The sequence below is a fragment of the Acinetobacter lwoffii genome, assembly GCF_015602705.1.
Lineage (GTDB): Bacteria > Pseudomonadota > Gammaproteobacteria > Pseudomonadales > Moraxellaceae > Acinetobacter > Acinetobacter lwoffii_E.
In genome coordinates this window covers 2,648,328-2,705,998 of sequence record NZ_CP059081.1, presented here as the reverse complement: position 1 = coordinate 2,705,998, position 57,671 = coordinate 2,648,328, and the positions used below count along the sequence as shown (strand labels likewise).

At 44.7% G+C, this 57,671-nt stretch carries 48 protein-coding genes, 3 tRNA genes and 1 pseudogene (2 of these 52 cut by a window edge); 27 read left to right on the top strand and 25 right to left on the bottom strand.

Annotated elements, in window-relative coordinates; all coding sequences use genetic code 11:
* From H0S56_RS12885 to pnp, 4 genes are all read left to right on the top strand, one after another.
* Positions 1–2,225: the 3' portion of a UvrD-helicase domain-containing protein gene (locus tag H0S56_RS12885; RefSeq protein ID WP_195725228.1), read on the top strand. Its footprint begins 1,900 nt before the window's first position; the window shows 2,225 of its 4,125 coding nt (coding positions 1,901–4,125); the start codon falls outside the window, past its left edge; it ends in the stop codon at positions 2,223–2,225.
* 71 nt (positions 2,226–2,296) lie between these two features.
* Entirely contained in the window at positions 2,297–4,078 is a 1,782-nt protein-coding gene (gene recD, locus H0S56_RS12880; protein ID WP_195726092.1) for an exodeoxyribonuclease V subunit alpha, read from the top strand.
* An 891-nt stretch (positions 4,079–4,969) separates the two neighbouring features.
* Positions 4,970–5,239 (top strand): 30S ribosomal protein S15, encoded by a 270-nt coding sequence (gene rpsO / locus H0S56_RS12875; RefSeq protein WP_004278577.1) that lies wholly within the window; start codon positions 4,970–4,972, stop codon positions 5,237–5,239.
* Between the two features lie 260 nt (positions 5,240–5,499).
* Complete coding sequence (gene pnp, locus H0S56_RS12870; protein WP_171054287.1) at positions 5,500–7,587, top strand: polyribonucleotide nucleotidyltransferase; 2,088 nt, start codon at positions 5,500–5,502, stop codon at positions 7,585–7,587.
* 138 nt (positions 7,588–7,725) lie between these two features.
* Here the strand turns inward: pnp and H0S56_RS12865 are convergent, their stop codons facing one another.
* From H0S56_RS12865 to H0S56_RS12840, 6 genes and pseudogenes are all read right to left on the bottom strand, one after another.
* The gene (locus tag H0S56_RS12865) at positions 7,726–7,989 is read right to left on the bottom strand and encodes a YdcH family protein (protein WP_004729352.1); all 264 of its coding nucleotides are present in this window, start codon (positions 7,987–7,989) and stop codon (positions 7,726–7,728) included.
* A gap of 89 nt (positions 7,990–8,078) precedes the next feature.
* Positions 8,079–8,408: a chaperone modulator CbpM gene (locus H0S56_RS12860; protein ID WP_004278573.1), complete on the bottom strand. Its 330-nt coding sequence runs from the start codon at positions 8,406–8,408 to the stop codon at positions 8,079–8,081.
* A 484-nt stretch (positions 8,409–8,892) separates the two neighbouring features.
* The gene (locus H0S56_RS12855; protein WP_005102907.1) at positions 8,893–9,354 is read right to left on the bottom strand and encodes a DUF2147 domain-containing protein; all 462 of its coding nucleotides are present in this window, start codon (positions 9,352–9,354) and stop codon (positions 8,893–8,895) included.
* 321 nt (positions 9,355–9,675) lie between these two features.
* A complete protein-coding gene (gene hslO, locus H0S56_RS12850) occupies positions 9,676–10,551 on the bottom strand; it encodes an Hsp33 family molecular chaperone HslO (protein ID WP_004647344.1) in 876 nt (291 codons plus the stop codon).
* A 50-nt stretch (positions 10,552–10,601) separates the two neighbouring features.
* Positions 10,602–12,454: pseudogene (locus H0S56_RS12845) on the bottom strand (cation:proton antiporter domain-containing protein).
* Between the two features lie 75 nt (positions 12,455–12,529).
* The gene (locus H0S56_RS12840; protein ID WP_195725227.1) at positions 12,530–14,752 is read right to left on the bottom strand and encodes a primosomal protein N'; all 2,223 of its coding nucleotides are present in this window, start codon (positions 14,750–14,752) and stop codon (positions 12,530–12,532) included.
* A gap of 150 nt (positions 14,753–14,902) precedes the next feature.
* On the opposite strand from H0S56_RS12840, the gene gspF reads away from it, so the two are divergent.
* From gspF to H0S56_RS12825, 3 genes are all read left to right on the top strand, one after another.
* Positions 14,903–16,108 (top strand): type II secretion system inner membrane protein GspF, encoded by a 1,206-nt coding sequence (gene gspF / locus H0S56_RS12835; protein WP_195725226.1) that lies wholly within the window; start codon positions 14,903–14,905, stop codon positions 16,106–16,108.
* A 79-nt stretch (positions 16,109–16,187) separates the two neighbouring features.
* On the top strand, positions 16,188–16,622 hold the full coding sequence (gspG, locus tag H0S56_RS12830; RefSeq protein ID WP_004278567.1) for a type II secretion system major pseudopilin GspG: 435 nt from the start codon (positions 16,188–16,190) through the stop codon (positions 16,620–16,622).
* Positions 16,623–16,906: 284 nt separating this feature from the next.
* A complete protein-coding gene (locus H0S56_RS12825) occupies positions 16,907–17,242 on the top strand; it encodes a hypothetical protein (RefSeq protein WP_195725225.1) in 336 nt (111 codons plus the stop codon).
* A 153-nt stretch (positions 17,243–17,395) separates the two neighbouring features.
* On the opposite strand, the gene lnt is transcribed toward H0S56_RS12825, so the two are convergent.
* A complete protein-coding gene (gene lnt, locus H0S56_RS12820) occupies positions 17,396–18,955 on the bottom strand; it encodes an apolipoprotein N-acyltransferase (RefSeq protein WP_195725224.1) in 1,560 nt (519 codons plus the stop codon).
* The gene (locus H0S56_RS12815; RefSeq protein ID WP_004278564.1) at positions 18,952–19,791 is read right to left on the bottom strand and encodes an HlyC/CorC family transporter; all 840 of its coding nucleotides are present in this window, start codon (positions 19,789–19,791) and stop codon (positions 18,952–18,954) included. Before H0S56_RS12815 ends, lnt begins: the two co-directional genes overlap by 4 nt.
* A gap of 201 nt (positions 19,792–19,992) precedes the next feature.
* Between H0S56_RS12815 and tusA the strand changes: the two genes are divergently transcribed.
* Entirely contained in the window at positions 19,993–20,250 is a 258-nt protein-coding gene (tusA, locus tag H0S56_RS12810; RefSeq protein ID WP_004278563.1) for a sulfurtransferase TusA, read from the top strand.
* Positions 20,251–20,353: 103 nt separating this feature from the next.
* Positions 20,354–20,872, top strand: a complete 519-nt coding sequence (locus H0S56_RS12805; RefSeq protein WP_195725223.1) for a hypothetical protein — start codon at positions 20,354–20,356, stop codon at positions 20,870–20,872.
* 41 nt (positions 20,873–20,913) lie between these two features.
* Here the strand turns inward: H0S56_RS12805 and H0S56_RS12800 are convergent, their stop codons facing one another.
* The gene (locus H0S56_RS12800) at positions 20,914–22,626 is read right to left on the bottom strand and encodes an electron transfer flavoprotein-ubiquinone oxidoreductase (protein WP_195725222.1); all 1,713 of its coding nucleotides are present in this window, start codon (positions 22,624–22,626) and stop codon (positions 20,914–20,916) included.
* A 186-nt stretch (positions 22,627–22,812) separates the two neighbouring features.
* On the opposite strand from H0S56_RS12800, the gene H0S56_RS12795 reads away from it, so the two are divergent.
* The 5 genes from H0S56_RS12795 to H0S56_RS12775 all read left to right on the top strand — a co-directional run bounded on the left by H0S56_RS12795 (position 22,813) and on the right by H0S56_RS12775 (position 27,236).
* Positions 22,813–23,424 carry a DUF1285 domain-containing protein gene (locus H0S56_RS12795; RefSeq protein WP_004278560.1) on the top strand — a complete coding sequence of 204 codons (612 nt, stop codon included), beginning with the start codon at positions 22,813–22,815 and terminating at the stop codon, positions 23,422–23,424.
* A gap of 48 nt (positions 23,425–23,472) precedes the next feature.
* On the top strand, positions 23,473–24,345 hold the full coding sequence (murI, locus tag H0S56_RS12790; RefSeq protein ID WP_195725221.1) for a glutamate racemase: 873 nt from the start codon (positions 23,473–23,475) through the stop codon (positions 24,343–24,345).
* Between the two features lie 116 nt (positions 24,346–24,461).
* The gene (locus tag H0S56_RS12785) at positions 24,462–25,490 is read left to right on the top strand and encodes a DUF4062 domain-containing protein (RefSeq protein ID WP_005102932.1); all 1,029 of its coding nucleotides are present in this window, start codon (positions 24,462–24,464) and stop codon (positions 25,488–25,490) included.
* A gap of 65 nt (positions 25,491–25,555) precedes the next feature.
* Entirely contained in the window at positions 25,556–26,569 is a 1,014-nt protein-coding gene (hemH, locus tag H0S56_RS12780; RefSeq protein WP_005250516.1) for a ferrochelatase, read from the top strand.
* 22 nt (positions 26,570–26,591) lie between these two features.
* The gene (locus H0S56_RS12775; RefSeq protein ID WP_195725220.1) at positions 26,592–27,236 is read left to right on the top strand and encodes an MBL fold metallo-hydrolase; all 645 of its coding nucleotides are present in this window, start codon (positions 26,592–26,594) and stop codon (positions 27,234–27,236) included.
* A gap of 398 nt (positions 27,237–27,634) precedes the next feature.
* Here H0S56_RS12775 and H0S56_RS12770 read toward each other — a convergent pair whose 3' ends face one another.
* Positions 27,635–27,808 carry a DNA gyrase inhibitor YacG gene (locus H0S56_RS12770; RefSeq protein ID WP_004278554.1) on the bottom strand — a complete coding sequence of 58 codons (174 nt, stop codon included), beginning with the start codon at positions 27,806–27,808 and terminating at the stop codon, positions 27,635–27,637.
* 85 nt (positions 27,809–27,893) lie between these two features.
* Here H0S56_RS12770 and H0S56_RS12765 point away from each other — a divergent pair, with 85 nt between their 5' ends.
* Positions 27,894–28,538 (top strand): class I SAM-dependent methyltransferase, encoded by a 645-nt coding sequence (locus H0S56_RS12765; RefSeq protein ID WP_195726091.1) that lies wholly within the window; start codon positions 27,894–27,896, stop codon positions 28,536–28,538.
* A gap of 4 nt (positions 28,539–28,542) precedes the next feature.
* Positions 28,543–29,742 (top strand): TIGR03862 family flavoprotein, encoded by a 1,200-nt coding sequence (locus H0S56_RS12760; protein WP_195725219.1) that lies wholly within the window; start codon positions 28,543–28,545, stop codon positions 29,740–29,742.
* Between the two features lie 136 nt (positions 29,743–29,878).
* Here H0S56_RS12760 and H0S56_RS12755 read toward each other — a convergent pair whose 3' ends face one another.
* On the bottom strand, positions 29,879–30,466 hold the full coding sequence (locus tag H0S56_RS12755) for a hypothetical protein (protein WP_004647351.1): 588 nt from the start codon (positions 30,464–30,466) through the stop codon (positions 29,879–29,881).
* Between the two features lie 15 nt (positions 30,467–30,481).
* Positions 30,482–31,258: a class I SAM-dependent methyltransferase gene (locus H0S56_RS12750; RefSeq protein ID WP_005102950.1), complete on the bottom strand. Its 777-nt coding sequence runs from the start codon at positions 31,256–31,258 to the stop codon at positions 30,482–30,484.
* Between the two features lie 113 nt (positions 31,259–31,371).
* Between H0S56_RS12750 and H0S56_RS12745 the strand changes: the two genes are divergently transcribed.
* From H0S56_RS12745 to H0S56_RS12735, 3 genes are all read left to right on the top strand, one after another.
* Positions 31,372–32,643 carry a hypothetical protein gene (locus H0S56_RS12745; RefSeq protein WP_195726090.1) on the top strand — a complete coding sequence of 424 codons (1,272 nt, stop codon included), beginning with the start codon at positions 31,372–31,374 and terminating at the stop codon, positions 32,641–32,643.
* A 125-nt stretch (positions 32,644–32,768) separates the two neighbouring features.
* Entirely contained in the window at positions 32,769–32,966 is a 198-nt protein-coding gene (locus tag H0S56_RS12740; protein WP_081400832.1) for a hypothetical protein, read from the top strand.
* 89 nt (positions 32,967–33,055) lie between these two features.
* Positions 33,056–34,012 (top strand): 2-hydroxyacid dehydrogenase, encoded by a 957-nt coding sequence (locus H0S56_RS12735; protein ID WP_195725218.1) that lies wholly within the window; start codon positions 33,056–33,058, stop codon positions 34,010–34,012.
* A 65-nt stretch (positions 34,013–34,077) separates the two neighbouring features.
* On the opposite strand, the gene H0S56_RS12730 is transcribed toward H0S56_RS12735, so the two are convergent.
* The 5 genes from H0S56_RS12730 to glyQ all read right to left on the bottom strand — a co-directional run bounded on the left by H0S56_RS12730 (position 34,078) and on the right by glyQ (position 39,706).
* On the bottom strand, positions 34,078–34,551 hold the full coding sequence (locus H0S56_RS12730; RefSeq protein ID WP_004729377.1) for a hypothetical protein: 474 nt from the start codon (positions 34,549–34,551) through the stop codon (positions 34,078–34,080).
* Between the two features lie 229 nt (positions 34,552–34,780).
* Positions 34,781–35,170, bottom strand: coding sequence for a hypothetical protein (locus tag H0S56_RS12725; protein ID WP_004278545.1), 390 nt, complete (start codon positions 35,168–35,170; stop codon positions 34,781–34,783).
* 105 nt (positions 35,171–35,275) lie between these two features.
* On the bottom strand, positions 35,276–36,487 hold the full coding sequence (locus H0S56_RS12720) for a hypothetical protein (protein WP_086044172.1): 1,212 nt from the start codon (positions 36,485–36,487) through the stop codon (positions 35,276–35,278).
* Between the two features lie 166 nt (positions 36,488–36,653).
* A complete protein-coding gene (gene glyS / locus H0S56_RS12715) occupies positions 36,654–38,723 on the bottom strand; it encodes a glycine--tRNA ligase subunit beta (protein WP_195725217.1) in 2,070 nt (689 codons plus the stop codon).
* Entirely contained in the window at positions 38,723–39,706 is a 984-nt protein-coding gene (gene glyQ / locus H0S56_RS12710; RefSeq protein WP_004278542.1) for a glycine--tRNA ligase subunit alpha, read from the bottom strand. Before glyQ ends, glyS begins: the two co-directional genes overlap by 1 nt.
* Positions 39,707–40,019: 313 nt before the next feature.
* Here glyQ and H0S56_RS12705 point away from each other — a divergent pair, with 313 nt between their 5' ends.
* Positions 40,020–40,826, top strand: a complete 807-nt coding sequence (locus H0S56_RS12705; protein WP_195725216.1) for a transglutaminase-like domain-containing protein — start codon at positions 40,020–40,022, stop codon at positions 40,824–40,826.
* Positions 40,827–41,070: 244 nt separating this feature from the next.
* On the top strand, positions 41,071–42,180 hold the full coding sequence (locus H0S56_RS12700) for an HPP family protein (protein ID WP_195725215.1): 1,110 nt from the start codon (positions 41,071–41,073) through the stop codon (positions 42,178–42,180).
* A 451-nt stretch (positions 42,181–42,631) separates the two neighbouring features.
* On the opposite strand, the gene H0S56_RS12695 is transcribed toward H0S56_RS12700, so the two are convergent.
* From H0S56_RS12695 to H0S56_RS12685, 3 genes are all read right to left on the bottom strand, one after another.
* Positions 42,632–44,044: an SLC13 family permease gene (locus H0S56_RS12695; RefSeq protein ID WP_195725214.1), complete on the bottom strand. Its 1,413-nt coding sequence runs from the start codon at positions 44,042–44,044 to the stop codon at positions 42,632–42,634.
* Between the two features lie 82 nt (positions 44,045–44,126).
* Entirely contained in the window at positions 44,127–44,912 is a 786-nt protein-coding gene (locus H0S56_RS12690) for a sulfite exporter TauE/SafE family protein (RefSeq protein ID WP_195725213.1), read from the bottom strand.
* Positions 44,913–45,142: 230 nt separating this feature from the next.
* Positions 45,143–45,418: a PspC domain-containing protein gene (locus tag H0S56_RS12685; protein WP_004278536.1), complete on the bottom strand. Its 276-nt coding sequence runs from the start codon at positions 45,416–45,418 to the stop codon at positions 45,143–45,145.
* A 243-nt stretch (positions 45,419–45,661) separates the two neighbouring features.
* On the opposite strand from H0S56_RS12685, the gene H0S56_RS12680 reads away from it, so the two are divergent.
* Complete coding sequence (locus tag H0S56_RS12680) at positions 45,662–46,351, top strand: hypothetical protein (RefSeq protein ID WP_195725212.1); 690 nt, start codon at positions 45,662–45,664, stop codon at positions 46,349–46,351.
* A 182-nt stretch (positions 46,352–46,533) separates the two neighbouring features.
* Here H0S56_RS12680 and H0S56_RS12675 read toward each other — a convergent pair.
* The 5 genes from H0S56_RS12675 to H0S56_RS12655 form a co-directional block, all read right to left on the bottom strand.
* Positions 46,534–46,609: transfer RNA gene (locus tag H0S56_RS12675), tRNA-Lys, on the bottom strand.
* Positions 46,610–46,684: 75 nt separating this feature from the next.
* Positions 46,685–46,760 (bottom strand) — tRNA-Lys (locus H0S56_RS12670).
* 19 nt (positions 46,761–46,779) lie between these two features.
* Positions 46,780–46,855: transfer RNA gene (locus H0S56_RS12665), tRNA-Lys, on the bottom strand.
* Between the two features lie 195 nt (positions 46,856–47,050).
* On the bottom strand, positions 47,051–48,892 hold the full coding sequence (locus H0S56_RS12660) for a long-chain-acyl-CoA synthetase (protein WP_195725211.1): 1,842 nt from the start codon (positions 48,890–48,892) through the stop codon (positions 47,051–47,053).
* A gap of 174 nt (positions 48,893–49,066) precedes the next feature.
* Complete coding sequence (locus tag H0S56_RS12655) at positions 49,067–52,543, bottom strand: Rne/Rng family ribonuclease (RefSeq protein ID WP_195725210.1); 3,477 nt, start codon at positions 52,541–52,543, stop codon at positions 49,067–49,069.
* A gap of 766 nt (positions 52,544–53,309) precedes the next feature.
* On the opposite strand from H0S56_RS12655, the gene H0S56_RS12650 reads away from it, so the two are divergent.
* The 5 genes from H0S56_RS12650 to dmpG form a co-directional block, all read left to right on the top strand.
* On the top strand, positions 53,310–54,266 hold the full coding sequence (locus H0S56_RS12650; RefSeq protein WP_004278531.1) for an RluA family pseudouridine synthase: 957 nt from the start codon (positions 53,310–53,312) through the stop codon (positions 54,264–54,266).
* Between the two features lie 346 nt (positions 54,267–54,612).
* The gene (locus H0S56_RS12645) at positions 54,613–55,281 is read left to right on the top strand and encodes an HAD-IA family hydrolase (RefSeq protein ID WP_005250564.1); all 669 of its coding nucleotides are present in this window, start codon (positions 54,613–54,615) and stop codon (positions 55,279–55,281) included.
* Between the two features lie 407 nt (positions 55,282–55,688).
* Positions 55,689–56,486, top strand: a complete 798-nt coding sequence (locus H0S56_RS12640; RefSeq protein WP_195725209.1) for a 2-keto-4-pentenoate hydratase — start codon at positions 55,689–55,691, stop codon at positions 56,484–56,486.
* Between the two features lie 24 nt (positions 56,487–56,510).
* Entirely contained in the window at positions 56,511–57,407 is an 897-nt protein-coding gene (locus H0S56_RS12635) for an acetaldehyde dehydrogenase (acetylating) (RefSeq protein ID WP_004647362.1), read from the top strand.
* A gap of 12 nt (positions 57,408–57,419) precedes the next feature.
* Positions 57,420–57,671, top strand: the start of a protein-coding gene (gene dmpG / locus H0S56_RS12630; RefSeq protein WP_195725208.1) for a 4-hydroxy-2-oxovalerate aldolase. 768 nt of this gene lie beyond the right edge of the window; the window shows 252 of its 1,020 coding nt (coding positions 1–252); it begins with the start codon at positions 57,420–57,422; the stop codon falls past the right edge of the window.

Here is a 57,671-nt window from a genome sequence, read left to right as displayed (position 1 = left end):
TGACGGCGATTATGGATCCTTTCAATGAGGCCAAGGTCAAGCGGGCTTTACTAACCCGTCTGCTGGGCTTCAATCTGAAAAAACTGATTGATTTGCAAAGCCAGAGTGAAGGCCTCAGTCGCTATATTGCGGATCTGGATATAATTCGGGAAATGTGGTTTGAGAAAGGCTTTTTGACCGCCTGGAATTATGCACTGAACCTGTTTCAGGTCTGGACCAATCTGGTGGCCAGTCAAAGTCTGGACAATGAGCGGGTGGTGGTCAATCTGCGCCATCTGACCGAGATGCTGAGCCAGCAGAGTGAATATTATCAGGGGGCGCAAAAACTCTATCACTGGTATTTGCGCCAGCTTCAGTCACCTTCAGGCAAGGACAGCGAAAAAGAACGCAAGCTGTCTGGGGATCATGGGGTGCAGCTGATGACCATTCATGCCTCCAAAGGGCTGGAATTTAAAGTGGTGTTTTTATTGGGAGCAGATGCTGCTTTTGATGTGAATAAAGGCAATCTGAATTTTTCCCTGTCTGCGCCTGAACAGGACAACATCCTGGAACAATCCCGGGTGATTGCAGTCAATCACAAGAATTTGCATGAGCAGGCGATTCTGCAAAATGCAGCGCGTAATGCTGCCGAAAACCACCGGCTCTGGTACGTGGCGCTGACCCGTGCCAGTCACCGAGTATATGCCATGCTGCAGGATCAAAACGCACAGTCCGATTCGGGGCTGGCCTTCTGGCGTGGTCAGGGAGATCAACTGTTTCAACATGCTTTAAGTCTGGTCGAGCCGCCTCTGTCTCAGGAGCCACCGCGCCTGGTCGAGCAGTCGAACCATCATCAGGTCGACATGCGGGCGCAACCTTTGCCAGAGCGGCAGTTTTATCCGCGAACCAAAACCAGTTTTACGGCTTTGTCACAGCATCAGCTACATGGACATATCTTGCAGGACGATCTGGTCACGGCTTATGAACAGCCCGACAGTGCTGCCGATGAAATTCATTTTACCGGTCTGGAAGAACAGCCAGCAGCTGTGCCCCTAGACTGGATTAGGCTGAATTTTCCTAAAGGCACCGTAGCCGGAACATTCTTGCACAGCATTTTTGAACATATTGATTTTCAGGACAGCAGTTACTGGAATCTGGAAATCCGGCGCCGTTTTAAAAATACCGCACCGCAAATCTGGCAGGAACTGAAAGAAAAATTTGAACAGGCTTTTCATATACGTAGTGTGCTGGAACAGGCCTTTTCCCTGCATTATCAGGCTGCTGTGGTGAATCTGCGAACCCTGTTTCAGGCCACAGCTCAGGCAGATTTCAAAGCAGAGGAATTGCGTCATAGTATGCAGCGCGTATTGTCCAGCCTGAACTATAAGTTATTGACCGGAATTCGCCTGCATGATCAAAGTGAAGCTTATCGCCAGCAAGGGCAGCAGCTGTTTCACTCGGAACAGCAGCTCGAGCGTTCAGCTCTGCTGGAATTTTTAGGTCAGTTTCAAGTGTATTTCGATGGGCTGGAGGATGACTCCTTTATCCAGTTTTTTGAACAGGAAATAGCTCAGCTCACACGCTCTGCAAGCACTGAATCGCTGAATGTGGACAGTATTTTCCAGACGGCTTTTGAGGGATTGCTGGACGAAATTACAGAAGATATTTTGCTGAACCTGATGCATGACTGGGTGCGTGATATTCTTATTACCCCGATTCAGGCAGATTTTGCCTTGGCACAGCTGGAGGCTAAACAGTATCTGTCAGAATTTCCTTTTTATCTGTCCTTGACAGATGCCCCTTTGCAGATTCGGCAAATCCATCAGCTGTTTCTCGAACATGACATGGTCATGAGCGATTTTAATGAAGCCAAATCGGCGCGGTATCTGACCGGTTCCATCGATCTGGTGTATTTCGATGGTCAGCGCTACCATATTGCCGATTATAAAAGTAACTTCCTCGGACCTGATCAGCAGCACTATAGTGCTGAGGCAATTCAGCAGAATATGAGCCAGTCCAGTTACTGGTTGCAGGCCGCTTTGTATCTGGTGGCGCTGCATCGGTACCTGAGTGCCAATATGCAGGGTTATTCGATTCAGCAGCAATTGGGCGGCGCGACCTATCTGTATTTGCGCGGGATGAATGGACAGGCGCAGCAAGGGGCTTATCATTGGCAACCGAGCCTGGAATTCATAGAAAAACTGGATCAAATATTGGGCTATTTTGAGCAGAAAAAATCAGCATGATTTTGCAGTTTTATAAAATATATAAAGATTAAACAGAAAATTATCCTGTGGATAAATTTGAGGATAACTGTGTGGAAAATGAGCAGAATCACGTGTCGCAGCAAGATTCCAGTTTAATAGCCTGGATTGACTATCTGTGTCAGCCGCCGTTTAGTACGGCTACATTTGATCCGGCAGCAAAAATCTTGATCCAGCAACTGCTTGAGGCGATGCAGGCAGGGGATAGCTGTATAGAAGTTGATCCTCAGCAGGTTGCCCTATTACATAATCTGGTTCTAGATCGCCGTCAGCAAAGTACAGGAATTGCACCATTTATTTGTGCAGATCAGCATTTATATCTGTACCGCTATTGGCAACTGGAACAGGCAGTAGCCTCACATATTGCTCGGATTAAAGCCCAACCGGTTGCCGCTATTGATTTATCCGAACGTGATCGCAGCCTATTGTCAGATCCACAGCAGCAAAAAGCCCTGCATATGGTGGCGCAGCAAGCCTTAAGCATTATTACCGGCGGTCCGGGGACTGGTAAAACCTATACGCTGGCACATATGATTGCGGTGCTATATGAAGCCTTGCCGCATATACGGATCGCTATGGCAGCGCCTACCGGAAAGGCTGCACAGCGCATGAAAGAGGCACTGCAAAAAGCCTTGCATAGTGAAGCTCTACAACAGTTTGAGCTAGAAGCATTAAAACAGTTACAACCGGTCACCCTGCATCGCTTATTGGGTCTGGGCACTCGCGGACAGCCACGCTTTCATGCCAAACAGCCTTTGCCCTATGATGTGATCGTGGTCGATGAAGCCTCAATGCTGGATTTGAATCTGTCACAAATGTTGCTGGCCGCCGTACCGTCTCATGCACGGCTGATTTTACTCGGTGATGCAGACCAGCTGGCCTCTGTGGATGTCGGAACGGTACTGGCAGATTTACAGCAAGTAGCGACTCTGGACGATAATCGGGTCAATTTAATCACCACACGACGTTTTGCGACTGGGGCCAAGATTGGCGCAATGGCGGAGTTTATCCAGCAGAATCATCAGCCTTCTCACGTCTTGCAGAAATTTGAGCAACAGATTCTAGCAGCCAGTGAGTTACAGGCGATCGATTTGGATCAGGTTGAGATCGACCATTTGCAGCTGCAGTACCTGCTCGCTGGCGCCGAACAGACCGCGCATAACTTGAATCAGTATTATGACCAGCTGATGTATGGTTATCAGGCTTATATACAGGCCATAAAAACAGAACGAAACTCAGCTGATTTTGAGCAGTATGTGCAACAGGTAGTCAAAACTTTTGATGATTACCGGATTTTAACAGCAATCCGTTCTGGTGATTTGGGTCTGATCAAGATCAACCTGCAGATTGAGCAACGCTTTTTAGCAGCCCAAGGGCAGTTGAAACAGGGCGACTGGTATGTCGGACGCCCCGTCATGATGAGTTATAACGACTATCAGTTGGGCCTGTCCAATGGTGATATTGGCATCTGTTTTTTACGTGAGCAATCTGGTCAGCACCAGTTTGAAGTGTATTTTCCGAGTTTGGAAAAATGGGTGTTAGCTACCCGTTTACCTAAAAGTATTGAAACTGCTTTTGCACTGACCATTCACAAATCTCAAGGTTCAGAATTTTCCCATACCGCAGTGGTGCTGGATCAATATGCAAAAAATTTATTGAGCAAAGAGTTGATTTATACTGCAATTACTCGAGCCAAAAAAGTGGTCAGTTTATTGGTAGATTATGATGCTTTTACACAAGCACTTTGTGTCAGAACCACCCGGAAAAGTGGTTTGAGCCAAAAAATCATTGAAAAATCTAGTAATTTAATTGGCAAAAATAATCAAATCTTGTAGGTAAAAGCTTACAAGGATTCAGGAAATTGACGCATAGAGCTTTTGCTCGGTTTTTGAGAAGATTGGTTCTACAAAATAACTCAACACGGAAAGTTGAGCATAATCGTATAATGATAATAATAATGTCGGTAGACAGCGAACTTACAGTGAAGTAAGTGAAAGAGGAAACTTACAGCCGCTAAGCCTTGTAGTTTTGGGAGAGACTACAAGGCTTTTTTATATCCTGATTTTTTATAGGAATCTTGCTGGATTTTTATCCTAATTTCTTAGCAAAATTTTTCAGCCCTAGCCAGTAAACTTAAGTAAATAGCGTTAAATAAAACGAGAGCTGTGTAACATTATGCAAATTTTTACCCTATGATGTACGAAATGGCTTACAGTAAAATGAGGCAAATACCTCTAGTTGTCTGGTGGGAATGTGGCAAAATCTACCACACAAGGAAGATGATTTTTCAACAGGATGTTTGAAAATAATAATAAGCGTAAAACGCCATAATAATACAATAAATAATAATGATAAGAGAAAGAACTACAGCGCCAAAAAGCCCGAGTTTACTCGGGCTTTTTTTTATCCATTTTATGGAGAGCAGCGGAAGATTCACGCGAGCTAAATGGTTTGTTGGCTTTTCAAAGGAATTTCTATATTTAATTCATTCTGGATTTATTTCACTAAAATAATGCAAAACCCGAATCTTTGGGGGACAAGAGTCATCGGATCTGAACTGCATCAATGAGCGACCAAAGCCATGCAAAAATCTGGATCTATTTTTGCAATTTGATGCGTTTTCCCTTAAAATATGCAACTTGCTGTAGTGATGCACGGCAGTCAAGGTTTTGAATTCTCATCACTTTGATTTTTATCAAAATATATAAGCATCTCGGAGAAATCGAATGGCTTTAACTAACGCAGATCGCGCAGAGATCATGGCTAAATTCGCTCGCGCTGAAAACGACACTGGTTCACCAGAAGTTCAAGTAGCTCTTTTAACTGCTCAAATCAATGACTTACAAGGTCACTTCAAAGAGCACAAACACGACCATCATAGCCGTCGCGGTCTAATCCGTATGGTTAACCAACGTCGTAAACTACTTGACTACCTTAACGGTAAAGACCACGGTCGTTATGTAGCATTGATCGGTGCTTTAGGTTTACGTCGTTAATTCGATTTAAACTTTATTTTCGGGTGTATTGCATGCTTTGTGCTGTATTACTGAAAACTAAAGTCGGCTTAGCTTTGCGCTAAGCCAGTGGAAGGGGCGAATGTTTCGCTCCTTCTTTGTGTTTAAAAATAGTATTTAATCTGGTGAGGTCGGCTTCTAAGCTTTGTCATTTACTCGTCCATATGGTCATGAATGCCAAACCTTAGGGGTCTCCACTAGAATAATTGTTCACAAGAACTAGGAAAAAATAAAACATGTCAATGTTTAATATTATTCGTAAAGAATTCCAATTCGGTCAGCACAACGTTATCCTGGAAACAGGTCGTGTTGCCCGTCAGGCAAACACTGTTGTGATTACCATGGGCGGCGTACAAGTACTTGTTGCTGTTGTGGCACAGCCTAAAGCAAAAGCAGGTCAAGATTTCTTCCCATTAACTGTTAACTACCAAGAAAAGCAATATGCTGCTGGTCGTATCCCGGGTGGTTATGGCAAGCGTGAAGGCCGTCAGTCTGAAGCTGAAACTTTGATTTCACGTCTGATTGACCGTCCAATTCGTCCGTTGTTCCCGGAAGGTTACTTCAACGAAATTCAAGTAACAGCCACTGTTATTTCTTCTGATAAAACAATGGATGCTGACATTGCTGCAATGTTAGGTACATCTGCTGCATTGTCTATCGCTGGTACACCTTTCCGTGGTCCAATCGGTGGTGCGCGCGTTGGCTTAATCAACGGTGAATACATCCTAAACCCGAACCTTGAACAACTTAAAGAGTCTGATCTTGATCTTGTTGTTGCGGGTACTGAAACTGCAGTATTGATGGTTGAATCTGAAGCGAAAGAGCTTTCAGAAGACCAAATGCTGGGCGCTGTTTTGTTCGGTCATGACGAAATGCAAATTGCGATCCAAGCGATCAAAGAATTTGCTGCAGCTGCAGGCGCGGTTGAATCAACTTGGGTTGCTCCAGTTAAAAATGAAGAACTTCTTGGTAAATTGAAAGAAGCATTCGAAGCGAAAATCTCTGAAGCTTACACGATTGCAGTTAAGCAAGACCGTTATGCGGCACTTGACGCGCTTTATGCAGAAGCAGTTGCACAGTTCGTTCCTGAAAATGACGAAACTGGCATTGCAGAAGAAGTAAATGAGCTGTTCGAAGACCTTAAATACCGTACCGTTCGTGACAACATCCTGTCTGGTAAGCCACGTATCGATGGTCGTGATACCAAAACTGTTCGTGCAATCGACGTACAAGTAGGCGTATTGGATCGTGCACACGGTTCAGCATTGTTCACACGTGGTGAAACTCAGGCCTTGGTCACAACGACTTTGGGTAATACACGTGATGCGTTGATGGTTGATACCCTTGCAGGTACAAAAACTGACAACTTCATGTTGCACTACAACTTCCCTGCATACTCTGTAGGTGAAACAGGTCGTGAATCTGGTCCTAAGCGTCGTGAGATTGGTCACGGTCGTTTGGCACGTCGTGGTGTTCAAGCAGTTCTTCCTGCGGCTGATCGCTTCCCGTACGTGATCCGTATCGTTTCTGACATCACTGAATCAAACGGTTCGTCTTCAATGGCGTCTGTATGTGGTGCTTCATTATCATTGATGGATGCTGGTGTTCCACTTAAAGCGCCAGTTGCGGGTATTGCGATGGGTCTAGTGAAAGAAGGCGAGCGTTTCGCAGTTCTTTCTGACATCTTGGGTGATGAAGATCACTTGGGCGACATGGACTTTAAAGTAGCGGGTTCTGCAAACGGTATTACTGCGCTACAAATGGACATAAAGATCGAAGGCATCACTGAAGAGATCATGGAATCTGCATTGAACCAAGCTTATGCGGGTCGTATGCACATCTTGAATGAGATGAACCAGGTGATTTCACGTGCGCGTCCTGAAATCTCGATGCACGCACCGACATTCCAGGTGATCAACATCAACCCGGATAAAATCCGTGATGTGATCGGTAAAGGCGGCGCGACCATTCGTGCAATTACTGAAGAAACTAAAGCGGCGATTGATATCGAAGATAACGGTACAGTTCGCGTATTTGGTGAAACTAAAGCGGCTGCGCAAGCTGCAGTTGCCAAGATTCAGGCACTTACGGCTGAAATCGAGCCAGGTACAATTTATACAGGTAAAGTGATTCGTATTGTTGAATTCGGTGCGTTCGTAAATATCCTGCCAGGTACTGATGGCTTACTTCACATCTCTCAAATCTCAAACGAACGCATTGCGAACGTGGCAGATGTATTGAAAGAAGGTCAGGAAGTAAAAGTACAGGTTGCGGATGTTGATAACCGTGGCCGTATTAAATTAACGATGAAAGACATCGAACAAGTTTAATTCTTAAAAATATTCACATGGGAAAATTCATGTGAATAACAATAAAAAAGCCCTGAGCTTGATCAAAGTGTTTATTTTGGCTGGCTCAGGGCTTTTTTTATGCTTCAGTATTGGTCTGAATGTGGTGTTCAGTTGATCTCAGGTTAAGGGATCTGCTTCAGAGCTTTTTAACAAACGATAAATTTCATCTTTTAATTTCAGTTTTTTACGCTTGATCGCCTCAATATCATTGTTGATATGATTGACTGGATCAAGTTCAAGCTGGCTGATTTCTTTGTCCAACTCGTTATGTTCCTCGAATAACTTGGCAAAATAGGGATTTTCCTCGCGAAGTTGCACAATCAAGTCGCGGTATTCGGGAAACATGTATTTGATTTTCTTATTGCAATCTTTGGTTTTCATAGGGATTCTTATACTCTAATCATAAAATTAAATATAAATATGTTCTGATCTGCACTTGAAAATGCAGATCGACAGAACATGAAAAGGATTTACTTGAAGTGCAAGTGTTTGACCTCGCGGCGTAACTCCTGCACCTCATCAATGAGGTCCAGCATCATGGCAACGGCGCTAAATGAGGCATCAAAATCGCGTTGCAGGCGATAGGCGCGTTGTGCACGCGAGATATCTTCACCGAGGAAAGTGCTGGTCGGGGTTGTAGAACGATTTGGTAAAATTCCATGTTCAATTAACTGCATGACCCATTCCGGGCTTTGTCCACACGCTTCTGCAAAGTGGATCAAGTCAAATGAACGATCGTCCATAATTTCTGAGGGGGTATAACCGTGGGAAAAACTTTCTTGATACTGAATCGTAGTCATGGGTCTACTCCTTAAACAGCCAAGTGTGCAAAATCCGGAGAAAGGAAAGGTGCTAAAATAGAACGCTTTCCAATCCTTGGACATGCAGACTCAGAGTGATGACTCAAATGATCATGAGTGAAGAGTCGGGATGCACTGGTAGTTGATGAGTCAGTCGGTCTGACCGGATATCTATCAGCAGCATGCGAGGCAAAGAAGGTTAAAGCTGAAGTGGTTTTTATAATTTTATGTGTTATCGACAAAGCGTATTCAATCACTTTCCTGTGTTGAATAGAGGGTGCCATATCAGGGCTGCAAAGCAGACCAAAGGGCAAAATTGAACGAGGCTGAAGATTGATCATCATAAATGGATAAAAAATAACCGTCTTCGATCCATTATTATGACTTTAGCTGTCCCAAAACAGTTTTTATTTGTACCTTATTGTTTCAAATCATGACAAAGAAAAAAGCCCCAAATACAGGGGCTTTGAAAATCTTTCTGAAATTAATATTTTACCCAGGTGACACTGCGGCCAATCACTGATACCCCCACATAACCACGTAAGGTCAGACGTTTGCCATTAGCACTTAAGCGTGCTTTACCCTTATAAACTTTGCCACTGATCGGATCAAGTACTTTGCCATCATGGTATTCACGTGGCTTTTTCGGATCTGCCTTAAAATCCCAGATAAACGGCAGGCCTAGAAAAGGCTTGTTCTTAAGCTGACCTGGACATTTATGACAAATTCCCATTTTTTCTGCGCCAGGCAAGCTGCGTGTTTCGACAATCACTCCTTCATAACTGCCATCTGCTTTCTTGCGAATTTCCACATCCGCACGAGAATAACCCGATTGATCATCGATGGTTTTCCATTTACCCAATAACGGATCTTCATAGGCAAAGGCCAGGCTAGAGACTGCGGCCAAACTTATCCCCATTAGTAGAGTATTCAATAATTTTCTCATAACATACCTGTTAAATTGATGATGTATTCATTTTAGAATTATTGCTCTAATTTATTTTAAAAGCATAATTAAATCAAGAGTATGAACTGTGCGGTCTTTCTCATAATTTTTTGAAAATGATGAATATTCAGGTTTTGTTAGTGTGAATAATCTTATAATTTAAAAGGGATTCTTAGATTGGATTTACAGGAGAGTTTGATTCAGGGGGTAGACAGGTTTTCTACTGTAGGAGAATACGCTCTGTTGAACTCAGTCCCATAGGTTTTAAAATATAAAAAAAGCATTCCTAGGAATGCTTTTAAACTTAAGGATTAGAACTGCTTAGCTCAGGTGTTTACCAAATAGACCCAAGGCTTCTTCAGCGGTAAAAGTATATTGGCTATTACAGAACTGACAGTCCATTTCGATCGGATTCTGAAATTCCAGCGTTTCACGGATCGACTCTACGCCGATTTGCTGTAAAGCGACTGCACAACGCTCTTTAGAGCAGGTACAGCCAAACTTCAACACTTCCGTATCTGGCAGACGCACTTCTTCTTCGTTATATAAACGGTACAGAATATCAGTAGCTTGCAAACCGACTAACTCTTCAGTTTTCAGGGTCTCTGTGAGCATGGTCAGACGTGGCCATAGGTCTTCATCTACCCGGCGTTGTTCTTCTTCACTATTACGTGGCAACAACTGAATCAGTAAACCACCTGCACGCTGATGGTCACTTGCCAGTACAATACGCGTCGGAATCTGTGCAGACAGGTCATAATATTGCATCAGACAGCCCGCCAGATTTTCTTTATCAAGGGGTACAATTCCCTGATAACGCTCACCAAATTCTGGTTCGATATTGATGAACAGCACCGGAGAGGTGAGTGATTTCAACACTGTACTACTGTCTTCACCGACCAGAAAGTGCGGATCTTCTTCATAGTCAGCCAGAGCGCGAACTTCACCCAAATGGTTACATTCAGCCATGGCCCATTTAAATGTGCCTGATGCCTGAATTTGCAGGCTGATACGCCCTTTAATCTTCAATGTGCTGGCTAGCAGTGCAGTGGCACTGAGCATTTCACCTAGCAGGATTTTAACTGCAGGTGCATAGTCACGTTGCGCTAAAATGGTTTGTAAAGCTTCTTCAAGATGCACCACTTCACCACGAACAGGGCTATCTTCAATAAAAAAGCGTTGGCGTAAATCAGACATAAAATTCTCCATAACCCTGCTTTAATGGTGTCATTATTGTAAAACACAAGTTAGGACAGTTCATCTCTTAACGTATCAATTCCTGCGCTGTTTGTATCCTGTTGCTGCGGTGTAGCTTGTTTTGCACTTTATGGCGTTGATCCTGGGCAAACAGATGCTCCAGTTCGGCTAAACTGCTCCGCTGATTTTCATAATTTGGATGTTCATCCGGATCCAGATGATATTGACTATTGAGCAACTTTTCATCCTGTTCACGGAAGTTTTGAATCTGTTGCAGGCTTTCTTCCGGGTCAGGATTGAGCTGGGTTAATAAGGCTTGACTGAGTTCCAGGGCGGAAAGATAAGTTTCACGCCAGATATGTTTCACGCCCAAATCCTGCAATAAATGCACATGATGTCGATCACGGGCGCGGACCCATAAACAGGTTTCAGGATAATTCAGCCGCAGATGCCGCACGATCAGCATTGAGTCTTCAATATCGTCAATCGCCACAATCACCTGTTGTGCTGTGGCAATACCGGTCTGTATCAAGGCTTCGGGTTCTGTTGCATCCGCCTGATAGAAAGGGATATCGTACTGCGCCAGAAGTTCAGTGGCTGGCACATTGCTGTCCATGACACTAAAGGCATGTTGCTGCTGCAGTAAAATCCGGGCGATAATTTGCCCGAAGCGGCCAAAGCCAATCAGCAGGATTGGTGTATGGGCTTGAGGATTGAGATCAGTTTCGAAGGTCGCTGCCAGATGATTGTGACGATCCAGATGCGGTAGGATCTGACTGTGCAATAACCAATAAAATGCTGGCGTCAGCAGCAAGGAAAAACTCACCATCCACAGCAAGGGAGAGAGTAGATCGGCCGTAATAATCTGGTCCGAAACCGCAATCACCAGTGCCAGTAAGGCAAATTCGCCACCTTGTGCCAGACTGGCTGCTAACAAGGTACTATTGCGCCAGCTATTTTGATGATAACGCGCCAATGCCAGGTTGATTGCAAACTTGCCCAAGATTAAAATGAGGGTGCCACCGAGAATCATCCAAGGGAAATTGAGCAGATCAGCTAAGTGCAGTGACATGCCCAGACTGATAAAGGCTAGGCCCATCAACAGACCCTGAAAAGGCCGAATCGCGCTTTCTACCGCAGGCCGGAAATCTGAATCTGCCAGTAAAATGCCGGCAAATAAGGCACCGAGAAATAGATTCAGGCCGAGGGTATTCATTAACACCAACAATGCCAAGGTCACCGCAATCGCTACAATCGCATGCAGTTCGTGACTGCCACTTTTAGCAATCCAGCGATACAACGGCTGCATCAAGTAACGATTACACAGGAACAGACCGCTTAACGTCGCGATGAGGGCAGCAAAGTAGGCCACGCCATGTTCGGTCGAGCGAATCCCGGCAAATAAGGGAATGGCTGCAATCACCAGAATGGCCAACAGAGCATGAATCAGCAGAATCGAATAGGCTTGCTGACCATAGCTGGTGGCGAACTGTTCCTGATGATTGAGATGTTGAATCACCAAAGTCAGGGCGGACAAACTGCCGGCGAGTCCAATTACAATGCTGGCGAGTAGGCTTTGCTGAAGGAAAACCCAGGCCATGAGCGTGAAAATCAGGGTGCTGATTAGTACCTGTAAAGCAGCCATCATCCACAGGGAGGGATTAATCTGCACAATGCGTTGTGGTCTGAGTTGCAGGCCGATCCAGAACATCAGTGCCATCAGGCTGACTTGCATGAAACTACTCATGACTTCGGGTGTCTGAATCAGGTGCAAAAGGCTTGGACTTAAGATGATCCCTGTTAACAGATAGCCCAGCACACTTGGCAATCTGAGCCTTTTACTCAGTGGCACTATCAACAGTGCAATGACCAGAACCAGTGTTATTTGTAACAGTATCGACATTTTCCTGCCCTAAATTTATTCTTGATCCAGACTTGCAGTTTCGTATTCCAGATCGATCCTCAGGCGCAATATCTTTTAGCTCAGTTCCTGAGGGTCGATGTCCAGCGTGAGCTTCATGCTAGAAGGTTTGTCCTGCAGCATGTTTTGCCACCAGCTACGCACATAGTAATGCAAACGTGGACGATCCGCTGACAATAGCACCATATGCGACTGATAGCGTCCGGCCTTACGTTCCATTGGCGCAGGAATTGGTCCCCAGATGTCCAGCGCCAGATCAGGATATTGCCTGAGGAGTGCTGCATGTTTCTGTAAGAATTCGGTATTTTGTGCCTGATCCTTGGATTCACAGCGAATCAGGATGGCATAACGGTAGGGCGGCATTCTGGCCATCTGCCGTTCTTTTAAGGTTTGCTGGGCAAATACGCGATAATTTTCATTGACCAGGGTATTCAGCAGGGCATGATCAGGTCTGAGGGTCTGTAGGTAAACATCACCCTTATGTTCACCACGGCCTGCGCGGCCTGCCACCTGCACAATCAGTTGTGCAGTCCGTTCAGTAGCACGGAAATCCACACTGAGCAGACCGGAATCGATATCCAGAATCGCCACCAGCGTCACATAAGGAAAATGATGGCCTTTGGCCAGCATCTGGGTGCCAAGCAAAATGGCAGGTTCGCTTTTCTGAATCTTGTCATAGATTTTTTGCCAGCTGCCGACCCGACTGGTGGAATCGCGATCGACCCGAATCACCTCAAAATCCGGAAAGAGCTCATTCAGATGCTCTTCGACTTTGCCGGTGCCCATACCCAGTGTAATCAGTTCCTGATGCTGACATTGTGGGCAGTGTTCCGGCATACGGTGAATAGTACCGCAGTGATGGCAATGTAGATGCTGATAAGGCTGGCGGTGTACAGTGAAGTTGGCATCACAGTGCGGACATTTCGCCTGCCAGCCACAGCTGCCACACAGCAGGACGGGGGCATAGCCACGGCGGTTTAAAAAAATCAGCACCTGTTCTTTTTTCTCCAGGCGCTTTTTGATGTCCTGAATCAATTGAAGGCTAATCCCATGCTTTTTTTGCGCAACTTTTAAATCCAGAATATGGATTTTGGGCATCAAGGCCGTGCCGGCACGCTGGTTCAGCTCCAGTGCCTGCATCTTGCCATGTTGCACCAGCGCATAACTGTCAATGCTTGGTGTGGCTGACCCTAAGATTACCGGACATTGCTGTAAATGGCCGCGGTACAGGGCGACATCGCGGGCATGATAGCGGAAGCCTTCCTGCTGTTTAAAGGACAGGTCATGTTCTTCATCCAGAATGATCAGGCTCAGATTCGGCATCGGGGTATAAATGGCAGAACGTGTACCGAGTACGATTGAGGCTTTGCCGGTTTCCGCCGACTGCCAGGCTTGTAGCCGTTTGGAATCATTCAGCCCGGAATGCAGCAACGCAATATGGCAATGAAAACGGGACTGAAAACGGCTGATGGTTTGCGGCGTCAGGCCGATTTCCGGCACCAGCACCAGCACCTGTTTGCCCTGTTTCAGTACCTGTTCCATGATCTGCAAATACACTTCAGTTTTACCGCTGCCGGTCAGACCATCCAGTAAAAAAGCTTGATATTGATTGCGATATTTTAATACCTGTTCGACTGCATGTTTTTGTTCAGGATTGGCGGTCAGCGGCATTTGTGCCAGCTGCATCGGCTGCGGATTGAAATCTTGTGGCTCCAGCACACAGGCGCAAATCTCTTTTTTCTCCAGCGCTTTTAAGGTCGCGGTTTCAATCCCGGCCATGTTCAGCACATTTTCAGTGGTCCCGACCGGATGCAGTTTTAAAATCCGGTAAGCTTCCTGCTGCTTGTCCGAACGGCGTACTTTGGCCTCGGCATCAGGGGCCAGTAATTTCCAGGTACGGGCCAGCAGGTTATAAGGCTTACCCTGACGCAACAGAGTCGGCAGGGCACTGTGGACGACTTCACCGATCGGAAACTGGTAATACTGCGCTGACCATGTCAACAAACTTAAAACTTTGGCATCTATAATGGCGCGTTCATCAAGTAGTTCGGTCACTGCCTTAAGTTTAAAGCGCGGATCGGGAGGAGTGTCTGCGGATAGTTTTTCGATAATCACCCCGACCAGATTCTGCCGACCAAACGACACCAGTACACGTGCGCCAATCTGTGCCTGTTCAAATTGTGCTGTACTCATCGTGTAATCAAAACAATCAAATACATGCACAGGTACAGCAACGCGTACGCGATAAAGTGGACTTGAATATGGGTGAGAATTTTGCATATCTTGGGGTGGAGATCCTGAAGAAATTTCGTCGTGCTTAAAGTTCGATTATGTTAGAGTGAGCAGATAATTTATATCAAAGAATATGAATGATTTCGGTGGTCTGACGCAACAGCGTTGAGCAAAATTTTGGAAAATTAGAGCATTACAATGCCTGCATATCAGTTTATTGCGCTTGATGCTTCAGGAAAGCAGCAAAAAGGCGTGCTGGAGGGGGATTCTGCACGTCAGATCCGGCAACAATTACGGGATAAAGCACTTATTCCGGTCTCTGTTGATCCTGTCGAAAAAAAAGACCTACAGCATCGACGAAAATGGTTTGAAAAAAGCATCACGGCCTACGATCTGGCTCTGATGACCCGGCAGCTATCTGTGCTGGTCGCAGCCGCGATTCCACTGGAAGAAGCGATTCGCGCCGTCGGCAAGCAAAGCGAAAAAGTGCATGTGCAAAACCTGTTAATGTCGGTGCGCTCCAAGGTGCTGGAAGGGCATAGTCTGGCGCAGGGCTTGCAGCAATCCGGACGTTTCCCAGAACTGTATATTGCCACAATTGCCGCCGGTGAACGTTCCGGGCATTTAGACCTGATTCTGGACCAACTGGCAGACTATACCGAAAACCGCTTTGCCATGCAGAAAAAAATCCAAGGCGCAATGATCTATCCGATTATTCTGATGCTGATGTCCTTTGCGATCGTGATGGGGCTGATGACCTATGTGGTGCCAGATATCGTCAAGACTTTTGACCAGAGTAAAGATGCCTTGCCCTGGATTACCGTGGCCTTGATGAAAGCCAGCGATTTCATTCGCATTGCCTGGCCATTTTTATTGATCGGTGGTGCTTTGGGGATTTTCCTGTTGGTCCGGTTTTTAAGAACCACTGCCGGGCATTATGCCTTTGACCGTCTGACCTTAAAATTACCTTTATTCGGCAAATTGTCACGCGGGATTAATGCTGCACGTTTTGCCAGTACCTTATCCATTTTGACCCAATCTGGCGTGCCGCTGGTCGATGCATTGCGGATTGGTGCCGCAGTAAGTAACAACTGGGTGATCCGTGATGCTGTCAATCTGGCAGCGGAAAAAGTCACTGAAGGTGGTAACCTGGCAACCCAACTGGAACGCAGTGGTTATTTCCCGCCGATGATGGTACAAATGATCAAAAGTGGTGAAGCGTCCGGTGAACTGGACCGCATGCTGGAACGTGCTTCACAGATGCAGGATCGCGAAGTGACCACCCTGATTTCAACTTTACTGGCCTTGCTGGAACCTTTAATGCTGGTACTGATGGCCAGTATTGTTCTGGTGATTGTGATTGCGGTCATGCTGCCAATTGTGAATATGAATAATATGATTTAAACAGAAGCCAGTTAGAATTTTGCTGTGATCAAGATTCAAGTGGAAATTCTGAATGATGCAAATAAATGAGAGAGATTGAATGAAAAGGAATCAATTAAATAAACAGACAGGCTTTACCTTAATCGAAGTCATGGTGGTGATTGTTATTCTCGGTGTGCTTGCTGCGCTGATCGTTCCGAACGTGATGGGACGTGGTGAAAAGGCCAAAGTCGATACCACCGTGATCAAGTTACAAAGCATTGCAGGTTCACTGGATCAATACAAGCTGGACAATGGCAAGTATCCAAGTATGCAGGAAGGCGGTCTGGATGCACTGGTGAATCAGCCAGCGACTGCAAAAAACTGGGTGCCAGGCGGTTATGTCAAAGGCGGTTTTCCAAAAGACAGCTGGGATAATGAACTGCAATATGTGATTCCCGGCACCGATGGTCGCAGCTTCGATCTGTATTCATTTGGTGCAGATGGTCAATCGGGTGGTGAAGGAACAGATGCTGATATTTATTACCAGCCTTAATTGAGAATCATTATAAATTCTCGATAGATAGCATATATCACTTCACTGAATAAGCTATTTCAATACGAAGTGAAGTGATAATAAATCTTAATTATTAAATATAATGTAAGTTAATGATATTTATAATAATGAAATAATAAAAACGATATGCGAGTTATAATAAGAATTATTCCCATATTTATCTATTACAATTCTCGTAAAATATGAATAAATATACACTTTCTATTTATATAAAAAAGCTCATAATGATCTAAATGGCACTTGACTCGCCAACGGAGAAGCACATGAAAGCATTTATTCTGGGAGATGAAATCAATCAATTTCATTGGTCGATGCTGAAATCTGTTCTTCTGGTTTTAAGCATGTTGCCGATCAGTCAGGGTATTGTCCATTTATGGCAGAGCACCGAAGGCAGCAGCCAGATTATGGTGGCTTTTTTTGCTATCAGCTTGATGAGCAGTTTATTGGCCCTGTGTTTCTGGTCAGCATTAAATGCGAGTGTAATCCGCATTCAAGCCGAACAAGGTTCAGCATTTGAGCAGACATTGGTTAACCTGTATCGTCATGTGCCGATGTTGTCTCTTGCCAGTATGGTGTGTTATCTGGCTATACAGTTTTAAGTTTTAAAGAGATAAAAAACCGAGGCTGTGACCTCGGTTTTTTATTGCCTTGAGTGTTCTTCGCTTTCATAAAGGGAGCTTAGGAGGGATTGATAAGGTGCTATATTCAGGAATCCCCTAAATCCCTCTTTGTAAAAGAGGGACTTGAAGAAATTATCTTCTTGACTTAAAGCTGACATCCACTTTACGTGGACGGAAGCGCCATCCAATAAGCAAAAGCAGAACTGAGAAGATCATCACTGGCCAATCACTGAGTTTCATATACAGCGTTTCGCCCTGCATGGCTGGAAGTTCACCACGTAATACCGCTTCCTGATCCACCGGGGCTTTTTTCACGATGTGGCCATTGTGGTCAATAAAGGCGGTTACACCGGTATTGGTGGCGCGAATAAACCAGCGGCCATTTTCTTTAGCACGCATTTGCACCATTTGCAGATGCTGTAATGGTCCTGCCGTGCCGGTAAACCAGGCATCATTAGACACGGTCACCAGAAAATCACTTTGGCTGGCATTGCGACGGGTCAAATGCGGGTAGGCCACTTCATAGCAAATTGCAGAACCCAATGGATGATTTTTCACATTCAATGGTTTTTGATGATCTGCGCCCCGGGTAAAACCACTCATGGAAGGATCATTTTGCAGACCTGGCAAGACCCAGCTCAGCCAGCCTGATAAGGGGATATATTCACCAAAGGGAACCAGTCGTTGCTTCTTGTATAGCCCATCAGATTCATTTCCGCTGGCCATAATGCTATTGTAATATTTTGGATAGCCTGCAGCCTGTGATTCTGCTAAATCCCAATATGGAATGCCGGTTACCCATGCAGTGCCTGATTTTTCAGCTTGTACTTTCATGGCCTCCAGAAAGGCTTCAATATCAGTCTGGAACATGGGAATCGAAGATTCCGGCCAGACGATCAGATCACGACCCCATTCGGTTTTACTCAAATTGGCATAAATCAATAAGGTCTTTACCTGATATTCAGTCAGCCATTTCAAGTCTTGCGGAATATTGCCCTGAATCAGGGAAACCGTTAAAGGCTTTTGATTTTTTTGCTCAACAAACGTCAGCTGTGCTGCGCCCCAGGCACCAAGTAACAAGATGGCGGAAGGAATGGCCCAGAACAGGCGTCTATTCAGGATCTCAACCAGCGCACAGGCCAGAATGATCACCACGAAAGATACCCCAAACACCCCGAATAATGGCGCATAAGCATCTAGGTAGCGTTCGGTAAAGGCATAACCAGCAAACAGCCATGGGAATCCGGTAAAGACCCAGGTCTTGGACCATTCAAACAGCACCCAGAGCGGGGCAAAGGTTAAAGGTGTTTCCGGGAAAAAGCGGCGATAGACAAACGTTTGAACGGCACTAAACAGACCCATCACCAGCGCCATAATCAGGATCATCACGACGCTGAGAAATGCACTGGTATCGCCATAGACATGAATTGAGGTATACAGCCAGAATGCGCCGACAAACCACAAGCCAATCCCATAAGCCCAGCCAATGCCAAAGGCCTGTTTTGCGCTACGTCCGCGCAGGCAAGCATAGAGCAGTGCTGGAGACAGAATCGCCAGCCACCAGTAATGATAAGGGGCTAGTGCCAAACTAAAGATAGCACCTGCAAATAAGGCAATTAAAACAGGATAGATTAGCGGCAAAGGTCTTTGCTGTTGAGACGAACTCAACAGCTTATCGAAATACGCTCTCATTGGCGCACGGCTCGAATTAGATGAATAGAGCGTGAATCCGCCTCAAGAATGGTAAATTGCCAGTTTTCCAGTTCAATGGTTTGACCTTCAAGGTCACTCACCAGACCAATTTCCTGTAATAACAAGCCGCCCATGGTTTCCACTTCATCATCAGGGAAAGTCGCATCCAGCATATTATTGAAATACTCAATCGGAGTCAGGGCTTGGACTACCCAGGTATTGGCGGTAGTCGGGTCGTTATCCGGAACAATGTAGTATGCTTCTTCGTCAGCATTGTCATGTTCATCTTCAATTTCACCGACAATTTCTTCCAGAATATCTTCCAGTGTCACCAGACCCGAAGTCGTACCGTATTCATCAATCACCACCGCAATATGCGTCTGGGTATTCTTTAACATGCGCAGCACCTGATCGGAGCGGGCACTTTCCGGAACAAACAAAGGTTGACGCATGAGCGCGCGAATATCGACCTTGGCCGTCGGTTCAGTCAGAAAAGGCAATAAATCCTTGGCCAATAGAATGCCGACTACATTATCGGTCTGATCGGATGAAAATACCGGAAAACGTGAATGCGCAGACTCGACCAGTACATGCAGGATATCCAGCAGTTGATCATCTTCCTGTAAGCTGATCATGGACGTGCGAGGCGTCATGACTTCACGAATTTTGGTTGCCGGGAGGTCAAGAACGCCCTCAAGCATGGCAACAGTATCGGGTTCTAAAAATCGACGTGAATCTTGTACTAATTTTAGCAGTTCGTCGCGAGTTTCGGGTGCAGTTCCCAGCCATTTGCGTAAGCCGCGCATACCCCACGACGGGCCTGATTCCTCGTGCATGATTTTTCCTGAAGACTCTTAATATCTAAAAAAACGTGGTTTTATCATACCGCAGAAAATACGCTTGTCTATTGTAAATATGATGCACAGTCTTGATCGCGTGAGTCAGCGCTGATTTTAAAACTGGCCACGTATGCAAAGCAGCAATGTAATCGCAGCTTTATGCTAAAATATGACGGTCTTTCCATCCTGAGTCTATCGATGTCCCCAACTGAAATTATTCCAAGTCTGCAATTGAATACCCGAGGTTTGCGTTGTCCTGAGCCGGTAATGATGTTGCATCAGGCGATCCGTAAATCCAAGGCAGGTGATGTAGTTGAGGTGTTTGCCACGGATAATTCAACGTCGTGGGATATTCCAAAATTCTGTATGCATTTGGGGCATGAGTTGCTCTTGCAGGAAGAACGTCTGGATGAAAATGGTAATAAAGAATTTCATTATTTAGTGAAGAAAGGCTAATAAATGAAAAAAATGCATAACTTTAAAGTTATGCATCTTAGTTTAATTAAAAAAATAAAGTATGGTAAATGCTATAATTTTGAAAAGTTGAAAATTATTAATAATGGAAAAATTAAAATACTTAATAGGAATATTTTTCCTTTCACTTGTTAATGTTACTGCCCGAGCTGAAGAAGTTTATGCAGTATCTGAGAATATTCGAGATTTAGATAATATAGAAAATCGTATTTTTAGAGATATAGATTTAATGATTTTTTTGCCCTCTGAAAATGAATGGAAAGCTCTACAAGGAATTGAATATTTATATTGCTCTGTAGTGGCTGATATTTTAGATGATAGAGACAATGCTAAGATTTTTTATAAAGATGGAATGGATTTTTTAGATTTTCATGCTAAAGAATTTGTAAGTGATAAATCTTCAATCAAACGTTCGATGATTTTAGAGAGAGTTGATCATATAGCATCGAAGTATTATTTTTTTGATCAAAAAGAGACTTTTAAAGGAGCACTTTTTGCGACTTTATTTAATAATATTGAAGATACATATGTATCAGTTGGACCTACTAGACACTTAGTAGCTTTAAAATTTAGGTCTTCGTATGAAAGACATTGTAAAAAATAAACCCGCTTTAAAGCGGGTTTATTTTTATCTCATATGAGAGATTACATATTTGGATAGTTCGGACCACCGCCACCTTCCGGTGTTACCCAGGTGATGTTCTGAGATGGATCCTTGATGTCACAGGTCTTGCAGTGCACACAGTTGGCTGCATTGATCTGGAAACGCTTAGAACCGTCATTATTTTCCATGATTTCATAGACACCCGCTGGGCAGTAACGCTGCGCAGGTTCATCCCATGTCGGTAGGTTGACTTCCACCGGAATGGACGGGTCAGTCAGTTTCAAATGCGCTGGCTGGTTCTCTTCATGCACGGTATTCGATACAAACACCGAAGACAAACGGTCAAAGGTCAGCTTGCCATCCGGCTTTGGATAGTTTGGCTTGAAGCTTTCAGCCGCCTGGGTTTTCAACGCAGCATGGTCCTGAACCAGATCATGCAAGGTGAAAGGCACTTTAAACACGTTCTGGTCGATAAAGTTAAAGGCACCACCGATCCATTGACCGAACTTGTGCATTGCCGGGCCAAAGTTACGCGAGTTGTATAACTCTTCTTTTAACCAGCTGTTGTTAAACTTGTCGGTATACGCGGTCAGTTCTTTCACGAAGAAATCTTCACCTTCCACTACACGCGCAACCGCCAGATCACCACCTTTTTCTACACCGGCAGCAATCGCTTCAAACACCGCTTCACCGCAGAGCATGCCGGATTTCATGGCAGTATGAGAACCTTTAATCTTGGCAAAGTTCAGGAAGCCTGCATCATCCCCAATTAACGAGCCACCCGGGAAGGTGAATTTTGGCAGCGAGTTAAAGCCACCTTTGGTCACGGCACGCGCACCATAAGAAATACGCTTACCACCTTCCAGATACTGCTTGATCAATGGATGGGTTTTCCAGCGCTGCATTTCCATGAAGGGATACATATGCGGGTTGGTGTAAGACAGATCTACGATCATGCCCAGAGTCACCTGGTTATTCTCAGCATGGTATAACCACCAGCCACCTGAAGAACCAGTTTCATTTAGTGGCCAGCCGGCACCGTGCATCACCAGACCCGGTTTATGCTTGGCAGGATCGATTTCCCAAAGCTCTTTAATGCCGATACCGTAGTGTTGCGGATCAGCGTCCTTGTCCAGGTTGAACTTCTGGATCAGACGTTTACCTAAGTGACCACGACAGCCTTCAGCGAAAATTGTGTATTTGGCATGCAGTTCATAACCCGGGGTAAAGTTATGCGTTGGTTCGCCATCTTTACCAATACCCATATCACCGGTTTGGATGCCTTTGACTGTACCATCGGCATGATACAGAATTTCAGACGCGGCAAAGCCCGGAAAGATCGACACTTCCAGTTCTTCCGCTTTCTGGCCTAACCAGCGCACCACATTGCCCAGTGAAATGACATAGTTGCCATCGTTATGCATGGTTTTAGGCACCATCCAGTGCGGTGCTTCCTGTGATTTTTCATCTGAAAGCAGGAAGAAGGTTTTATCTTCAGTCACCGGGACATTCAGCGGGGCACCCTGTTCTTTCCAGTCGGGGAACAGCTCGTTCATGGCACGTGGTTCAAGCACAGCACCAGACAGAATATGCGCACCGACTTCGGAGCCTTTTTCTACGACACAAACGGACAAATCGTTTAAGTTGTTTTCAATTGCAAGTTGACGGATTTTGATCGCAGCAGAAAGACCCGCAGGGCCTGCGCCTACGATGACGACGTCAAACTCCATCGATTCACGTTCGATGTGTTCCATGTAGGACTCCTCATATTACTATTCGGTGGCAACCATAATCATATGATTGGGTGCTGCCATAAGTGTTCTTGGTTCCTAGACACAAAAATGCTGGTGTCTTTGATAATCTGGGCTAGTATAGTTTTAAAGCCGGTTTTAGCCAATTGGCTGAAACATATTATTTTTCCGTCATTAAGGTCTTCTTTTATGGATAAGCCAGTACCCAGCACAAATCCGACGAAAAAAGTAACTTATCCCGATGATAAAAATTTAATGGATATCGCACAATACTTAAAAGATGCACAGGGCAGTCACAAAAGGTCAATACCCCCTTTGGAGCAATGGCAGCCAAAGCATTGTGGCACAATGGATCTCAAGGTTTTAGCCAACGGCGAATGGTGGCACGAAGGTCAATTGATCAAGCGTCAGCCGATGATTGACCTGTTTGCAACGGTGCTCTGGAAAGAAAACGATAAATTCTATCTAAAAACACCAGTAGAAATGATTGAAATCGAAGTTGAAGATGAACCTTTATTTGTCAATCAGGTCGATCAGGTTGAGATCAATGGAGTGACTTATCTGCAACTGGGCACGACCACGCAAGACCTGATTATTGTCGATGCTGAACATCCGATCTTCATGCGTGAATATAAAGGTGAACTACGGCCTTATGTGCATGTGCGTTTTGGGATTAATGCCCTGATTCAGCGTGCGGCATTTTTACATCTGGTCGAGATGGGAGAGCTTGATGAAAATCCGGCAGGCGAAACCGTTTTAAGTTTGAAAAGTGGTGATTTAGACTTGCATTTGAGCACCTGAGGTTTAAGCTTGATCGCTAGAAATTTCAAACAAGCTACCTGCAACGTTATGAGCGCTATTCAACCAATTTGCCAGCTATTAGACCCGATGCCCAATGCCACGGCAGATGCGCCGATTGGTATTTTTGACTCAGGCGTAGGCGGCTTGTCAGTCGCCTTGGAAATTGCCCGCCATTTGCCCAATGAGCGCTTTGTCTATTATGCAGATACTGCGCATGTGCCTTATGGCCCGAGAGATGATCAGGAAATTCGTGCCCTGACGGCTCAGGCGATTGAATGGCTTTATCGTCAAGGTTGTAAAGTTGCGGTGGTGGCGTGTAATACCGCTTCCGCTTTTAGTCTGGATTATTTGCGTGACTATTATGGTGAAAACTTTCCGATTATCGGTTTAGTACCCGCACTTAAACCGGCAGTCCTGAATACCCAGTCGAAAACTGTGGCAGTACTGGCCACGCCTGCAACCTTCCGCGGCCAGCTGATTAAAGATGTGATTTCCCGTTTTGCCGAACCGGCTCAAGTCAAAGTCCTGCCTGTGACCAGTCTGGATCTGGTGCCTTTTGTTGAGGCTGGAGAGCAGATGAGTGCAGCCTGTTTGCAGACATTAAAAGAGATTTTACAACCAGTTGTAGATCAGGGCGCTGATTATTTAGTGTTAGGATGTACACATTACCCCTTCCTAAAATCGTCAATTCAGTATATTTTTGGTCAAAAGCTGACATTAATTGACTCAGGATTCGCGGTTGCAAGACAAACGGCCCGAATTTTAATTAAAAATGGGTTATTATTTGAGCATGAGTCTAAAGAAAGCGTGAAAATTGAATTGGTGGTGAGTGGGCAGAATGCTGAACAGCTCCGACCGATTTTGCAGCACCTGATTCCGGCCGATTTAAAATGGCAGGTCAGTAATATGAGTGCAGTCTAAAACTCATTTTTATAATTTAAGAAGAAAGATATTTTGATTTTGGGGTGGCCATATTGGGTAAAGAAGCATGTGATGATGCATTTTTTACCCAAATGTACAGGAGAAGAGGATAGCCCATGCTGGATAAACGGTACCAAGTGTTCATCTCAACCTCTGGGGCAGAAATGCAACCGGAGCGTATCATTCTGTCTCAAACACTGGTAGGAATGGGGTTTTTCTCGTGGGGACTGGAACAGCGTACACCGCTGAATACTGCATTTGCACGCCGCCAGATTGATGACTGTGATTATGTCGTGATTCTGCTGGGAAGCCAATATGGAGAGCAGTCGGTATCGGGTGTTGGCTATATGCATCTCGAATATATTTATGCAGTGACCAAGCAAAAACCGATTATTGTGTTTATGCATGATGATCCGGCATCACGTGAAAGTGCATTGCATGATGCCAAACCGGAATTACAGGAAAAATTTAAGGAATTCCGTCAGTTATTACAGCAGGAAGTCGATCAGGTCTTTACTTACCGCAGCCTGCGAGATCTGGAAATGGCAGTGCGTTTTAACATGCCGCAAATGTTGGAGCGCTATCCGGTGACTGGCTGGGTGCGTCCGCAAAATACTCAGGCGCTACATGACGAGATTGATCAGCTGAAAGCCAAAGTGGCTCAACTGGAACGTGATGGTGGAACTGCAGAAGTTGATCCATTCCTAAGCTTGCCCAAAGTAGCGATGCATGAAATTTTTTCTTTTGAATACCGGATGCATGCTTATCAGGATGGTAACTTCAAGGAAATCAAAGTCCAGAAGAAACTGACTTGGGCGCAATTGTTGGCGTTGCTGGGCTCCACCTTTGTCAATCCGACCCCTGAGGAATTTTTCTCGAAGCGCATGAATGAATATCTGAATGAAACCGGTTTGCAGGATGCACGGGTACAGATGCCGCGTGCACATGCAGTGGCGCGTGCCCAGATGAATATCCGTGCCTTGCATAGTTTAAAAATTCAAATGCGCCAGAATGACTGGATTGTGCCATCCGGTCGTGATGACCGACAGCGCATGCTGTGGCAGATCACGCCAAAAGCGCAAAAATTGCTGGATAGCAGCTTGCTGGATTTAGATCGCACTTTTCAATATAAGTCAGCGTATTAATCCATAGAGAGAATAAATAAAAAGCTGTTAAAGTACAGGGGTTGATATCCTGACGGACGAACTGAATGTATTCTACTGCTAAAGCGAAAGTGACGATTATATTGGCAAACTTGGGCACACCAGATGAGCCTACGATTCCTGCGGTACGCCGTTTTCTCAAGCAGTTTTTATCCGACCAGCGTGTGATTGAAATTCCCAAACCGATTTGGCAAATCATTCTGCGCTTATTCATTTTACCCTTCCGTCCAAAGCGGGTATCACAGGCTTATGCACAAGTATGGGGACAGGATTCACCGATGCGTGAAATTCTGTTTGAGCAGGTCAGCGCAGTCAAGACACATCTCACCCAGCTGTATCCACAGTTTGAACTGAATGTGGTGCCCGCCATGACCTATGGCAATCCCAACATTCAGGATGTCTTGGCACAAGTCTCCGCGCAGCCACAGGAACACGTGATTCTATTTCCCCTGTTTCCCCAATATTCAGCCACGTCGACCGCACCTTTATACGATGCAGTGGCGAAATGGGTGGTTCAACAGCGCAATTTACCCGGTTTGACAGTGATCCGGGATTATTATCAACATCCTTTATTTATCCAGTCGCTGGCTCAAAGTGTACGTGACTATCAGGCAATTCATGGTAAGCCAGAAAAATTGTTAATGTCTTTCCACGGCATTCCACAGCCCTATGCCGATAAAGGCGATCCTTATGCCGACCGTTGCCGCATAACTGGTAAGCTGTTAGCTAAAGCCCTGGGTTTAAGCGAAGATCAATATGCGATCAGCTTCCAGTCACGGTTTGGCAAGCAGGAATGGATCAAGCCCTATACCGATGTTTTGCTTGAAGATTGGGCGAAACAGGGGGTGAAATCAATTCAGGTGATGAGTCCGGCATTTTCCGCGGACTGTCTGGAAACGCTTGAAGAGCTGGCAATTGAAAATGCCGAGGCTTTTAAAGCACTCGGCGGTGAAAGCTATAGTTATATTCCTGCTTTAAATAGCCGTGAAGATCATTTGCGATTGCTCAATAGTCTGCTACAGGCTAATCTGGATGCATTGACACAGACACTTGCTCATTAACTTGCCCGAGGTTTTTCACCCCATGTTACAAGTCAAAATTGTTCCGGTTACTGCATTTCAGCAAAACTGTTCCATCATTTGGGATACGGACACCAAAGAAGCCATTTTGATTGATGCAGGGGGCGAACCTGAGAAACTGAAGGCTGAAGTTGAAGTACTGGGTTTAACAGTTAAAGCCTTGTGGTTGACCCATGGTCATCTGGACCATGCGGGTGCTGTGGGCGCGTTAAAAAAGGCTTGGGATGTGCCGGTAATCGGACCGCATAAGGAAGATGCATTCTGGCTTGACATGATTCAGGAAGTTTCTGCACGTTATGGTTTTCCGATTCCGGAAAAAGTCGAAGTGACCCAGTGGCTGGAAGGTGGTGAAGTTCTCACACTCGGCAATGAAGAATTTGAAGTGCGTTTTGCCCCAGGACATACGCCGGGTCACGTGATGTTCTATAACAAAAATTATGACTTGTTATGGACAGGGGATGTATTGTTTAAAGGCTCGATTGGCCGGACTGATTTCCCGCGTGGCAACCATCAACAGCTCTTAGATTCAATTCAGCGAGAATGTTTCAGCCTGCCAGATGAAACCCAATTCATTTCAGGACATGGTCCGATTAGCACCATTGGTTTTGAAAAGCAGCATAATCCTTTTGTTGCAGGTAAAGCGGGTTAAAAGCGTAAATAAAAGACCAATATAGTTTGGTCTTTTATTTTTATTCTGAAAAGGGATTATTGCGAAGTTGTCGCGTTTGCATATGTATGAGCCAAGCGGCAAAAGCAAAAAGCACACCCAATACAATAAATAAACTATCTTGTTGGAAAATGCCGACTCCCAACGAAAGAAGTGCGAGTAGACCAACCCCAATTAATATGACTCTTAAAATAATATAACCTATATTATTGCTCTAAAAATAATGTGAAAATTTAGAGTAGAATAATAATACTAAGGCTTTATGAAAGATGTTAATTCGTGTTGCTTTATCTAAGTAATTTTATAAAATTCATATGATTTATTTACTTAATTTCGACAAGATTGTACTTTCGGACATAAGTCTCGACAGGTAAGACATTTTATTCTTCGCTGTTGTCGGCTTGTGGTGCATCCTGGGTAGGCAAACTATATTCCTCATTGGCCCAAGCCCCCAGATCAATCATTTTGCAACGTTCTGAGCAAAAAGGACGGAATTCATTATCTTCCCATGTGGTCAGCTTGCCACAGCGCGGACAGTTTAAAGTGGTAGGCATGACAATAACTCCAAAGAAAAATAAAGGTTCGATTAGGCAAATATAGCCGCACTTGTTAGACTTATGCGGTTTTTATTAGTTTGATCTGATTATGCCGATTCGTCAATTTCAAGCACAGCGTATGCATGCGCCCCGTGAGTTTCAAAGCATCAGTCCTGAACCGGTCTGCGTCGAAGTGGGAGCGGGTAAAGGTAAACATGCCTTGTTATTCAGCAAGAACAATCCAGACACTCAACTGATTGCAATTGAACGTACCCGGGAAAAATTTCTGGCGATGCAAAAACAGCATGCTGTTGAAGGTCAGAACAATTTACAGACCGTTCATGCCGATGCTTTACCGTGGATCGTGCATGCACTGTATCCGCAGCAGGTAGAACAATTTTTTATTTTATATCCGAATCCTGAACCGCATAATCCGGCGCAGCGCTGGGTCAATATGCCATTTTTTGAGTTTCTGCTTTCCCGCCTGAAAACCGGTGGAACGATTACTTTGGCCAGTAATATTCCTGCCTATATCGAAGAAGCAGAAATACAGGTGCAAGAGCTCTGGAAGCTACCTTTTGTCAAAGAAGTGATTGCTGCAGATTCGGCGCGTACCCATTTTGAAATTAAATATCTGGAGCGCGGTGAACTATGCCAGCAACTGATCATCAGCAAGCCTGAAACTTATGTGACACGTTTTGATGATTTCCAGCCTTTGCAAGGGCAGAATGCCACCGTCTCGGAATAATCAGATGAGCAAACGCATTGCTATTGTGGGCGCAGGCCCCGCAGGCTTAATGGCAGCAGAAGTGCTCAGTCAGTTTGATTATGAGCTGCATGTTTATGAGCAAAAACCGTCTGCTGCGCGTAAATTCCTGATGGCAGGCAAAACCGGTCTGAATATTTCCCATGCCGAGCCTGTGCCACAGTTTGTACAACGTTATGATCAGGTGGAGTGGTTGTCTCCCTGGATCAAACGCTGGGATGCGCTCTGGATTCAAGACTGGATGAAACAGCTCGGTATTGAACCTTATATCGGTTCGTCTGGCCGGGTATTTCCCACAGAGATGAAAGCCGCGCCCTTACTGCGTGCCTGGCTCAAACGTTTAGCCAGTGATGGCGTTCAGTTTCATTACCGGCATAAAGTCAGCCAGTTGCAGCAGCAACAGCTTGAGCTGCATGATCTGAAAAATAATGAACATCGCACTGAATATTTTGATGCCATTATTCTGGCTTGTGGTGCAGTGTCTTGGTCAGCGTTGGGCAGCGATGGGGCATGGCAAGCTTGGTTAAAGCCGGACGAAATTGAGCCATTTCAAGCCAGTAATGCCGGGGTGGAATATCCGTGGTCTCGGTTTATGCAACCGGTCTTTGGTCAACCTTTAAAGCGGGTTGAGGCATGGGGTGGTCAAGGTGAAAAGACCATCGGCGATATCGTGATTAGTCATTATGGTCTGGAAAGCGGCCTGATCTATAAGCAGGGTCGTGGCTTACGCGAGCAACTAAAACAAGGACAGCCGATGCAGCTGCATCTGGACTTATTCCCAAATCAAAGCACTGAACAGCTTACGCAAAAATTACAGCCAAGTAAGAAGCAATCTTTAACTAATCTCTGGCGTAAAGCCGGATTGGACGGTGCCAAGGCGGCCTTAGTACGAGAATTGGTAGCCAAAGCGGTATGGCAAGATGCTGCTGCATTAGCTAAAAAAATTAAACATTTGACCCTTCCACTCGCAGGTTTTCGCCCGATTGAAGAAGCGATTAGCTGTGCAGGTGGTGTCAAGCGTGAAATGTTATCAGAACAGCTACAATTAAAATCCAATCCGCATGTATTTCTGTGCGGAGAAATGCTGGACTGGGATGCACCGACGGGTGGTTATTTGCTGACTGCCTGTTTTGCCACAGGTCGCGCGGCAGGTGAGGGTGTGCATCAGTTTCTGACAGCAGATTAAATTATTTCTGGTGTTTATACTGAGATTCAGGCTCAGCAGAATAGGTCTTGCTCATCCACGCTATTTTAAAGCTGCCAGTTCAGCTTAGATTATTTTTGTATTTGATCTAAGCTGTGTGCCATTCTCGCATCCTAGATTATTCCTTGACTTGCCGGGAAGCGGGTTCTTTCTTGGCGAGATCTGGATATTGCGAACGCCAGCGTTCCAGCTGTTCTTGGGCGTGTAGATATTTCCCCAGACCCTTTACATTCTCACTGGCTTCATTCACGGGCGTAGCTTGAGTCTTGGGAGTATTGAGTAATTTATCCTGATGTTCCCAGTATTGATACATCAAGCCCTGAATATAACGGCCCTGTTCGGTTTTTAGTTCTAAAGCCTTCAACATATTCAATGCTGACTGGACATGATCACGCTGACGTTGCTGGACAAATTCTTCTGTCATATTTTCATCATCGCGCATGCTGTTTAATTCTTTTTCCAAGTCGCTGCTCATTTCCTGAAAGCGCTGTTCATAATCCGTCAATGCAGCAATATCATGCGGATCATCGGCAGTTTTAGGGAAGTCTTTCAGTGGCTCGGTTTTCAGTTCCTGCATGACTTGATCTGAAGCCGTATTATCTGTTGTCGCTTCAGTCGGAGTTTCGGTCGTTTTCTGGTCACATGCCATCAGCAGCATGGCCGCAGCGAACAACAGCGTTCGTGTCATTCCTGGTATTTTATGCATGATCGCCTCCTGTTTTTAATTACTTTTCTTGAACACATAGATATGGGTGACATAAGGAAAATCGATCATTTCCTCTGCGCTTTTGGCTGTATATTGCTGGATGATCTGTTCAAATTGTTGTTTTAACTGTGCCTGCTGCTGTTCAGGCATGGCTGCAATAAAACTAGTCGAGAGCAGCCGCTTGGATACCACCTGCTCGACACTGCCATGCTGTTGCTGGGTCATTGTGGTTTCTGCATAGGGCTGAAATAGCGTTTGCTGTGCAAAGACCTCGCGCCAGGTGCCGCTATGATAGCGCGGCGTATCGCCTTCCAAGGGGGCAATACAATCGGCCAAGGCCTGAACCCAGTCGATCCGAGTATCGCGCTGATTCCAAATTAACACCAGATAACCCTGCGGTTTGAGTACCCGATCTAATTCTTGTAAGGTAGCAGAATCGGCAAACCAGTGAAATGACTGTGCACAAAATACCGCATTCAGGCTATGATCAGGCAGGGGAAGTTGATGGCTAACGCCTTCAAGAGTATGAATGTCCGGATGCGCCTGTTGTAATTGAGCCAGCATTTCCGGGACAGGATCAATCGCGATAATGTGCTTACTGAGCGGGCGTAAATAGGGGATAAACTTGCCGGTGCCGCTGCCCAAATCCAAAAGATGCGCATCTGCAGGCAAAGCCAGCGTTTCACTCAGCCACTGGCTGATTTCTGCCGGATAATCGGGACGCACTTGCTGATAGAGCTCAGCCGACGCACTAAAACCCCGTTTTGCTGCAGGATGTAATGATTGTGTCATATTTTGCGCTTTTTAATCTTTTTGATCGATATAAAATAGCATATTCACTTTTTTGACAGCGTTCATTGACTGAATTGTTGTGGAAGGGTTCGATTTACCAGCATGGGAAAGTTATGGACAAGCAGATTGTTTTTGAAGATGAACATATACGCGCGATTTTTATGCCGGGATCTTCTTCAGAACTGATTTTTTCATTTGGCGATTTGATTACCCGTGCCAAGGGCCTCAACATCAATGCAGAAAAGTCACTGGCGAAATTCGAGTTTAATGTGCTTGGTATTATGCCCAAGCATAAATCCTGGTTTCCGCAAGGTTCCATGTGGAACATGTTGCAAGCCATCGCAGATTTGATTGCGCCGTTTCAGCAGCGTATCGCGTATGGCGGTTCGATGGGTGGCTATGCCGCGATCAAATATTCCCGTGCCTTGGGCGTGCAACGGGTGGTGGCGATGGTGCCGCAATATTCGATTGATCCGGAAGATGTACATGATGCCCGCTATAACATGTTCTATCAGCCAGAGCTGAATACAAATATGCGGGTTGCAGTCGAAGATATCGACAACGCCTGCGAATATATTATTGTCTATGATCCTTACTGTGCCGAAGATCGGGCCCATTATCTGAAATTAGAGGCGCTGATTCCGCATCATCATGTGCTGCATTTGCCTTTTACCGGACATGATGCGATCGCAGTTTTGGCTAGTTCCGAATTGCTCTATGACTTTTTGGTGCATGAATATGAGCCAAGTTATTTCTACCAGAAAATGCGTCGGGTCAAGAAAAACAGCAAGTTCTACTACCGCAAGGTGATCGAAAATGTCTTGCCACGGCACCGCATGGCCTTGGGACACATTCTGAAAAATAATGATCTGCAACTGGATAACCAGTTTTTTGATGCCAGCCAGAAACAGGTTATTTTGCGGGAACTTTTGCGCAATAAACAGGTCGATCAGCATGACCTGCTCAAGCTCGGCATTCATGTGAATTTGCCGCAGGAAAATCGTCAGTTGCTGTTAGACCAGTATGGGCATGGTCTGGTATTTAATGTCATCAGCCATAAAATCGAAAGTTATGCAGAAGGTGCAATTGCCCTGAACCATAAATTCCTGATTCCGATTTATGCCAAAGGTAATGGTTTATTAAGCATTAACCTGAATGATGAACGTTATCTGGTGGTGATGAATGACCGGCACATCATGAAACTGATCAAGGAACAGGATGAGCTTAGTCTGGGCATGCACCCGATTTTAATGAAGCGTTATAGCGATTTTTATATGTTTAGCTATAAGCAGCTGAATCTGAGTGCCAATGAGTATGGGGCTGCTGCTTTTATCGACGATAGTGACAAAAATACGCAGTTTGTGACGCACAGCGAGATAAATTAACTAAAAATTTTTATAAAAAACAATTACTTGAATTGTGATGAGCTTGGCATAATATGGAGATAAGAGGTATAAATAATAAACCAATTATATCGTTCCCGATGGTTGAAACGAAGAAGGGGATCTCTATGATGCAAGCGACTCGGATGATGCAAGTATGTTTTATCTTCGGTTTGATTCTACCTAATCTGGCACATGCAGAAACTGTGCATCCTGCAGTGATCATGGTCAGTGCGTCCATCATCTTTATGATTATTCTGTCCGTGTATGTGGTGTATCGTATCCGCAAGTCACTACGTAATCATATGGATAAACCGCTGGATTAATTGCATCAGGCTGGAAACGGGTTGAAAAGACTCAATGACTTGTTTTAAATGACAGACATAAATTGTCAAACAGGATTGAGGGAACAGCCATGAAAGCCGTTTATTTAGACTATGCTTCTTTAGACCAGCAGGATTTAGACTTTCAGGCACTGCATGCAGCATTTGATCCACTGGTTTTGTATCCGGCGACCTCGGCTGCCGAGATTGCATCCCGTGTAGCTGATGTCGATGTTATCATTACGAATAAGGTGATGATCGATGCAGCTACGATTCAGCAATGCCCTCAACTCAAACTCATTTTAATCTCTGCAACCGGCACCAATAATGTCGACCTTGCGGCGGCCAAAGCACGCGGCATTGTGGTCTGTAACTGTCAGGCCTATGGTACTTCTGCGGTTGCGCAACATACTTTAATGTTAATGCTCAATCTGGCCACTTCATTTCTGTCTTATCAACGTGCGCTACAACAAGGCGAATGGCAAAAAGCCAGTCAGTTCTGTTTGCTGGATGCGCCAATTGTCGAGCTGGCCGGAAAAACCCTCGGCATTGTCGGTTATGGTGAACTGGGCCATGCGGTGGCGAAACTGGCTGAAGCTTTTGGCATGAAAGTTCTCATTGCCGCGCTGCCAAACCGTCCAGCAGATGCATCCCGTGTACCATTTACCGAGTTGCTTGCTCAAGTTGATTTTCTCAGTCTGCATTGTCCACTTACTGAAGACACTCGACATTTGATCAGTCATGCTGAACTCGAAGCGATGAAGCCAAGCGCATTTTTAATTAACTGTGCGCGTGGTGGTATTGTCGATGAAGCAGCCTTGGCGCAGGCGCTGCGTGAGGGTCAGATTGCTGGTGCAGCGACTGATGTCTTAACGGTGGAGCCACCGAAAGAAGGCAATGTCCTACTCGATGCAACAATCCCAAACCTGATTGTGACGCCGCATAATGCCTGGGGCAGTGTTGATGCACGGCAACGCATTGTGGATCAAATGGTCGAAAATGTAGCAGCATTTAAACAGGGTCGGCCGATTCGACAGGTCAATTCATAGGTCGCGTCGATACAAGGTAATAGTTTTATTTTCTAAAAATTAAAAAAGCCCATCACGGGCTTTTTTTATAAATCGGTTACCGCATAACTGGTAGCTGATCCTGACTGGGGTTGAGTCTGTGGTGTATTTGGGTTTTGCGTCGCACTCGATTGGCTTAAAGGCTGCTGCACGATAGGTGCCTGTTGTGAATTTCCACGCCAGACTTCTTTGGTCTGCTGGATCTTCTGACCGGTTTGTTGGGCTGCCTGAGTTGCACCCTGATCTACTTTTTGCAGTGTATCAGAGGTTGCAGATTTGGTATTGCTCCAGGCCCGGTCTACCCCCGGCTTGATTTTGGCAATGCCTTTTTCCGTTGCTTCACCGACTTTCTCAGCAGTATTAATCACGCCTTCCTGTGCTTTATAAGCAAAGACATGCAGCAGGTTCGGATTTTCACCATAAGGCTTAACCGGTTTAGCAGACTGAGTCGTGGTTTGTGCGAATGCTGGAACAGAAAGCATTAAAGCTGTCGTTAAAATAATTGGGGTTTTGATATTCATTATGGATCGACCTCGAATTCGTCTAAGTGCGGTCTGAGTTTGTTTTTCAGTGTAACGGATAATGGGCCAAAAACAATGAATATCCTGTGAAGAGTGCAGAGCTTTCAGGTGGATCTGTGCCGAAATATTGTAATTTTTAAAGAAAGGGCAGTAGAAATTAGCCCAAGTGTCGAATTGATTTTTAGCAAAATAAAAGCCCTGTTCTTAGACTAGAAACAAGGCGATTTTTTTAGTCACATTGTGTCAGGGCATCTTTGGCGAAATGTTCGCGTAAGCTGACAAAGTTCTTTTGTACGCCTGCATCGTGCAGGTCAAATTTTTGTGCAGTGCTAGTACCGTCGCGCTGGAAAGTCGCTGAGCCGGCATCGATTAGAGTCATACCTTTAAATGACCATTGTTCAATGACACGGTTATTGCCAATATCGCCGGTAAATTCAATCACGCATTTGTCGAGGAATTTGGTCAGTTTTGCCTTGTTGTTGGTCGTAGCTGGAACCACTTCGAGGTTTTGGACTTCCTGTAAGACGCCAACCTGAAGCTGTGGGATTTTGGGTGCAGATGTACAAGCTGTAACTGCGATACTCGCAAGACCAGTCAGAATGAGTGTTTTAAATTTCATATGATTCTTTCTTGTTGAGTGTTGTTAGTTTGAGTATAGGGAATTGGGTGAAAATTGGCTATAGGATTAAAGTGAAGGACTAAAGTGTTCTCGATATTCGATTCTTTATTGTCTAAAAATATGACTTTTTAAAACTATTTCGACAATATTTAAAAGGTCAGTTAGAGGTTCTGATAAATAGGTTTCTAAGTAAGAATCATAATATGAACTATCAGATAGGTGAGGGGCTTTTCCATGAACAATAGAGCCTCTAATGTTTAGCAAATGACTAAGTTGATTGGAATCAAATTTATTTGAATATTGGAGACATAAATTTTTAAATTTTTGGGAACTCTTAGTTCTAGTGTCTTCAATCAAGGATTCAATACAAGTACAAAGAGTTCTATATTGGCCAGCTTCTTGCTCAAACCAACTTTTATAAAAATTGGTTAACGCTAAAATATATCTTTCGCTTTCATTATTTATAGAGCTCATAAAATTAGAGATATTGTTTAAATGAATTGACAGTTCATTACCAATTTTTAATTTGAAATATAAGCTTGGTAGTAAATCTACTGTCTCTTTACAAGTATATTGATAATCGTCTGGAAAGTAGGAGCATCCAGAATCTTTAGGTTCGCCATTAAAGCAATACCTTTTTTCTGAGTCTTCAAATAAAGAAATTACACCGAGAAGGGCATATAAAATTCGTTGAGAAATTTCCTCGGTTGGAGCATAAATACCAATCCATGTTGATATTCTCTTTTGGTTGATTTGATTGTCAATAAGACTAGGATAGTAATTAAAATTAAATTGTTGGGAGTAGCTACTAGAAATGTTTAAATCTTCAAGACTTAGGTTAGAGCTATTTACAATGAAAAAATTCTGTAGCCGTAAGTTACTTTCGGTATGAATTGAATTAAATGGGTATAGAAAAATTTTCTGAGTTGCCTTAAAAAGTGGTGAAGTCAATAGTGCCTTAGCTAATTGCAATTTTGCATCACAAGGGATTTGCAGTTTGTAAGATAAATTAGGATTACGAGAAAACTCACCATCTCGGATGTACCAGAAATTTTCTATTAGGAATTGAGTTACTTGGCTTTTTAATTTTGATATTGGGAGTTCTGATAGATAAGGGACACCATTTTGTTTAATGTAAAAAACAGCTTTTAAATACGTTTTTTCATTTCTAATATAGATTGATGTGCCAATTGTATTAGACCAAATAGGGCTATTAGGTTCGTGAATCCCGAACTCAGATAGTAGTTGGTGTCTTTCACCTGTTGAATATATTGCATCTAATAGTAAATCCACTGCTTCAATGCATGTATTTAACATTCTTAATTTCCTGCTTTTAGATGTGTCACAACTGCCAAGAGTGACAAGAAAAATCTTGTATTTTTTATGGGTTGATTAAAAATTATGAGTTATCCACTTAAAAAATCAATTAAAAAACCCCACTAACTTATAGCGGGGTTTTGCTTAAATTAAAATAATTTAAGACTTAGTGCTGCAATACAGCAATATCTGCAACTTTGGTAAATAAGTCACGAAGCTGAGCAAGCATACGTAAACGGTTTGCTTTCAAGTCAGCATCATCAGCCATCACCATTACACCGTCAAAGAACGCATCAACTGGGGCACGAAGTGCGGCAAGTGCAGACAATGCAGCAGTGTAGTCTTTGGCAGCAAATAACGGCTCAACCACAGGCGTGATTTTCGCAAGTTCAGCGAATAACGCTTTTTCAGCATCTTCAACCAGGTTTGCTTCAACCACAGCACCTTCAGGTGCAGCTTCTTTGGCAAGAATGTTAGCAACACGTTTGTTGGCAGCAGCAAGTGCAGCAGCTTCAGGCAATGCACGGAAGTGATTCACCGCATTTACACGCTTGTCAAAATCAAGCGGAGATTTTGGTGACAAGGCTTGAACCGCTTGAATAACATCAACAGCAACACCTTGATCTTCGTATTTCGCACGGTAACGACCTTCAAGGAATGCAACAGCATCTGCCAAAGTCTTGTCGTGATCTTTCAATACATCGCCATAAGCAGCAAGTGCAAGTTTGATCAAATCTTCAATTGAAACATCAAGCTCGTTTTCAGTCACAAGACGCAAAATACCAATTGCAGAACGACGTAGTGCAAATGGGTCTTTAGAACCTGTAGGCGCTTGACCAATACCGAAAATACCTGTGAGCGTATCTAAACGATCCGCAAGAGCAATGGTTGTACCAGTTTTGGTTTTCGGTAAAACGTCACCTGCGAATTTAGGTAAGTATTGCTCACCTAAAGACTCAGCCAATTCCGCATTTTCACCTTCAAGACGTGCGTAGTAAGTACCTGCAATACCTTGAAGTTCAGGGAATTCACCCACAAGCTCAGAAGTTAAGTCACATTTTGCAAGAAGCGCCGCTTTTTCAGCATCTTCCGCTTTTGCACCTGTAATAGGCGCAAGTGCTACAGCCAATTTCGCAATACGTTCAGACTTGTTCCAAAGCGTACCCAATTCAGCTTGGAATACCATGTTTGCAAGTTTCTCTTTACGAGATGCAAGCGGTTGCTTTTGATCTTGTAAGAAGAAGAATTCAGCATCTGACAAACGTGGACGAACCACTTTCTCGTTACCTTCAATAATTTGTGTCGGGTCTTTCGACTCGATGTTTGACACAGTAATGAAGTAAGGTTGAAGTTTATTGTCAGCGTTCACTAAGCAGAAGTACTTCTGGTTGTCCTGCATCGTGGTGATCAATGCTTCTTGAGGAACAGCAAGGAAGCGTTCTTCGAAGCTTGCACGAAGCGCAACAGGCCATTCAACGAGTGCAGTCACTTCGTCACGAAGATCCGCAGGGACAATTGCAATGGCATTCACTTCATCAGCAAGTGCTTTGACTTGTTGATCGATGATGGCTTGACGCTCTTCAAAAGACGCTACAACGTAAGCCGCTTTTAACTTCGCTAAGTATTCGTCTGCATGCGCTAAAGTGATTGCTTCAGGTGCATGGAAACGGTGGCCATAAGTCACGTTACCTGCTTTGTGGTCTTGAATTGTTGCATCAACCACATCGTTGTCTTTCAACAACACAACCCATTTCACAGGACGTACGAATTCAGTACGGCTTGCCGCAGAACGCATACGTTTTGCGATTGGAAGATTATCCAATGCATTTTGTAAAATTTGTGGCAATAAAACGTCAAGGCTTTGACCTTTGACATCTTTTAAATAGCATACTTTTTCAACTTTACCTGCTTGGAAAGTTGATACTTGATCAACCGTGATGCCTTGACCACGCATAAAGCCTTCAAGTGCTTTCGTCGGGTTGCCTTCAGCATCAAAGGCTGCCTGTTTGGCAGGGCCGTCAAAACGTTTTTGTGTGTCTGCTTGTGCAGCATCAACATTGACGATTTTAAGTGCAAGACGACGCGGTGCTGCATAAGCTTCGATCGAATCAAACGCTAAGCCAGCATCTTTTAAGCCTTTAACGGTTTCTGCATGTAGTGCATCACGTAATTTTTTCAGGCTTTTTGGTGGAAGTTCTTCACAACCCAATTCGAACAAAACGGTATGTTTAGACATTATTTGCTCTCCTTGTTTGCTTCTTTCGCTTCTGCTTCAACTTGCGCTTTTAATTGTGCCAACACTTCATCACGTAATGCAGGTTCAGCCATTGGGAAACCAAGTTCCGCACGTGCTGCTACATAGCTGGTCGCAATAGAACGTGCCAATGTACGTACACGTAAAATGTAACGCTGACGTTCAGTCACAGAAATCGCGCCACGCGCATCCAATAAGTTGAAGCTGTGTGATGCTTTCACGACTTGCTCATATGCAGGAAGTGGAAGTTTCGCTTCGATCAAACGTGTTGCTTCAGCTTCGTAGAAATCGAACAATTCAAACATTTTTTCAACGTTGGCATATTCGAAGTTATAGGTCGATTGTTCCACTTCATTTTGATGGAACACATCGCCATAAGTCACCGTACCGAACTGACCTTTGGTCCAAACCAGATCGTAAACTGAGTCTACACCTTGCAAGTACATGGCAAGACGCTCAAGGCCGTAAGTAATTTCGCCGGTGACTGGGTAGCATTCAACACCACCGACTTGCTGGAAGTAAGTGAACTGAGTCACTTCCATACCGTTGAGCCATACTTCCCAACCTAAGCCCCAAGCACCCAGTGTTGGAGATTCCCAGTTGTCTTCTACGAAACGAATGTCGTGAACTAAAGGATCAATACCGATCGCTTTTAATGAGTCTAGGTAAAGCTGCTGGATGTTGTCCGGGTTTGGCTTAAGCACAACCTGGAATTGGTAATAATGTTGCAAACGGTTCGGGTTTTCACCATAACGGCCATCTTTCGGACGACGTGATGGTTGGACATAAGCGGCATTCCAGGTTTCAGGACCCAGCGCACGAAGGAAAGTCGCAGTGTGGAATGTCCCTGCACCCATTTCCATATCATAAGGTTGCAAAATGACGCAGCCTTGCTCCGCCCAGTAAGTTTGTAAGGCAAGAATTAAGCCTTGGAAGGTATCAATATGCGATATGGCGCGACTCATGGTCATCCACTTAAAATTAGAGAAAAATTGTGCTCAATTATAAGGACTTTGCAGGGGAGTGGCAAAGGGTTAATGTGGGGATACTTTTCTGAAAAAAATAAAACAGGCTTATAAAGATACGCGGTATTTAGAGTCTTACTGCATTTTTAGCTTGGCTGGTCGATACGGGCCGATCTAAAAATCAGGAATAAACCAGATGTATGACATGCTGTTAACCGGAGAATCATAAAGTTCAACGGATTTCATACGATTGCGATCCTCAAATTAGTTTAATATTCACGCAATATAATAATGCTTAAAAATAAGGAACTTCATGACCACTTACCAAATTCAATGCCATTTAAAATACAAGGTCGTGCAACCGACAGAATTTATTTTTATGCTTCAGGCGGCACATCATTCCGATCAGAAGATTCTCGGAGAACAACTCAGCTTTAACCTGCCTGTGACATGGCATGAATTTCAGGATGCGCAGCATCAAAATCGTCATGTTCGGCTACAGGTTGAACCCTGTGACGCTTTTGAGCTGAATTATGCGGCGACAGTGGTTCGTCAACCGAGTCTCTCTCTTGAGCTTCAGCAAGGTCTGAAAGAAGTAGCCATTCCTGAGCTGCCCGATGAAGTCTTGCCTTATTTGCTGGCCAGCCGTTATTGCAATTCAGATTTATTACTGGAAATGGCGAAACGCTCATTTGGCTGGATGACACCGGGCTATACGCGGGTCAAAGCGATCGAACAGTGGATTTATAACAATATTTTTTATGTGTCGGGGAGTTCTGACCAGTTCACCACTGCCACAGATGTGCTGGTGCATCGCGCAGGCGTATGCCGTGATTTTGCCCATTTAGGCATTGCGCTGTGCCGTGCCTTGGGAATTCCGGCACGCATGGTGGTCGGTTATGTAGAAATTGAAAAGTTTTTACCTGACTTTCATGCCATTTTTGAAGCCTATTTAGATGGTGGATGGGTACAGTTTGATCCGACCCGTCTGGCGCCGGTCGAAAATCTTATTCGGATTGGCACTGGAGTCGATGCCGGAGATGTGGCATTTTCAACTTATTATGGTCAGGTCGAACTGTTAAAAATCCAGCCGCTGATTCAACCTGAAATGAGCCATTAGGTTGTTTTAAAAATTTTTGAACAACGATTTAAGCAGCATGGTAAAAAGGATTTTTCTATGCAAATGACTATCGGTGATGACGTGATCATTCTATAAAAAGCAGGATGAATGTTTTAACCTGAGTGAAATATTGTTTTAAAAAGCATGTATTCGCGAATGGTGAAAAGATGTAAAACACAGATGCCTTTCATCGGGCTTGGTTCTATAATGCCCAAAATCTATAAACAATAAGATCAGGCGCACTGTGTTTCACTCCCATCTCGACTGGCTCAATACCTTAAAACCGAATTTCAAAGTCCTTCCACTCAAAGACCGTTTGCTCTGCGGAGCTGGAGCACTATTGGGTTTGGTAGTTTCGTCCTTGTTGAGCTTATGGATTTTGGGGGATTTTGAAGCTTGGTATATCGCACCGATGGGTGCATCCTCGGTATTGCTGTTTGCGGTGCCGGCCAGTCCTCTGGCACAGCCCTGGAATATTCTGGTTGGCAATACCATTGCTGCGGTGATTGGCGTGAGTTGCGCTTTATTCATAGCTAGTCCGACTGAGGCTTTTAGTGTAGCCGTGGCCTTGGCGATTGTCCTGATGATGACCACGGATTCCCTGCATCCACCGAGTGGCGCCGTGGCCATTACCGCCGTGCTGGGTGGCCAACCGGTGCATGAACTCGGTTATACCTTTGTATTTTATCCGGTGCTGCTCAATTCAATTTTGCTGATGGTGATTGCGATTGTCTTTAACCGGGTGATTGGCAAGGATTATCCGCAGCAAGCCCAGTTAAATACCCGCTCCAAGGATCCGACGCCGACCCAGAAAGTTACCATTCAACCGCAGGATATTCAGGAAGTGCTGGACCAGCGCACTGAGCTGCTGGACATCAGTGAATATGACCTGCAAAAAATTATTCTGGAGGCACAAAACCGGGCCAATGCGCGTGCGGTGCATGAATTTAGCTGCCAGGATATTATGACGAAGGATGTGGCAACCCTGCATGAAAATGATGATATCCAGCACGCATTGGACAAGTTCAAGCAGATGAACCTGATGAGCCTGCCCGTCGTTAATGCCGATGAACAACTGGTCGGTACACTGGCAATGTATCAGGTGGTGGAATGGTTCAAGCGCGCTGCCGATGTGCGCAGTAGCTGGGAACATCAGGTTAAACATATCATGACCCGTAAGGTGATCACAGTGCAGCCTTTACAACCCATTCAGGATCTGGTGCCTTATTTTGTCGAGCGTTCTTTCAACTATATTCCGGTGGTGAGCGAGCAGCAATTGGTGGGAATTATCAGCCGGGCAGATATGATTGCCGCACTAAATCAGGAACTGAATCATTTTAAAATGAAAGCTTAAAGCTGGATTAATATAGAATATAAACGACCATGCCTAATCAGATCTGGTCGGCCTGCCAGCTGAGAAAGCTATAAAAATAGTACCATCGGCAGACAAAAAAGCTAATAAAAAGCGCTGAAAACAGGCTCTTGAAAATGGAGAAAATCCCAGAGCTGGCTTCATGAAATAGCGCATAAGGGAATAAAATTACAGCTATGATCAGAGGTGCAAGCGCGAGTTTAAATGTCATTTTCCAAGGGGAATTCTGGATCGGTTGAGAGATTAAGTGAAACATCCTGTCTACTATGTGTTTGCCACTTTTTGCTGTTTTTAATATAGGGACTTTATCTTTATCATTTTTAAAAGCATACAAATTTTTGATGAGGAGAAAATTCAAAATATAGGCGAATAATACGACAAAGCACACCGGAGTGTGCTTTGTGGGTGGTGTAATGCTTAAAAACTTTAATGATTAAATAAAGAACCAGTAAATAAACAGTGAAATAATAAAGATACACATGATATTCAGTACAAAACCGACTTTCATCATTTCGCTTTGCTGGATATGACCGGTTCCAAAGACAATCGCATTTGGCGGAGTCGCTACCGGCAGCATAAAGGCACACGAGGCGCCAATGCCAATGACAATCACCAGAATTTCTTTGGGCATTCCCATCTGATCCGCAATTGCGGCAAATACTGGTACTAGCAGGGCAGCCGAAGCGGTATTACTGGTAAATTCAGTCAGGAAGATAATAAAAGTAGCGACTACAAAAATAATCATCAGCGGGGAGGTATCACCAAAGGCATTGGCCAGAGTTTGACCCAGTACCAGCGAACTGCCTGAATCCTTTAGAATGGCACTCAAGGTCAGACCACCACCAAATAGATATAACACCCCCCAATCAGTATTTTCTGCAATCTGTTTCCAGCTTGCGGTACCCAGAATCACAACCATACAGGCAGCCGAAATTGCAATCCAGGTATCCGGCTGGGAAATACCAAAAATTTCAGTGAATTTTTTACTGAAAATCCAGGCAATTGCAGTACAAAGAAAGAGGATCATGGTGGCTATACGGGTTCTGGTCCAAGGAATATCTTCGGTCGCAAATTGTATTTTATGATTCAGTTTTGGACGTAGTACCAGATATAAACTGACCAGCATGGCGGGAAGAATAATGAACATCATCGGCAAGCCGATTTTCATCCAGTCGGCAAAATCATAGCCGAGGGCCTTGGCGGCAATGGCATTCGGAGGGGAACCGACCATGGTGCCCAGTCCGCCAATACTGGCCGAATAGGCAATGCCGAGCAGGATAAAGACAAAAGTTTTACGATCCTTGCTGACATCCAGATGTGAAAGCAAACCCAGAGCCAAAGGCAGCATCATGGCAGCAGTCGCCGTATTGGAAATCCACATGGACAGAAGCGCTGTCACCACAAAAATCGCTAGTACAGAAATACCCAGATGCCCTCTGGACATGGAGATGATCCACATGGCAATTTTCCGGTCCAGTTTCTGGATATGCAACGCCGTTGCCAGCGCAAAACCACCAAAAAACAGGAAAATGACAGGATCGGCAAAAGTGGCCAAAGCGGCTTGCGTGGTAATCGGAACCAGTTCTTCACCAGAGGCCATTGGCATGACCAGTAATACTGCCATCACAGGGACGAGTAAAGCTGTAATCGTGATATGAATGGCTTCAGTCAGCCATAAAATACCGATAAAGGCTAAAAGTGCCAGTCCTTTATTGGCATTCTGGTCATAGGGCAGGTAAAGATATAAGCCATAGGCTACAATGGCTGCGACAAAAATAAGAATCCAGCCTTTAAGCAGCCCTTTGGGCATGGCATTGGTCGGGGTAGCTAGGTTGGTCTGAGTCATATGCTCTCCTTGCAAGATTTTTATTTACATCATTTTTTATATTAGCTTTAAATTTGTAATTTTGTTTTGCTTAAAAAATATCCTATTTAAAGATACTATAACCAGATTGTTGCAATAATCCAGCACTTTGCCAGAGAGCATACAAGCCCAAACCCAGAAGTAAAGCCAGGACAATCCATTTGAAGTGCTGCTGAGATAAACGATGGCGTATTTTGCCTCCAATCCAGACACCAGCAAGGGCGAATAAGCTTATCCCGATCAGAATATGCTGTTGATGGGTTTCCAGTGTGATCAGAATTGGAAACAGTAAAACCAGCTGGATCAGTTTGCCGGCAATGAAATTGAGATTACTGATAATGACAATAGCTGTTTTAGAGAGTTGGCAACTCATCAGATACATCATCAGAAAAGGTGCCATGGCATTGGTCGCCCCTCCAATAATGCCGGCCAGTAAACCAAAACAGAGCATACTGGAAATATGCGGACTAACTTGCAAAGGCCGTGCCCGTAATTGGTCCAAGACATAAAATATGATTACTAGACCTAATAACAGTTTTAAATAAGCCTCATTTAGCCAAAGTAACAGTTTGACCCCGAGTACACTGCCGATCAGGCTACTAAGCATTAGTGGCCAATAGCGTTTTATATAATAGCCAATGCTATTCAACAGACTATGCGTAGGATCGGCATTCAGCATGATCAGATTCAGCAGCAGGCAGGGCAGAATGACAAGCGTAACCGCGATACTAAGCGGATATGCACTGGACAGAACAGCCGTACTCATCATGGGAAAGCCAAAGCCGCTTAAACCATGCAGCAAGGCTGCTAAGGCACAGAGCCACAGCATCATCCATTCTGCCTGAGTCATGTGAAATCCATTTCAAAAATTGGAATCTTGAACTTATCGTGAATTCAACTAAGAAAGAAAGTGAAAAGCTGTAATACAGCAAAGAAATAACAAAAAAGATAGGCAAAAAAAGCCACGATAACTTGGGGAAATTACCGTGGCATCAAAATTTCATCCCATTTAACCGGGGTGAAAGAGGAAGCTCTGCGATGAAACTGGTTAAGAACGCTTGTTAAAAATGACTGTATGGCTTAATAGCGTTTATCCTGATTTACTGTACGCACGGGATTTTGATAGCCCTGAGGTTGATGAACGCTGTCATGATCAATTCTGTACTGTTTTTTCGGCATGATTAACCACAACACCAGATAAACCAAAATACCCGGGAATGCGGCACTCATGATTGAAATCACCACAAAAATCAGACGTAATAAATTTGCGTTCCAACCAAAACGTTCAGCAATACCACCCATTACACCTGCAATCATGTTTGAGCGGTTAGAGCGATATAAACCAACATTGGCCATTAAAATCTCCTGATTAAAAATAAGTTTGAATCCTAAAATGGATCCATACTTAAAGAAATGGAGTTTACTTAAACTTTTTAAAGTGCTGATTACAAATAAAATCGTTAAGTAATGTTAATAAAGATTAAAACCAGATCTAAGAGCTACTAACATAGTGAAAATTCTATTGAACTCTTGTGTAAAGTTCATCAGCTTTGCTGGGTGCTTTTTGCTCGCCATGTTTCCTATTTAGGTTTGTTAAAAATGAAATTGGATGTATCACGTTGTACATTAAGCAGTTTTTTTAAATGTAGCCTGGTGTTGGGGAGTATGGTGATTTTGCAGGCTTGTGATCAGCAGCAAGTCAAACCTGAACAGGAAGGTCAGGCGACCTCAGAAGAGGACGTTAAAATTTCCACTGCCAATACGAAGGCCGATGTAGTGACTGTCAGCGCCAAATCCTTAACTCAGGTCGCAGGGCAGGCGACTGTTCCGGTAGAAGCTGATTTAAACCCTCGCACTGTGCCAGAGGATGCTAAAGCATTTATTGGCCGCTATCATACTGAAATCGATTGTGATGGCCGCTTTGCGCCCTGTACTGAAGGTAAGGCAGAATTTATTTTGACTTTACTACCGGACGGTACGGTGCATCGCAGCATTTTGCAGTATGGGAAGGTATTTATTGATAATACCAAAAATAGCACCGCTCACAATATCACCTACCGTAAAGACCGCTGGTTTATCAATCCTGAGCGTACCGATATAGTAGTGAATCGTAAAGAAGGGGCGAGCTTTTACTATAAGATTAAAGATTCAAATCACTTAGTCATGAATCTGGAAAAAATCTATAGTGAAAAAGAAAAAACCAACCGGGAATTATTTGATCGCGGCTATCCGGCACCTTCGAAAGCCTATGAACTGGTCAAAGACACGTCCTTTCATATTCAAGAATAATACCCGATAAAAATCGGCTGATCTGGTAGAAAGCTTAATTCAAATACTGTTTAGATTAGACAATAAAGGCAAGTTGTGGGAACGTGTGAGCCTAAAATCTGGGCGCAGAAATACACGACCAAAACATCGCAATTTAATTAAAATATAATAAGGGAAATCAGGGAGACATTCTAAGGAAAGAATGGTGGGTCGTCCGCGATTCGAACGCGGGACCAACGGATTAAAAGTCCGCTGCTCTACCAGCTGAGCTAACGACCCTGAGGAATAAAAATGATGATGACCATTTTTATGACGCAAGAGTGTGGTGTACTTTTACGTGATCCTTTCGGAAGATGGTGGGTCGTCCGCGATTCGAACGCGGGACCAACGGATTAAAAGTCCGCTGCTCTACCAGCTGAGCTAACGACCCATCAAAAATATCAAATAAGTGGTGGGTCGTCCGCGATTCGAACGCGGGACCAACGGATTAAAAGTCCGCTGCTCTACCAGCTGAGCTAACGACCCTGAACCATCATTCAAACTTGGTTTGAATGTGCAGTGCAAGTCAAGCTAAATAGCTTAAAGCACCACTTTGTTTGATGGAGCGTATTGTAGCAAGATCTCATTTCAGCGCAAGCAAAAAATAACAAAGTTGCCCATGTTTGATTATAAATACAACAATTATGCTTTATCTAAACAAAAAATAGGCAACTTCAGTACTTAGAAGCGATATTGATAGGCCTGGATATTGGCAAAAATCTCTGCGGTGAGCTTGGAATATGCCGTTGCACCTGGTAATAACACCAGCAGGCATTCATCGGTTTTACTCGGATCAAATGCTTGCTCTTTCAATTTATTTTTCTGGTATTTAAAGGTGCCTGTAGTTTCAACCTGCTGTTGTATACGTAAAAATACCGGTACCGCATAAGCCGGCAAGCATTTTTTAAAGCAAGCAGCCATGGCGGCTAAATCGGTGTCATCCAATTTTACATCGGGCTTCAGGGTAATCGCGGCCATGCCGGCACGACCATTGGTATTGGGAATTTCTACACCATACACCACCGCTTCAACGATTTTGTCATACTCGGTCAGCATGTTTTCAACTTCAGTGGTGGAAACATTTTCACCTTTCCAGCGGAAAGTATCACCCAGACGATCGACAAATTGCGCATGACGGAAGCCGATATTGCGCACCAGATCTCCGGTATTGAAGTAAGCATCACCTGTTGTAAATACATCCTGCATGATCACTGACTTGTTTTTTTCCAGGTCGGTATAGCCATCAAAGGGTGAACGACGGGTGATTTTACCAATTAATAAACCGGTTTCGCCTTTTTTCACCCGTTTGCAATGCCCTTTAGCATCTCGTACCGGCTCATTTTTATCTTTATCAAAGGCAATAATCGCATAGGGTGTTGGTGAGAAACCGACGGTGTTGTCAAAATTGAAAATATTACTAAAGCCGACATTGCCTTCACTGGATGCATACAGTTCCAGCACTTCCTGAATGCCAAAACGGGATTTAAATTTATCCCAGATATTCGGGCGCATCCCATTCCCAATCATCTTGGTCACGCGGTGGCCTTTTTCCAGTTCAGATGGGGGAGCATCCATCAGATAGCGGCACAGCTCACCGACATAACCAATCGCAGAGGCATCAAATTTTTGCACATCCTTCCAGAAAGAAGAGGTCGAAAATTTACGGCGAATGGCTAGGGTGCTGCTCCCTGCAATGACACCGCACCAGCACACCACCATGCCTGTGGCATGATAAAGCGGCAGGGTACAGTACATCACATCATCTTTATTGAGATTCAGCACATGCCCATAGGTGCCATAAGCCAGCGTCCAGCGGCCATTGGTAAAGATCACCGCTTTAGGTAGGCCCGTGGTACCCGAGGTGTAAATATAGAACAGCCCGTCTTTGTCCTGCACTGAATGGGTGGTCGATGGATTGAACTTAGGGGAGAGATCGGTTTTTTCAGCCAGGTTGATAAAGCCTTCAGGTGCCTGACCCGGATCGGCTTGAGTATTTTGATCTGCAAACCAGTGCAAGCGGTCACTGCTAATATTCAGGTCATTACGAATTTCGTTGACTGCATGACGACATTCTTCACCGACAATCAGGGCAATCGGTTTGACCAGATTGATACTGTGCGTCAGCACTTTGCCGACTTGAGAGGTATTGACCAGAGCGGTGGTCACACCCAGTTTAGCCAGACCAATCACGCTGGCAATCAGTTCAGGACGGTTCTCGACCATGACAGCAACAACATCACCTTTCTTGGCGCCCAAGGACAGATAGAAATGGGCAATCTGGTTGGCCCAGGCATTGAGAGCAATATAGCTATAGCTTTGCTCTTCAAAACGCAAGGCAATGCCTTCCGGGTTTCGCTTGGTTGCTTTTTCAAAAGCCAGACCCAAGCCGGCCGGTGTGTTCGGAGTACGTAAATATGCCTGTCTTAGACCAGTGAGCAAATTGGGCACTTTGGTCAAGAAAGCCGGGATTTTGGCAGCGACATCTGCAATCCCAATCAGATCGTGTGGTTTCATTTGGGTCATGAGAATCCTATTTATTTTTCGTATCCGATACGTTCAATTTATATACAGTAGACGAGCTATCCATCTTTTAGCGTTAAAACACTAGTGCAATCAACCTATTCTGACTAAATCTAGCAAAAAAAAACCTAGTCATCGAAATGACTAGGTTTTTTTAGATGACTGCAATTGAGCAAATTATGATTCAGTTGCAGTATTGGCTTTTTTCGGTGGACGACCACGTGGACGACGTGGACGAGCAGCTTGCTTCTCCGCTTTTTCAGCTTCGCTGGCTTCAGTGTCCTCTGTTGTTACTTCGGCCTGATCCTGGGCTTCTGTAACAGGAGCTTCTGATTCAGCATTTGCTTCAACTGGCGCAGCATCTTCAGGTTGAGCTTCAGTGACTGGAGCCGCTTCTGCAGGAGCTGCATCTACTGGTGCCGTCGTTTCAGTCGCTTGTTCAGCTGGCTGAGCATTTACGGTTTCTTCAATAGCGATTTCAGTGGCTACTGGAGTTTCAGTTGCCGCTGCTTCAGCAGACTCTGCTTGCGCTTCTGCTGCTACAGGTGCTTCTGGCGCAGTTTCAATTGCCGGAGCTGTTTCTACTTTAGCCTGTTGCTTGGCTTGTTGTAGGGCCTGTTCTGCAGCCTGCTTAGCCAGACGGCGACGCTCACGTGGATCGTTTGCGACACGTTTGTCCGACACCGGTTTTGGTGGAGTCAGGTCCAGAACTGGAGCAGGCTCTGCTTCAACCTTGGCTACGGTCACTTGAACATCACGGGTGACCGGTTTTTTCTCTGTGGCAGGCGTTGCTGCAGCCACCAGACTCGCGTTGTACTGTTTTGTGAACTTCTCTAGAGCACGGTTGAAGGTTGGCAATAAACCAAACTGTTCAATCAGTACGGAGCAGTCTTCACCATAAACATGGCGAATCAGGCTACCAATAGTGAACTGACCCAAAGTTGGTACTTGTGACGGAGTCAACTTTTGAACTGTAGCCTGTTGAGGCTGTCCTTCACGTTGCTGACGACGACGCTGACGCGGATCGTTGCTGGCACGAGGTTTTTCAGCACTTGATTCTTCCGCTGTCACAACTTCTTCAGCAGGTGCTGTCAGTGCAGCTTCTACTACATTTTCAGCAGCGGCTTCTTCAACTGGCGCATCTGCCGGTGCAGTAACTTCAACCGCTGGCGTTACAACTGCAGCATTGTCATTCAATGCCACGATTTCGCTTTTCGCCTGGTCAATATTCACGACCATGGCTGTTGGCATCACGTCTTGACTTGGTGCATCGACCAACTCAACACGAAGCTGTTTGTCATTGACTGCTGGCGCTTCAACGACTGCAGGTGCTGCTTGTTGAGCCTGCTCATTCAGCACGCTTGGATCGCGGTGGCGATTTGGACGTTCCTGACGTGGCTGGTTACGGCGGTCACGACGTGGCATTGCCTGTTGTGGCTGTTGCTCATTGTTTTGAACATCATTTTGCTGAGATGGCTCATTGTGATGCTGACGGCGAGAATTACGCTTGTTTTCACGTGCTTCATGACGTTGCTCTTGACGAGATACCTGAACCACTTCTTCATGCACCTGATGTTGCTGAGGAGCGGAAGCTTCAGACTGAACCTGCTCACGCGGTTCTTTGTGCTTCGGATTGCGTGGTTTTTTATTGTTATGACGCGGCGCTCTTTCATCACGCTCTGCCGGTTTCTCAGCATCACGTTCCTGTTTTTGCGCTACAGTCGATGGTGCAAGGTAGGCATTGCTGCTTGCCGGAGCAGCAGGTTGAGACACTTGCTGTGGCGCAGGTTGTGCCACTGGTGCAGACAATTGACCGAACTGACCACGGCTCACCGCACCGCCATTGATCATTTGTTCAATTGCTGCAGCTGCATTGTTGGCAGTACGCGATTGATCAATAGTCGCTGCCTGTTTTTGAACAAACAGGTTTTCTAACCAGGCACATGGGCTAGATGCAGGAGCCGCAACTTGTGCTTGGGCAGGAGCTTGTTGCGCAACAGGTGCTTGCTGTGCATTTTGGTTTTGCTGGTTACGGCGTTTATTGTTTCTGCCGTTGTTTTGCTGTTGAGCAGGCGCTGGGGCAGCAGCATGCGTATGTTCTTCTTCTAAATGCCATTCAGATGACTCATAGCCCAACTCTTTTTCACTTGAACGAGTTGCTTCAGTACGTTCATAGCTGGTTGGTGCAAAGCCTTCGGCATTATAAGTGATTTCATAATGCGGTGTTTCCAGATGCGGGTGAGGCAACACAGTCACACGTACATTTGAAGTCTGTTCTAAATAGACCAAGGTGTGACGTTTTTCATTCAATAAGAAGGCAGCAATTTCGACTGGAACTTCGACTTGAACTTCACCATGACGTTCACGTAGCGCGATTTCTTCCACTTTACGCATAATCGAAAGTGATAAAGAACGAAGATCACGGACCATACCGGTGCCATGACAGCGTGGGCAAACGTAGCCAGTCGCTTCTTCAAGAGAAGGACGCAGACGTTGACGGCTCATTTCCATCAAACCAAAACGTGACAATTGACCGAACTGAATACGGGCACGGTCACTTTGCGTAGCTTCGCGTAGCTTCGCTTCCACCATACGCTGGTTGCGGTCTTTGGTCATGTCGATAAAGTCGATCACCACCAGGCCACCGATATCGCGTAAACGTAATTGACGCGCGATTTCTTCTGCCGCTTCAATGTTGGTGTTCAACGCGGTGTCTTCAACGTCGCTACCGCGAGTCGATTTTGCTGAGTTAATGTCAATTGACACTAAAGCTTCAGTTTGGTCGATCACGATCGAACCGCCCGAAGGAAGTTTTACTTCACGTTCATAAGCGGTTTGAATTTGACTTTCAATCGCGAAATGCGCGAATAAAGGTTCATTTAAGGTATAAGTTTTCAGTTTTTCTAACTGACGTGGCATTACCGCTTTTACGAAGTTATAGGCTTCGTTATAGGCTTGTTCTGAGTCAATCAGGATTTCAGCAACATCATCACGCAGGTAGTCACGAATGGCACGTGTTACCACACCCGCTTCCTGATGTACCAGCATTGGCGATGGGCCTGAACTTGCCGTGCTCTGGATTTGTGCCCAAAGGTCTAACAAGTGCTGTAAGTCGAGTTGCAATTCTTCTTGTGAACGGCCAATCCCGGCAGTACGCACAATCACGCTCATACCACGTGGCACGTTCAGTGTTGCCAGCATTTCTTTCAGTTCTTCACGCACTGAACCGGAAATCTGACGGCTGATACCACCACCTTTCGGGTTGTTTGGCATTAATACCAAATAACGGCCAGCAAGTGAGATAAAAGTAGACAGGGCAGCGCCTTTGTTGCCACGCTCTTCTTTTTCCACCTGAACCAGAAGTTCGGTGCCTTCAGTGATCAGTTCACGGATATTTGAAGTTTGGCGAGGGTCGGCTTTGTAATATGAATTTGCGATTTCACGCATTGACAGGAAGCCTTGGCGACCTGCACCGTATTCAACGAATACAGCTTCTAAAGAAGGTTCAACGCGAGTCACGTGACCTTTGTAGATATTGGATTTTTTTTGTTCACGGGTACGATTTTCTAAATCAAAATCGTAAAGACGCTGACCAGTGACAAGTGCAACGCGAATTTCTTCGGCATGTGTTGCATTAATCAACATACGTTTCATGGGTGTAACACCTTATAGTGATACACAGCAAAAAATCGCTATACACGTAGCGAACATCACACATCACGGATCAATGGCTCAAATCTGCAATGAATTTCATTGTGGTTTGAGTCTTTTATGACCGAGCTCTATTTAATATAGATGGGCTTCGGTTTTTGATTCACGTATTGATGATGGCAATACGGCTTCAATCTTTAAACGGATTAAAGTCACCTGAACGCTTCACTGGCGGACGAGCGGTGCATTGGATGTGTGTAACTTTCACTGTCACATTGCTCGAAGATCATCCCTTCTTTATAGAAAGTGTCTTGATACGGAATTGTCGTCGTATCTTTACAAACTGTGCAGATCCAATGCATCAACGCTGTAGCCTGAAGTCGTCTTCAGGTTGCGACTAATCTGATGTGTATCAGTTTACGTTTAAAAACCAACAAAGTTGGCGACATATTTTTTAAGACAAACTGATTTATGTACCTGAGGTACAATTAAACGCAACAGTTTGCTTTGTTTGCCGATATAATAAGCCTTCGGCGTGGCATAATTCTTTGGGGACCTTCCCGTATCATGTGAGTCTTTAATTGAACAATCAAGTTCAGAAAAATCTGAAATGATTCAACTTTTACTCACAAACGATGGTTTCCGTGCGCTGACTATATCAAACCTTGCATCATCTGCCTATGGGCTAAGCTTATGTTTCTTGTGTAAAGCATAACCTAAGTGATCAGTTTTTAATCAATTTTAGTATTTTTTGGGTCATAGTAACTGTATGAATTCTACGCAACAATGGCAAAACGTCACTTGGTTTGAAGTGGATGAACATCAAGATGGACAACGCATCGATAATTTCCTGTTTAGTCGTCTGAAAGGTGTGCCAAAAAGCCGTATCTATCGTCTGATTCGTGAAGGCCAGGTTCGCGTTAATAAAAAACGCATTAAAGCAGAAACCAAACTCGCAATCGGTGACCAGATTCGCGTTGCGCCGATTCGCTATGAACAAAAAGATGAATCTGCTGCACCTGTTTCCGACAAAGTGGCACAAGGCTTATTGGCCCGTGTGATTTATGAAGATGAAGGTTTGATGGTCGTGAATAAACCTTCCGGGATTGCTGTGCATGGTGGTAGCGGTGTGGCCTATGGCCTGATTGAAGGCTTGCGTGCAGCGACTGGTAAAAAGTATCTGGAACTGATTCACCGGATTGACCGTGATACTTCCGGTTTGGTGATGATTTCTAAAAAGCGTAGCGTGTTGAAAACATTACAAGATATGTTACGTGAACATAAAATCAAAAAAACCTATGCGGCTGTGGTAAAAGGGCAGGTCAGTCTGGATAAACAGTTGATTGATGCACCTTTACATCGTTATGAGCTGGCCAATGGTGAACGTCGTGTCTGTGTGTCCCCGAAAGAAGGTAAAGAGTCTAAAACCCAGTGGAATGTGCAGGAACGTTTTATGCATGCCACACTGGTATATGCATCTCCGCTTTCTGGTCGTACCCATCAGATTCGTGTTCATGGTTTGAGTATTGGCCATCCGTTAGTAGGCGATGAAAAGTATGGGCATGAAACAGAATATCGTGGGCCAAAACCACGCCGTTTGTGTTTACATGCAATGCGTCTGGACATTCCGGGCTATCCAGCAATTGAAGCACCATTGCCAGAAGATATGCAGAGTCTGGTGGCGCAGTTAAGAGCGCAGAAAGCGGATAAACCGGCTGCCCAATAAGGACTTATTTTTTCTTTTAATAAATTTAATCCACCCTCACCCTCCTTTGAAAAAGGAGGGAATTCCCCTATTTCTTAAAGAGGGCTAGGGGAGATTAAATTTCGAAAGAATCCTCTCCCTAAGCAGCACTACTGAGCAAGTCTCCTTCTTGCACGTCGTTTAAAGCAGTGCTTTAAACTCGTTCAGGAGAGGGAACGTTACTTATTAAAGAGCAATGTTGAATTAAAACTTCATTGATAATTCGACTTTATTGGTTCTTTTAATAAAGTCATTTGCTTAAGAATGAAAAAAAATCTCTCCTTGTAGGAGAGGGCTTCAAGACTGAATCAAATCTAGGAAATCTTTTATGAACTCACCTGTAAAATTGGTCATTTTCGATTGGGATGGCACTTTATTTGATTCAGTGGGTCAAATCGTGGCGAGTTTGCAGTTTGCCGCACAGCAGTTTCAGCAGCCGTTAACGGATGCAGATGCGAAAAGTATTATTGGACTGGGTTTACCTGAAGTTGCACAGCGTTTATTCCCGACAGTACCAGAATTACATACGGATATTTTGCAGGCTTATTCCGATCACTATGTTGCCAACTCATCAGGAGATTCCTGGTTTGAAGGCGTAGCGCACATGCTCGCAGATTTACAGCAGCAAGGCGTGAAGCTGGCAGTAGCCACAGGGAAAAGCCGTAAAGGTCTGGATCGTGTATTAAAACAGACGAACAGTGAAGAGCTGTTTGTGAGTACGCGCGCAGCCAGCGAAACCCATTCTAAACCTCATCCACTCATGTTAGAAGAAATTCTGGCGGAAACCGGTGTGCAGGCTGAACATGCGATTATGGTCGGTGATACGTCTTATGATCTGGAAATGGCGCAAAATATTGCCATGCCAAGCGTTGGGGTAAGTTATGGTGTGCATGAACCTGAACTTTTAGCACAATTTAATCCAGTCTGTATCGTGGATGATGTGGCTGCTTTGCATAGCGCTTTGTTGGCTAAAGTCCAATGGAAACAAGCAGTTTAATCCAGTATCTTGGTTGTAATGAAAAACAAGCAGTTCCCCGGTTTAAATTGGCTGGGGAATGCTGCAGATTTAAGCGCTGGTTCTTATCTTTTAGTCTAAAGTCGTAATTGTACTGATTTTATTCGGTCATATTATGGCAGTTATTTTGCTAAATAACGATGTGTTTTAAACAATAAGATTTTGTTTTATTTAATTTTTTATAAATTATTCTTATAGATAATAGCTATAGCAAAAAATAAAATAACTATTGGCACAAACGCCAGATTTTTCCCATCCTAAAACTGTTTATTCCTATGCTCGCTCTGAGAAAGGCAGTCCATGCGGATGATCAGCCTGATCATGTCCATATTTTCTGTCCCTCTTAGATCCCGGCATAAGCCTAATTTTTGCAGTTTAAGGAAACATTGATGTCGAATTCTGCTGTTGTTGAATCAGTTGCACAAGCACTTCGTAGCGCTGAATTATCACAAACTGCGATTGCACCGATTCGCCCGGAACTTGGCGGTGAAAGTGCTGACGTAGATATCGCCTATGCCGTTCAGGAAGTGAATACCGAGCGTGCTTTGTCTGAAGGTCGCCGTCTGGTGGGTCGTAAAATTGGTTTGACGTCTAAAGTCGTTCAAGCGCAACTGGGTGTAGATCAGCCGGATTTCGGTATGTTATTTGCCGACATGGCCTATGGCGATGGTGAAGCAATTCCAGCTGGCCTTCTGATTCAGCCGAAAGTTGAAGCAGAAATCGCATTGGTGATTAACCAGGATTTAACCAAAGAAAAACACACGTATGCAGACATTATCAGCGCAACTGATTATGCACTGCCTGCAATTGAAGTGGTCGATAGCCGTATCGAAAACTGGAAAATCAGCCTGATTGATACTGTGGCGGATAACGCATCTTCTGCTGCATTTGTCTTGGGTTCTCAGCCGGTTAAGTTAGAAAAACTTGATCTTGTGAACTGCAAGATGGTGATGACGCGCGGTGAGGAAGTCGTTTCTCAAGGCGTGGGTAAAGCATGTCTGGCAAACCCATTGAATGCTGCTGTTTGGCTGGCAGATGAAATGGTACGCCGTGGTCGTCCGCTGTTAAAAGGTGACATCATCTTGACGGGTGCTTTAGGTCTAATGGTTGTGGCGCAACCAGGTGATGAATTCAAAGTTGAAATTGAAGGCTTCGGTTCAGTAACCGCTGCATTCGCTGCTGAATAATCAAGATTCCAAGAGAGTACATTCATGAAAAAGATTAAATGTGCAATGATCGGTCCAGGGAATATTGGTACGGATTTGCTTTATAAATTACAACGCAGCGAATGGTTAGAGCCTGTTTGGATGGTGGGGATTGACCCGACTTCTGAAGGTTTGGCGCGTGCTGCGAAAATGGGTTTAAAAACCACAGCTGAAGGCGTTGATGGTCTTCTTCCTCATGTGATTGCTGATGACATCAAAATTGCATTCGACGCAACTTCTGCCTATGTCCATGCTGAAAACAGCCGCAAGCTGAATGAACTTGGCGTGTTGATGATCGACTTAACGCCTGCTGCGATTGGTCCATTTTGTGTACCACCAGTCAACCTTGAAGCATTACTACAAGCGGGCGAAGTACCAAACGTGAACATGGTGACATGTGGCGGTCAGGCAACGATTCCGATGGTGGCTGCGGTTTCTCGCGTTCAACCTGTTGAATACGGCGAAATCATTGCAACCGTATCGACTAAGTCGGTTGGTCCGGGAACGCGTAAAAACATTGATGAATTCACACGTACTACTGCAGGTGCCATTGAGAAAGTCGGCGGCGCGAAACAAGGTAAAGCGATCATCATCATTAACCCGGCTGAGCCACCTCTAATGATGCGTGATACTGTTCACTGTCTAGTAGAAGGTGAGCCGGATCAGGCAGCGATTACTGAATCTGTACATGCCATGATCAAGGAAGTTCAAAAATACGTACCAGGTTACAAGCTGGTAAATGGTCCGGTATTTGATGGCAACCGTGTATCAATTTACTTGGAAGTTGAAGGTCTGGGTGACTTCCTGCCGAAATATGCAGGTAACCTGGATATTATGACTGCAGCAGCTGCACGTACTGCAGAAATGTTTGCAGAACACGTGTTCAACACCGCTGAAGCTTAAAGGAATACCAAAATGTCTAAGATTATTGTTCATGATATGACTTTACGTGATGGTATGCACCCGCAGCGCCATCAAACGACTGTTGAGCAAATGATTGCAATTTCAACAGCACTTGATGATGCTGGCGTACCTTTAATTGAAGTAACACACGGTGATGGCCTTGGCGGTTCATCAGTGAACTACGGTTTTGCTGCTGCAACAGATGAAGAATATTTGTCTGCTGTTGTGCCACGTATGAAAAATGCAAAAATTTCTGCATTGCTT

Bases quoted from the DNA above. Each gene is read 5' to 3' on its own strand.
- rpsO (WP_004278577.1), top strand. From the start codon at position 4,970: ATGGCTTTAACTAACGCAGATCGCGCAGAGATCATGGCTAAATTCGCT.
- pnp (WP_171054287.1), top strand. From the start codon at position 5,500: ATGTTTAATATTATTCGTAAAGAATTCCAATTCGGTCAGCACAACGTT.
- H0S56_RS12865 (WP_004729352.1), bottom strand. From the start codon at position 7,989: ATGAAAACCAAAGATTGCAATAAGAAAATCAAATACATGTTTCCCGAA.
- H0S56_RS12860 (WP_004278573.1), bottom strand. From the start codon at position 8,408: ATGACTACGATTCAGTATCAAGAAAGTTTTTCCCACGGTTATACCCCC.
- H0S56_RS12855 (WP_005102907.1), bottom strand. From the start codon at position 9,354: ATGAGAAAATTATTGAATACTCTACTAATGGGGATAAGTTTGGCCGCA.
- hslO (WP_004647344.1), bottom strand. From the start codon at position 10,551: ATGTCTGATTTACGCCAACGCTTTTTTATTGAAGATAGCCCTGTTCGT.
- H0S56_RS12840 (WP_195725227.1), bottom strand. From the start codon at position 14,752: ATGCAAAATTCTCACCCATATTCAAGTCCACTTTATCGCGTACGCGTT.
- gspF (WP_195725226.1), top strand. From the start codon at position 14,903: ATGCCTGCATATCAGTTTATTGCGCTTGATGCTTCAGGAAAGCAGCAA.
- gspG (WP_004278567.1), top strand. From the start codon at position 16,188: ATGAAAAGGAATCAATTAAATAAACAGACAGGCTTTACCTTAATCGAA.
- H0S56_RS12825 (WP_195725225.1), top strand. From the start codon at position 16,907: ATGAAAGCATTTATTCTGGGAGATGAAATCAATCAATTTCATTGGTCG.
- lnt (WP_195725224.1), bottom strand. From the start codon at position 18,955: ATGAGAGCGTATTTCGATAAGCTGTTGAGTTCGTCTCAACAGCAAAGA.
- H0S56_RS12815 (WP_004278564.1), bottom strand. From the start codon at position 19,791: ATGCACGAGGAATCAGGCCCGTCGTGGGGTATGCGCGGCTTACGCAAA.
- tusA (WP_004278563.1), top strand. From the start codon at position 19,993: ATGTCCCCAACTGAAATTATTCCAAGTCTGCAATTGAATACCCGAGGT.
- H0S56_RS12805 (WP_195725223.1), top strand. From the start codon at position 20,354: ATGGAAAAATTAAAATACTTAATAGGAATATTTTTCCTTTCACTTGTT.
- H0S56_RS12800 (WP_195725222.1), bottom strand. From the start codon at position 22,626: ATGGAACACATCGAACGTGAATCGATGGAGTTTGACGTCGTCATCGTA.
- H0S56_RS12795 (WP_004278560.1), top strand. From the start codon at position 22,813: ATGGATAAGCCAGTACCCAGCACAAATCCGACGAAAAAAGTAACTTAT.
- murI (WP_195725221.1), top strand. From the start codon at position 23,473: ATGAGCGCTATTCAACCAATTTGCCAGCTATTAGACCCGATGCCCAAT.
- H0S56_RS12785 (WP_005102932.1), top strand. From the start codon at position 24,462: ATGCTGGATAAACGGTACCAAGTGTTCATCTCAACCTCTGGGGCAGAA.
- hemH (WP_005250516.1), top strand. From the start codon at position 25,556: ATGTATTCTACTGCTAAAGCGAAAGTGACGATTATATTGGCAAACTTG.
- H0S56_RS12775 (WP_195725220.1), top strand. From the start codon at position 26,592: ATGTTACAAGTCAAAATTGTTCCGGTTACTGCATTTCAGCAAAACTGT.
- H0S56_RS12770 (WP_004278554.1), bottom strand. From the start codon at position 27,808: ATGCCTACCACTTTAAACTGTCCGCGCTGTGGCAAGCTGACCACATGG.
- H0S56_RS12760 (WP_195725219.1), top strand. From the start codon at position 28,543: ATGAGCAAACGCATTGCTATTGTGGGCGCAGGCCCCGCAGGCTTAATG.
- H0S56_RS12755 (WP_004647351.1), bottom strand. From the start codon at position 30,466: ATGCATAAAATACCAGGAATGACACGAACGCTGTTGTTCGCTGCGGCC.
- H0S56_RS12750 (WP_005102950.1), bottom strand. From the start codon at position 31,258: ATGACACAATCATTACATCCTGCAGCAAAACGGGGTTTTAGTGCGTCG.
- H0S56_RS12745 (WP_195726090.1), top strand. From the start codon at position 31,372: ATGGACAAGCAGATTGTTTTTGAAGATGAACATATACGCGCGATTTTT.
- H0S56_RS12740 (WP_081400832.1), top strand. From the start codon at position 32,769: ATGATGCAAGCGACTCGGATGATGCAAGTATGTTTTATCTTCGGTTTG.
- H0S56_RS12735 (WP_195725218.1), top strand. From the start codon at position 33,056: ATGAAAGCCGTTTATTTAGACTATGCTTCTTTAGACCAGCAGGATTTA.
- H0S56_RS12730 (WP_004729377.1), bottom strand. From the start codon at position 34,551: ATGAATATCAAAACCCCAATTATTTTAACGACAGCTTTAATGCTTTCT.
- H0S56_RS12725 (WP_004278545.1), bottom strand. From the start codon at position 35,170: ATGAAATTTAAAACACTCATTCTGACTGGTCTTGCGAGTATCGCAGTT.
- H0S56_RS12720 (WP_086044172.1), bottom strand. From the start codon at position 36,487: ATGTTAAATACATGCATTGAAGCAGTGGATTTACTATTAGATGCAATA.
- glyS (WP_195725217.1), bottom strand. From the start codon at position 38,723: ATGTCTAAACATACCGTTTTGTTCGAATTGGGTTGTGAAGAACTTCCA.
- glyQ (WP_004278542.1), bottom strand. From the start codon at position 39,706: ATGAGTCGCGCCATATCGCATATTGATACCTTCCAAGGCTTAATTCTT.
- H0S56_RS12705 (WP_195725216.1), top strand. From the start codon at position 40,020: ATGACCACTTACCAAATTCAATGCCATTTAAAATACAAGGTCGTGCAA.
- H0S56_RS12695 (WP_195725214.1), bottom strand. From the start codon at position 44,044: ATGACTCAGACCAACCTAGCTACCCCGACCAATGCCATGCCCAAAGGG.
- H0S56_RS12690 (WP_195725213.1), bottom strand. From the start codon at position 44,912: ATGACTCAGGCAGAATGGATGATGCTGTGGCTCTGTGCCTTAGCAGCC.
- H0S56_RS12685 (WP_004278536.1), bottom strand. From the start codon at position 45,418: ATGGCCAATGTTGGTTTATATCGCTCTAACCGCTCAAACATGATTGCA.
- H0S56_RS12680 (WP_195725212.1), top strand. From the start codon at position 45,662: ATGAAATTGGATGTATCACGTTGTACATTAAGCAGTTTTTTTAAATGT.
- H0S56_RS12660 (WP_195725211.1), bottom strand. From the start codon at position 48,892: ATGACCCAAATGAAACCACACGATCTGATTGGGATTGCAGATGTCGCT.
- H0S56_RS12655 (WP_195725210.1), bottom strand. From the start codon at position 52,543: ATGAAACGTATGTTGATTAATGCAACACATGCCGAAGAAATTCGCGTT.
- H0S56_RS12650 (WP_004278531.1), top strand. From the start codon at position 53,310: ATGAATTCTACGCAACAATGGCAAAACGTCACTTGGTTTGAAGTGGAT.
- H0S56_RS12645 (WP_005250564.1), top strand. From the start codon at position 54,613: ATGAACTCACCTGTAAAATTGGTCATTTTCGATTGGGATGGCACTTTA.
- H0S56_RS12640 (WP_195725209.1), top strand. From the start codon at position 55,689: ATGTCGAATTCTGCTGTTGTTGAATCAGTTGCACAAGCACTTCGTAGC.
- H0S56_RS12635 (WP_004647362.1), top strand. From the start codon at position 56,511: ATGAAAAAGATTAAATGTGCAATGATCGGTCCAGGGAATATTGGTACG.